The organism is Chitinophaga skermanii (assembly GCF_003259335.1).
GTDB lineage: Bacteria > Bacteroidota > Bacteroidia > Chitinophagales > Chitinophagaceae > Chitinophaga > Chitinophaga skermanii.
Genome location: NZ_QLLL01000003.1, coordinates 403,700 through 461,370, shown reverse-complemented (window position 1 = coordinate 461,370; position 57,671 = coordinate 403,700). Strand labels below are relative to the sequence as shown.

Annotated in this window: 52 protein-coding genes (1 of these 52 cut by a window edge); 17 read left to right on the top strand and 35 right to left on the bottom strand. The window is 41.7% G+C overall.

Annotation, left to right across the window (positions count from 1 at the left end):
• The 5 genes from LX64_RS09655 to bioD all read right to left on the bottom strand — a co-directional run.
• Positions 1 to 480, bottom strand: partial view of a polyprenyl synthetase family protein gene (locus LX64_RS09655; protein WP_111597429.1) — the 5' portion only. Its footprint begins 492 nt before the window's first position; the window shows 480 of its 972 coding nt (coding positions 1-480); it begins with the start codon at positions 478 to 480; its stop codon lies off the left edge, out of view.
• 37 nt (positions 481 to 517) lie between these two features.
• A complete protein-coding gene (gene rnr, locus LX64_RS09650) occupies positions 518 to 2,611 on the bottom strand; it encodes a ribonuclease R (protein ID WP_111597428.1) in 2,094 nt (697 codons plus the stop codon).
• A gap of 80 nt (positions 2,612 to 2,691) precedes the next feature.
• Positions 2,692 to 3,771: a tetraacyldisaccharide 4'-kinase gene (gene lpxK, locus LX64_RS09645; protein WP_111597427.1), complete on the bottom strand. Its 1,080-nt coding sequence runs from the start codon at positions 3,769 to 3,771 to the stop codon at positions 2,692 to 2,694.
• A 3-nt stretch (positions 3,772 to 3,774) separates the two neighbouring features.
• Entirely contained in the window at positions 3,775 to 4,365 is a 591-nt protein-coding gene (locus tag LX64_RS09640; RefSeq protein ID WP_111597426.1) for a 5-formyltetrahydrofolate cyclo-ligase, read from the bottom strand.
• The gene (gene bioD / locus LX64_RS09635; protein WP_111597425.1) at positions 4,362 to 5,015 is read right to left on the bottom strand and encodes a dethiobiotin synthase; all 654 of its coding nucleotides are present in this window, start codon (positions 5,013 to 5,015) and stop codon (positions 4,362 to 4,364) included. Before bioD ends, LX64_RS09640 begins: the two co-directional genes overlap by 4 nt.
• A 171-nt stretch (positions 5,016 to 5,186) precedes the next feature.
• On the opposite strand from bioD, the gene LX64_RS09630 reads away from it, so the two are divergent.
• Entirely contained in the window at positions 5,187 to 6,545 is a 1,359-nt protein-coding gene (locus LX64_RS09630; RefSeq protein ID WP_111597424.1) for a pyridoxal-phosphate dependent enzyme, read from the top strand.
• A 62-nt stretch (positions 6,546 to 6,607) separates the two neighbouring features.
• Positions 6,608 to 7,405, top strand: a complete 798-nt coding sequence (locus tag LX64_RS09625) for a helical backbone metal receptor (protein WP_111597423.1) — start codon at positions 6,608 to 6,610, stop codon at positions 7,403 to 7,405.
• A 603-nt stretch (positions 7,406 to 8,008) separates the two neighbouring features.
• On the opposite strand, the gene LX64_RS09620 is transcribed toward LX64_RS09625, so the two are convergent.
• The 4 genes from LX64_RS09620 to LX64_RS09605 all read right to left on the bottom strand — a co-directional run bounded on the left by LX64_RS09620 (position 8,009) and on the right by LX64_RS09605 (position 10,574).
• Positions 8,009 to 8,545, bottom strand: a complete 537-nt coding sequence (locus LX64_RS09620; RefSeq protein ID WP_111597422.1) for a hypothetical protein — start codon at positions 8,543 to 8,545, stop codon at positions 8,009 to 8,011.
• Between the two features lie 154 nt (positions 8,546 to 8,699).
• Positions 8,700 to 9,173 carry a hypothetical protein gene (locus tag LX64_RS09615; RefSeq protein WP_111597421.1) on the bottom strand — a complete coding sequence of 158 codons (474 nt, stop codon included), beginning with the start codon at positions 9,171 to 9,173 and terminating at the stop codon, positions 8,700 to 8,702.
• Positions 9,174 to 9,261: 88 nt separating this feature from the next.
• On the bottom strand, positions 9,262 to 10,059 hold the full coding sequence (locus LX64_RS09610; RefSeq protein ID WP_111597420.1) for a hypothetical protein: 798 nt from the start codon (positions 10,057 to 10,059) through the stop codon (positions 9,262 to 9,264).
• Entirely contained in the window at positions 10,059 to 10,574 is a 516-nt protein-coding gene (locus LX64_RS09605; RefSeq protein ID WP_111597419.1) for a hypothetical protein, read from the bottom strand. Before LX64_RS09605 ends, LX64_RS09610 begins: the two co-directional genes overlap by 1 nt.
• A gap of 141 nt (positions 10,575 to 10,715) precedes the next feature.
• On the opposite strand from LX64_RS09605, the gene LX64_RS09600 reads away from it, so the two are divergent.
• The 6 genes from LX64_RS09600 to LX64_RS09575 all read left to right on the top strand — a co-directional run bounded on the left by LX64_RS09600 (position 10,716) and on the right by LX64_RS09575 (position 15,796).
• A complete protein-coding gene (locus tag LX64_RS09600; protein ID WP_111597418.1) occupies positions 10,716 to 11,180 on the top strand; it encodes a QcrA and Rieske domain-containing protein in 465 nt (154 codons plus the stop codon).
• Positions 11,181 to 11,360: 180 nt separating this feature from the next.
• Positions 11,361 to 12,428 (top strand): class II fructose-bisphosphate aldolase, encoded by a 1,068-nt coding sequence (gene fbaA, locus LX64_RS09595; RefSeq protein ID WP_111597417.1) that lies wholly within the window; start codon positions 11,361 to 11,363, stop codon positions 12,426 to 12,428.
• Positions 12,429 to 12,640: 212 nt separating this feature from the next.
• A complete protein-coding gene (accD, locus tag LX64_RS09590; RefSeq protein ID WP_111597416.1) occupies positions 12,641 to 13,486 on the top strand; it encodes an acetyl-CoA carboxylase, carboxyltransferase subunit beta in 846 nt (281 codons plus the stop codon).
• A 72-nt stretch (positions 13,487 to 13,558) separates the two neighbouring features.
• A complete protein-coding gene (gene smpB / locus LX64_RS09585; RefSeq protein WP_111597415.1) occupies positions 13,559 to 13,999 on the top strand; it encodes an SsrA-binding protein SmpB in 441 nt (146 codons plus the stop codon).
• Positions 14,000 to 14,182: 183 nt separating this feature from the next.
• The gene (locus LX64_RS09580; protein WP_111597414.1) at positions 14,183 to 15,337 is read left to right on the top strand and encodes an outer membrane protein assembly factor BamD; all 1,155 of its coding nucleotides are present in this window, start codon (positions 14,183 to 14,185) and stop codon (positions 15,335 to 15,337) included.
• Between the two features lie 33 nt (positions 15,338 to 15,370).
• Complete coding sequence (locus LX64_RS09575) at positions 15,371 to 15,796, top strand: META domain-containing protein (protein WP_111597413.1); 426 nt, start codon at positions 15,371 to 15,373, stop codon at positions 15,794 to 15,796.
• Positions 15,797 to 15,950: 154 nt separating this feature from the next.
• Here LX64_RS09575 and LX64_RS09570 read toward each other — a convergent pair whose 3' ends face one another.
• The 3 genes from LX64_RS09570 to LX64_RS09560 form a co-directional block, all read right to left on the bottom strand.
• Positions 15,951 to 18,134 (bottom strand): peptidase domain-containing ABC transporter, encoded by a 2,184-nt coding sequence (locus LX64_RS09570; protein ID WP_111597412.1) that lies wholly within the window; start codon positions 18,132 to 18,134, stop codon positions 15,951 to 15,953.
• A gap of 32 nt (positions 18,135 to 18,166) precedes the next feature.
• On the bottom strand, positions 18,167 to 19,306 hold the full coding sequence (locus tag LX64_RS09565) for an HlyD family secretion protein (RefSeq protein WP_111597411.1): 1,140 nt from the start codon (positions 19,304 to 19,306) through the stop codon (positions 18,167 to 18,169).
• A gap of 165 nt (positions 19,307 to 19,471) precedes the next feature.
• Positions 19,472 to 19,723, bottom strand: a complete 252-nt coding sequence (locus LX64_RS09560) for a hypothetical protein (RefSeq protein WP_111597410.1) — start codon at positions 19,721 to 19,723, stop codon at positions 19,472 to 19,474.
• Between the two features lie 253 nt (positions 19,724 to 19,976).
• Here LX64_RS09560 and LX64_RS09555 point away from each other — a divergent pair, with 253 nt between their 5' ends.
• Positions 19,977 to 20,975, top strand: a complete 999-nt coding sequence (locus LX64_RS09555; RefSeq protein ID WP_111597409.1) for a lipid A deacylase LpxR family protein — start codon at positions 19,977 to 19,979, stop codon at positions 20,973 to 20,975.
• On the opposite strand, the gene LX64_RS09550 is transcribed toward LX64_RS09555, so the two are convergent.
• From LX64_RS09550 to LX64_RS09540, 3 genes are all read right to left on the bottom strand, one after another.
• On the bottom strand, positions 20,976 to 21,797 hold the full coding sequence (locus tag LX64_RS09550; protein ID WP_111597408.1) for a methyltransferase domain-containing protein: 822 nt from the start codon (positions 21,795 to 21,797) through the stop codon (positions 20,976 to 20,978). It abuts the gene before it with no gap.
• A gap of 146 nt (positions 21,798 to 21,943) precedes the next feature.
• Positions 21,944 to 22,411 carry a ribonuclease HI gene (rnhA, locus tag LX64_RS09545; RefSeq protein ID WP_111597407.1) on the bottom strand — a complete coding sequence of 156 codons (468 nt, stop codon included), beginning with the start codon at positions 22,409 to 22,411 and terminating at the stop codon, positions 21,944 to 21,946.
• 75 nt (positions 22,412 to 22,486) lie between these two features.
• Positions 22,487 to 24,124, bottom strand: a complete 1,638-nt coding sequence (locus LX64_RS09540) for an acyl-CoA carboxylase subunit beta (protein WP_111597406.1) — start codon at positions 24,122 to 24,124, stop codon at positions 22,487 to 22,489.
• Positions 24,125 to 24,250: 126 nt separating this feature from the next.
• Here LX64_RS09540 and LX64_RS09535 point away from each other — a divergent pair, with 126 nt between their 5' ends.
• Positions 24,251 to 24,715, top strand: coding sequence for a DinB family protein (locus tag LX64_RS09535; protein ID WP_111597405.1), 465 nt, complete (start codon positions 24,251 to 24,253; stop codon positions 24,713 to 24,715).
• On the opposite strand, the gene LX64_RS09530 is transcribed toward LX64_RS09535, so the two are convergent.
• The 7 genes from LX64_RS09530 to LX64_RS09500 form a co-directional block, all read right to left on the bottom strand.
• Complete coding sequence (locus LX64_RS09530) at positions 24,716 to 26,530, bottom strand: response regulator (protein WP_111597404.1); 1,815 nt, start codon at positions 26,528 to 26,530, stop codon at positions 24,716 to 24,718.
• A 363-nt stretch (positions 26,531 to 26,893) separates the two neighbouring features.
• A complete protein-coding gene (locus LX64_RS09525; protein WP_111597403.1) occupies positions 26,894 to 29,434 on the bottom strand; it encodes a DNA gyrase/topoisomerase IV subunit A in 2,541 nt (846 codons plus the stop codon).
• Positions 29,435 to 29,503: 69 nt separating this feature from the next.
• Entirely contained in the window at positions 29,504 to 29,899 is a 396-nt protein-coding gene (locus LX64_RS09520) for a hypothetical protein (RefSeq protein ID WP_111597402.1), read from the bottom strand.
• A 9-nt stretch (positions 29,900 to 29,908) separates the two neighbouring features.
• A complete protein-coding gene (locus tag LX64_RS09515) occupies positions 29,909 to 30,769 on the bottom strand; it encodes a DUF1835 domain-containing protein (protein WP_111597401.1) in 861 nt (286 codons plus the stop codon).
• Between the two features lie 13 nt (positions 30,770 to 30,782).
• Positions 30,783 to 32,669, bottom strand: a complete 1,887-nt coding sequence (locus tag LX64_RS09510) for a DNA topoisomerase IV subunit B (protein WP_111597400.1) — start codon at positions 32,667 to 32,669, stop codon at positions 30,783 to 30,785.
• 705 nt (positions 32,670 to 33,374) lie between these two features.
• Positions 33,375 to 34,004, bottom strand: a complete 630-nt coding sequence (locus LX64_RS09505) for a response regulator (protein WP_245952604.1) — start codon at positions 34,002 to 34,004, stop codon at positions 33,375 to 33,377.
• Between the two features lie 84 nt (positions 34,005 to 34,088).
• Positions 34,089 to 37,139, bottom strand: a complete 3,051-nt coding sequence (locus LX64_RS09500) for a ligand-binding sensor domain-containing protein (protein ID WP_148707263.1) — start codon at positions 37,137 to 37,139, stop codon at positions 34,089 to 34,091.
• 154 nt (positions 37,140 to 37,293) lie between these two features.
• Here LX64_RS09500 and LX64_RS09495 point away from each other — a divergent pair, with 154 nt between their 5' ends.
• The 3 genes from LX64_RS09495 to LX64_RS09485 all read left to right on the top strand — a co-directional run bounded on the left by LX64_RS09495 (position 37,294) and on the right by LX64_RS09485 (position 41,597).
• Positions 37,294 to 38,319: a YCF48-related protein gene (locus tag LX64_RS09495; RefSeq protein ID WP_211324785.1), complete on the top strand. Its 1,026-nt coding sequence runs from the start codon at positions 37,294 to 37,296 to the stop codon at positions 38,317 to 38,319.
• Between the two features lie 270 nt (positions 38,320 to 38,589).
• A complete protein-coding gene (locus LX64_RS09490; protein WP_111597397.1) occupies positions 38,590 to 40,986 on the top strand; it encodes a glycoside hydrolase family 31 protein in 2,397 nt (798 codons plus the stop codon).
• A gap of 14 nt (positions 40,987 to 41,000) precedes the next feature.
• Positions 41,001 to 41,597 (top strand): thioredoxin family protein, encoded by a 597-nt coding sequence (locus tag LX64_RS09485; protein ID WP_111597396.1) that lies wholly within the window; start codon positions 41,001 to 41,003, stop codon positions 41,595 to 41,597.
• A gap of 181 nt (positions 41,598 to 41,778) precedes the next feature.
• Here LX64_RS09485 and LX64_RS09480 read toward each other — a convergent pair whose 3' ends face one another.
• Positions 41,779 to 42,612, bottom strand: coding sequence for a DUF4349 domain-containing protein (locus LX64_RS09480; RefSeq protein WP_111597395.1), 834 nt, complete (start codon positions 42,610 to 42,612; stop codon positions 41,779 to 41,781).
• Between the two features lie 484 nt (positions 42,613 to 43,096).
• Between LX64_RS09480 and LX64_RS09475 the strand changes: the two genes are divergently transcribed.
• Positions 43,097 to 43,918 (top strand): hypothetical protein, encoded by an 822-nt coding sequence (locus LX64_RS09475; RefSeq protein ID WP_111597394.1) that lies wholly within the window; start codon positions 43,097 to 43,099, stop codon positions 43,916 to 43,918.
• 204 nt (positions 43,919 to 44,122) lie between these two features.
• Entirely contained in the window at positions 44,123 to 44,977 is an 855-nt protein-coding gene (locus LX64_RS09470; protein WP_111597393.1) for a hypothetical protein, read from the top strand.
• A 236-nt stretch (positions 44,978 to 45,213) separates the two neighbouring features.
• On the opposite strand, the gene LX64_RS09465 is transcribed toward LX64_RS09470, so the two are convergent.
• The 6 genes from LX64_RS09465 to pdhA form a co-directional block, all read right to left on the bottom strand.
• Positions 45,214 to 45,684, bottom strand: coding sequence for a hypothetical protein (locus LX64_RS09465; RefSeq protein WP_148707262.1), 471 nt, complete (start codon positions 45,682 to 45,684; stop codon positions 45,214 to 45,216).
• A 265-nt stretch (positions 45,685 to 45,949) separates the two neighbouring features.
• Positions 45,950 to 46,360 (bottom strand): EVE domain-containing protein, encoded by a 411-nt coding sequence (locus LX64_RS09460; protein ID WP_111597391.1) that lies wholly within the window; start codon positions 46,358 to 46,360, stop codon positions 45,950 to 45,952.
• Between the two features lie 16 nt (positions 46,361 to 46,376).
• On the bottom strand, positions 46,377 to 47,096 hold the full coding sequence (locus tag LX64_RS09455) for a (Fe-S)-binding protein (RefSeq protein WP_111597390.1): 720 nt from the start codon (positions 47,094 to 47,096) through the stop codon (positions 46,377 to 46,379).
• A gap of 97 nt (positions 47,097 to 47,193) precedes the next feature.
• On the bottom strand, positions 47,194 to 47,700 hold the full coding sequence (ribH, locus tag LX64_RS09450) for a 6,7-dimethyl-8-ribityllumazine synthase (RefSeq protein ID WP_111597389.1): 507 nt from the start codon (positions 47,698 to 47,700) through the stop codon (positions 47,194 to 47,196).
• Positions 47,701 to 47,768: 68 nt separating this feature from the next.
• Positions 47,769 to 48,482, bottom strand: coding sequence for a tetratricopeptide repeat protein (locus LX64_RS09445; RefSeq protein WP_111597388.1), 714 nt, complete (start codon positions 48,480 to 48,482; stop codon positions 47,769 to 47,771).
• Positions 48,483 to 48,583: 101 nt separating this feature from the next.
• Entirely contained in the window at positions 48,584 to 49,576 is a 993-nt protein-coding gene (gene pdhA / locus LX64_RS09440) for a pyruvate dehydrogenase (acetyl-transferring) E1 component subunit alpha (protein WP_111597620.1), read from the bottom strand.
• Between the two features lie 236 nt (positions 49,577 to 49,812).
• On the opposite strand from pdhA, the gene recF reads away from it, so the two are divergent.
• Together recF and LX64_RS09430 are read left to right on the top strand one after the other, a co-directional pair.
• The gene (gene recF / locus LX64_RS09435; protein ID WP_111597387.1) at positions 49,813 to 50,892 is read left to right on the top strand and encodes a DNA replication/repair protein RecF; all 1,080 of its coding nucleotides are present in this window, start codon (positions 49,813 to 49,815) and stop codon (positions 50,890 to 50,892) included.
• Positions 50,893 to 50,949: 57 nt separating this feature from the next.
• Complete coding sequence (locus tag LX64_RS09430; RefSeq protein WP_111597386.1) at positions 50,950 to 51,237, top strand: DUF721 domain-containing protein; 288 nt, start codon at positions 50,950 to 50,952, stop codon at positions 51,235 to 51,237.
• On the opposite strand, the gene LX64_RS09425 is transcribed toward LX64_RS09430, so the two are convergent.
• The 6 genes from LX64_RS09425 to LX64_RS09400 are packed head-to-tail and all read right to left on the bottom strand — an operon-like array spanning position 51,238 to position 57,609.
• Positions 51,238 to 52,362, bottom strand: coding sequence for a hypothetical protein (locus LX64_RS09425; protein ID WP_111597385.1), 1,125 nt, complete (start codon positions 52,360 to 52,362; stop codon positions 51,238 to 51,240).
• Complete coding sequence (locus LX64_RS09420) at positions 52,316 to 53,962, bottom strand: NAD(P)-binding protein (protein WP_111597384.1); 1,647 nt, start codon at positions 53,960 to 53,962, stop codon at positions 52,316 to 52,318. Before LX64_RS09420 ends, LX64_RS09425 begins: the two co-directional genes overlap by 47 nt.
• Positions 53,937 to 55,436: a polyamine aminopropyltransferase gene (locus LX64_RS09415; protein WP_111597383.1), complete on the bottom strand. Its 1,500-nt coding sequence runs from the start codon at positions 55,434 to 55,436 to the stop codon at positions 53,937 to 53,939. Before LX64_RS09415 ends, LX64_RS09420 begins: the two co-directional genes overlap by 26 nt.
• A gap of 12 nt (positions 55,437 to 55,448) precedes the next feature.
• Positions 55,449 to 55,673, bottom strand: a complete 225-nt coding sequence (locus LX64_RS09410) for a DUF350 domain-containing protein (RefSeq protein WP_211324784.1) — start codon at positions 55,671 to 55,673, stop codon at positions 55,449 to 55,451.
• A gap of 54 nt (positions 55,674 to 55,727) precedes the next feature.
• The gene (locus LX64_RS09405; RefSeq protein WP_111597382.1) at positions 55,728 to 57,230 is read right to left on the bottom strand and encodes a DUF4178 domain-containing protein; all 1,503 of its coding nucleotides are present in this window, start codon (positions 57,228 to 57,230) and stop codon (positions 55,728 to 55,730) included.
• Positions 57,231 to 57,255: 25 nt separating this feature from the next.
• Positions 57,256 to 57,609 carry an S-adenosylmethionine decarboxylase family protein gene (locus LX64_RS09400; RefSeq protein ID WP_111597381.1) on the bottom strand — a complete coding sequence of 118 codons (354 nt, stop codon included), beginning with the start codon at positions 57,607 to 57,609 and terminating at the stop codon, positions 57,256 to 57,258.
• Between the last annotated feature and the right edge of the window lie 62 nt (positions 57,610 to 57,671).

The following is a 57,671-nucleotide window of genomic DNA, read 5'->3' as shown; positions in this document are numbered from 1 at the left end:
GTACTGCACGTCTTCCGGCTTCATCACCTCCATATCCATATCATATTGCTGGCCTTCACATACTTCCGAGGCCGCTTTATTGAATACGTTGATGATTTTCGTTTTGATATGCGGCTGTACTTTGTTTAAAAAGTCGTAGCACCTGATCAACATCACGTCACCCGCCATGATCGCCGTTGCATCGTTGTATTTCGTGTGCACGGTAGGCATTCCACGACGTAAAGGCGCTTTGTCCATAATATCATCGTGGATAAGGGTGAAGTTATGGAACAACTCGATGGCGGTTCCTACTAACAGTGAATCGTCGTGTAAGGTGTCGAACAATTCATTCCCCATCATGGCCAGTACGGGGCGAATTCTTTTACCCCCGATGCCTAATATATACTGCGAGGCGTCGTATAAGTTGGCCGGCTGTGCCGGGAATTGTCTATGGTTAAACTGTTGTTCAAATTTTGCCGATAACTCTTTAAATGAATGCATGTCGCTCGTATATTAATTTACAGGTTACTAGGTATGGCTATTTCGTTTTTTTCGCTCGTTTCTTCGGTGCCGGGCCACTTTTAGCTGGTCCTTTTTCCCTGGGTGCTCTTGCCTTCTTAGGTCTATCACCGTTAGATGGTCTTGCTGTTGCTCTTGGAGAAGACGAAGATGTTGTTGTATCATCTTCAATCAAGTCATAATCCAATTGGCGTTTCAACAAGTTAGCGGCTACTACCCTAATGGTTACTTTTTCGCCGATACGGTATGTTTTGCCCGTATTTTGGCCCACCAAGGCGTATTCGTGTTCATTATAAATGAAATCATCTTTTGTAGCCAAGTTGTGCATGCCTACGAGGCCTTCACATTTCGTGTCTACCGTTTCTACCCAGAACCCGAAATGGGCTACACCCGAAATAACGCCTTCAAATGTATCGCCGATAAACTGCTGCATGTATTCTACTTGCTTGTATTTATTGGCAGCGCGTTCTGCTTCCATGGCTTTTCTTTCCATTTCGGAACTGTGCTTACAACGTTTTTCTAACTGCTTATCGGGTTTTACATTGCCATCTAAGCACTCTTGTAAAATACGGTGTACCATTACATCGGGGTAACGGCGGATCGGGGAAGTGAAGTGACAATAGTAGGCAAATCCTAACCCGTAGTGACCAATATTATCGGTCGTATATTCCGCTTTAGCCATTGTTCTGATACCCAATGTTTCCAATACGTGCTGTGCAGGCGTACCCCTCGCAGCGGTGAGTAGTTCATTGAACGAAGTAGCCACCGTTTCTGGTGTGCTAAGGTTCAATTTATACCCAAATTTGCGGGCAAATACAGAGAAAACGTTTAGTTTCTCTTCGTCGGGTGTATCGTGTACACGGTAAGGGAAAGGTACTTCGTGCTTGTTCACTCTTACATTCGCCACATATTCTGCCACCGTTCTATTCGCCAACAACATAAATTCTTCGATTAACTGGTGCGCTTCTTTGCTTTCCTTGATGATGATACCGATAGGTTTACCGGTTTCATCTAGTTGGAATCGCACTTCCTGGGAAGAGAAGTTAATAGCGCCTTCGTCGAACCTATTTTTGCGCAAGATGCGGGCAATTTTGTTGAGTAACAAAACTTCTTTGTCGTACGGTCCTTCACCGGTTTCGATGATCTCTTGTACTTCTTCATACGTAAAACGGTGTTTGGAATGGATTACCGTTCTACCGATCCAGTACGACACGATCTCGGCCTTATCGTTCATTTCGAAGATAGCGGAGAAGGTAAGTTTGTCTTCGTGCGGACGTAAAGAACACAGTTCGTTACTGATTTTTTCCGGCAACATGGGATTTACACGGTCGGGTAAATACACGGATGTAGCGCGTTTTTCTGCTTCTTTGTCGAGTTCTGTACCGGGCACAACGTAATGACTTACATCGGCTATGTGTACGCCAAATTCGTGGTTACCATTTTTCAGTTTGCGGTAAGAAATAGCATCGTCAAAGTCTTTCGCATCAACAGGATCGATGGTGAAAGTGAGCCATTTACGGCAATCCTTTCTTTTCCTGATTTCGGAGGCTTGGATAATATCCTTTAGATCGCTGGTTTCTTTGATTACTTCCGTTGGGAAGGATAATGGGAAACCGCTATCGATGAGTATTTCCTTCATCGCGAGATCTGCACTATTTGTAGCGTCGAGGATTTCCACGACTTCACCTACAGGTTTCTTCGACTTTTCGCCCCAGTTTACAATCTTCACAACCGCCTTATCGCCGTCTTTGCCGCCTTTCATGGCGCCTGCAGGAATATAAATATCGGGTAAGAAAGATCCTTTTTCAGGAATGAGGAAAGCAAATGACTTGCTTACCTGCAAGGTGCCTGTGAATTCGGATTTCTTTCTAGTGATTACTTCGGTAATAACACCTTCCATGCGACCAAGGTTTTTCGCTTGTTTGATAACATCTACGGTTACTTCGTCGCCATCCAGTGCTGAATGTAGGTTTTTCTGTTTAACAAGAATGTCTTTCGCTAACGTGGGTACAATAACAAATGCCATCCCCGAACGGGTTACTTCGATTGTTCCCCTGAATGTTTTCTTCTGGCTACTACTCGTTCTATTATTATCTTTTTTCTTTTTTGCCATTTTATTTTGTTTGGGGGTTGAATTGGATATGGAACCTCGTCGACAGCCATTCGACGGGTTACTTTTTTCTATTCACATGATTATTCTGCGGTTACCGCTACTTTGGGAACCGTTTTATCGAGATAATCAAAAATATAATTATTAAATGATTCTCCTTCATTAAAAAGGAATTGCACCTCAACCGGGATCACGGCGATGCGGAGGTTCATCGCTTTCAAGTCATCCAATAAAAGATGGAGGCGTACGGCATCTTTTTCGGTGGTGACGATTATTTTCTCTTCACCGGGCATATGCTCGAATTCCAGCTTTACTTTATCCAATGTGCTTTTGGTATAGTAATAGTGATCGGGGAATTGTTGCAAGAATACCCTTTCTACTTTTGTTTGCAAATAGTCTACCAAAGGTTGCGGGCGTGCAATACCGCATACCAAGTGAATAGATGCTTTTGGAGAAACTTGTACGCTTTCCAGTGTTTCCATATCGTACAGTTCGCCGTAAGCCAAGGTACTGAAATAAACACGCTGGTGTGGCAATGGGTTAATTTCTGCCGTAATTTTTTCCTTTTCCGCCACGCTAAGGTTGGGAGGACATTTAGAAACAACGATGCTGCTGGCACGTTTATAACCGCTTCTACCCTCGCGTAAACGGCCGAATGGCACTACGTGGTCGCGGGTAAAAAGGCGGCTATAATCAGTTAGCATGAGGTTCAAGCCGGGCTTAATCGAACGGTGTTGAAAGGCATCGTCGAGTAAAACCACCTGTGTATGGGGGCGATCCATCAGCAATTGCGGGATGGCAAGCATCCTTTCTTCACCTACGCACACGCTGATATCCGGGAATTTTTGGTGGAACTGCATGGGTTCATCGCCAATTTGACGGGCCGTGCTATTGGCATCGGCGAGAATATACCCTTTTGTTCTACGGTTATAACCACGGCTGAGAGAGGCTACGGCGAATTGGTTCTTTAACAAGCGAATGAGGTATTCGACATGCGGGGTTTTCCCTGTTCCCCCTACCGACAAATTGCCGAAGGAAATCGTTGCGATATCGAATTCCACGGCAGTAAGTAAGCCCCTATCATAAAACCTGTTCCGCATCCACATAATCAGTCCATACAACAAGGAAAAGGGATATAGTAAAAAAGTTAAGTAACGTAACACTGGTTAAGTTGTTGGTTTAAAATAATAAATCTCTGCCGGTGTAATCACGGCATCTAAAGCCATATCACCGTCGTGTATATCGCTGATATGATTGCTAACGGGTGGAAACAACGCTAGGCCCACTTTTTTAGCACCCGGTTTGCACTGGGCTAAGAACTTGTCGTACATCCCTTTACCATAACCTACCCTATGACCCTGCAAATCGAATGCCACCATGGGAACCAGTACCATATCGAGCGAGAGTGGGTTCACCTCTTCGCCAGCTGTGGGTTCGGGAATACCGTAGGCATTTTCTTCCAACGGGCATTCGTCGTGCCACAAAATATGTCGCATCTCGTTGGTTTCAAAATTAGATTGCGAGGTGACCAGTTTAATATGAGGGTAATGTTCTCGTATCCAGATGGCGACCAGGAAGGTATCTACTTCTTTCTTCGCCAGGATCGGTAAAAAAATGTGGAGAAATTCAATGTTCGACCAGTCAAAATTACTGCATTGAACCAGTAATTCCATATTTAACATGGCCCATTCGTCATCTGTGAGGGATTTCCGCTGCTCTATATATGTTTTTCGTATATCCTTCTTCGTTAGTGTCATAATCCCAATAATTCTATCAAGCTGGGTTTTAGTTGTGCTGCTTGATGCGTTATAAACGCCTTGTCGAGCACGTTGGCTTGTAATATACGCCCTATTTTGGGCAATTTCGTCCACCGTACGATATCGTCTTCGTTGGTGTTGTATTCCCCGTTAAAGATCCATCCGGCTACGGGCACATTGGCTTGCTGTAGGGCCATGGCGGTGAGTAGCGAGTGGTTAATGCTGCCCAAGTAGTTCATCGCTACTAGGATAACACGGGCTTCGAGTTGTTGAACCAGTTCCAAAGTAAACGTATCCTCGTTGATCGGCACCATGAGACCTCCGGCACCTTCGATGATGAGGGGGCGATCGTTGGTTTGGTATTGATCGGCAAGCTGAACAATATGTTGTACATCTATTTCAACGCCATCGATCCGCGCGGCCAAATGGGGCGAGGCGGGCGTTTTAAGACGGTATCCTTCGGGGTAGCAGTATTCCGGGTGGGTGGTCATTCGTTGAATGAACTCGGTATCCGTTTCTTCTTCCAGGCCCGACTGGATGGGTTTCCAATAATGCGCGTCCAATGCTTCCGCCACGCAGGCGCTCACGACTGTTTTGCCAACACCCGTGCCAATACCTGTCACAAAAAACCGCTGATGAGTACGCTTCATAATTCGCAAATATAATGGGCTAAACTTATTTAAACGATTAAGATATGGAAATAAACCGCAATCATTTCGCCCTATGATAAAGAAATCTTAAATTTTAACAGGCGGTGCTAATTGATTGTTTCATCGACACTTTCCCTTAAATTCGCTATAACTGCTAACTAAAAAAGTATTATGAAATATTGTAACAATATTCTCGAAACAATTGGTAACACACCTTTAGTCAAACTACACAAAGTTACGGCAGAACTACCTTGCGAAGTGTACGCGAAGGTGGAGTTTTTTAACCCCGGTAACTCTATTAAAGATCGTATGGCCCTGAAAATGGTAGAAGAAGCAGAAAGACTTGGCTACCTCAAACCCGGCGGCACCATGATCGAAGGCACCAGCGGTAATACCGGTATGGGCTTAGCATTGGCTGCGATCATCAAAGGGTATAAGTGTATTTTCACCACTACTGATAAGCAATCCAAGGAGAAGGTAGATATATTAAAGGCGTTGGGTGCAGAAGTAATTGTTTGTCCTACCAATGTAGAACCCGAAGACCCGAAATCTTATTACAGTGTGTCGAAACGCTTGGCTACCGAGATTCCGAATTCGTTCTATGTGAACCAGTACGATAACTTGGCCAACCGTGTTGCCCACTACGAGCAAACAGGGCCGGAAATATGGGACCAAACAGACGGTAGAATTACCCATTTAATTGTGGCCACCGGTACAGGAGGTACGGTAACAGGAACGGGGCAATACTTGAAAGAAAAGAACCCGAATATTCAAGTATGGGCCATAGATAGCTATGGTTCCTTGTTGAAGAAATACCATGAAACGGGTGAACTGGATATGAGTGAAGTATACCCTTATATAACAGAAGGTATCGGGGAAGACTTCGTACCACAGAACTACGACATGAGCGTGATTGATAAATTCGAAAAAGTAACCGATAAAGACGGTGCTGTAATGGCCCGTAGGATTACAAAAGAAGAGGGCATTTTCGTAGGTTATTCGGCAGGCTCGGCAGTAGCAGGCTTGATTCAACTGAAAAAATACTTAAAGCCAACCGACGTAGTGGTAGTGGTATTCCATGATCATGGTTCGCGTTATGTAGGCAAGGTTTATAACGACCAGTGGATGATGGAGCGTGGTTTCTTAGACGTTAAAACCGTGAAAGACGTGGTGAATGGCAGAAGAAACTTGCCGCTTGTAACCATTTCGCCGGATGAAAAAGTGAGTGATGCCATTGCGAAGATGAAGAAATTTGATATTGAGCATATTCCTGTGATCCATCAACAACAGATCATCGGTAGCATATCGGAGAATGGCTTGTTTAACAAATTGATTGACCATCCAGATATTAAAGATGCCTTGATTAAAAACGTGATGCAGCCTGCTTTCCCAACGGTTTCATTGGAAACACCGATAGAGAAATTATCGGTGTACATCAATAAAGAAAACGGGGCGGTATTAGCGGCGGATGATAGTGGTAATTACCACATTGTAACGAAGTACGATATTATCCAGGCATTGGGTAATTAATAAAATAATTTTTTAGACAAGATGCTTTGTAGTTATTTTACTGCAAAGCATTTTTGTTTTCTATGCAAACGAAGCAGTATATAGATCAAATGGGGCGTGCAGTAGAGATACCGGTTTTCCCGCAACGCATTGTGTCGGTGGTGCCTTCGCAAACGGAGTTATTGGCGGATTTGGGATTGGATGAAGCCGTGGTAGGTATCACCAAGTTTTGCATACACCCCGAAACATGGTTTCGAAGCAAAACGCGTATAGGTGGAACGAAGCAGTTCAAGTTTGATGTGATCAAAGCATTGCAACCGGATGTAATTATTGCGAATAAAGAAGAAAACACCCAATCGGACATTGAGCAATTAATGGCAACATACCCTGTTTGGATCAGTGATATACATGATATTCCGTCTGCCTGCGCGATGATTGAATCGGTGGGCGACATAACGGGCACGCATGAGAAAGCATTGTTGATTTCCCAGGCAATACAAGCACGCTTTGCCCGGATTACACCACTCTCCCAGCCTGTTTCGGTGGCTTACTTCATTTGGCGTGACCCTTGGATGGTAGCGGCACCGGGTACCTTCATTGACCATATATTAACGCGGCTGGGCATGGAGAATGCCTTCGCCCATACCAGTCGTTACCCAGCTGTAACAGCGGAGGATATTGTAGCGGCGAATCCTTCCCTGGTGTTTTTATCTTCGGAGCCATATCCTTTTAAAGAGAAGCATATTGAAGAGTTACGCACTTTATTGCCGCATGCGGAGATACGCTTGGTAGATGGCGAAATGTTTAGTTGGTACGGAAGTAGGTTGTTGGAAGCAGCGGGTTATTTGGATGGGTTGATGCGGGCGATATCGATAGTATAATATTATATTGCTTTATTGGGGGCTACACTACCCGACCATGCCAGTATGACGCATGTAGAAACAACATTTTTCTTGCAAAAAATATTGTTTAAAAAGCCGGCATAAACCAGTCGGTTTCCTTCCACATAATGCCTGTTTATAGCCTTGCATATCCTCTAATATTTAAAATATCCTATTCATATTATCAACCAAGGTGCCATGTCTTAAATCGGCTTATTTTCAATAATTCTCCCAAACCCTTTCCCCTACTCATTCTACTGGATAATTCTCGATAAACAGTTGGACCATAATCGGCAGCGACTTCCGAAAGCCTTGCGAAATAAGGGTTCTATGTTAGTGAGGATTAGGCGAACGGTTGTAACTAACTCAAAATGAAGTCATCATAACATTTAAAAACATCTTGAGATAGGCTTAAGATAGGTTTTTACTGGGGTTTAGATAGGCAAAGGATAGGCTTAGGATAGGCTTTTACTAGGGTTTAGATAGGTAAAGGATAGGCTTGAGATAGGCTTTTACTAGCTTTGGGATAGGCTTGGTATAGGCAAAAGTATTTTGTAACAATGTCAAAAAGACATGTTAAAATAGTATAGTACAATACAGGAATTATTTCAAATCTAAGTAGCCTACAGCAGGTTGATCGGTATAGAAGTGTACCATATACATAAGGCTAGTGTCTATAATAACACCACTTGGAATAGGTTGTACCCGTTCGTATGTAACATCTTTGATTTGGTAGCCGAAACGCACACTGTTTTTAGATAGATCAGGTTTAATATAATCGGGGTAAGTAGAGGCTACGGTAAAGCCGTATACGTATACTGGTTTGAAGAAGTTAATTTTTGCTACTTCGGGATGTTCAGGTAAGTAAAGCAATTCGTATTGTTCACCTTTTTTCACTTGGATATAGCCGGTGTCGACAGATTCTACGAGTTCAAATTTCTTTCCTTTGATAGAATAGCTTACAGTAACAGTTCCTGCGTTTGCATCGAATGCTTGGACGATCGCATTGGCCTTAACACCTTTCTCTGTTAATTCGGCTTGGTGTTGATGTTTTGCAAAAGCATTATAACCGAAGTAAGCAGCGCCCAAGCAGAATATGCTGGCGATAGCGATGAACATTCCTTTTTTCCTAGTAGGCATAGATGCGAATTAAATGCTCGATTAATATTTGTGGAATTATACATCAATATTATTGATTTTTTGGAAAGAATGGAAATGAATTGATAAATCTTTTGTGGAATAGACCTATTATAAAAACACCCCGCAACCTTGTATGCTGCGGGGCGTTCTGTTGCTATCTCTCTAACTTCTTTATGATGGAGGTGATGTTTTGAAATGGTATTTTATCCTCCTTTTTAAGATGCATAATATCTCCATTGATGGCTTGGTATAAAAAGACTAATTTTTCTTTCTGCTTAATAGCACAGATGGAGTAAGATATTCCTATCGCATTAACATCTTCATCGCAGAAATTAAAATATGAACCAGTAGGGATGTCTTTCATTAATGTTACTATACTATCTTTTTGTGGCGTAGTGAGCACAAAACGATTCACATTATTCCAGAAACCGTCATATCCAGTTTGTTCACAGCCTTTATAATACTGAAATCGTCCGGGCTCATCTCTACCAGGGAGAACAATATAAATAAGTTGGTAATCGCTTTGGTTATCTTCTTCAAACTGCTGATAGTATCTTTTAAACCACGTAATGGGTTGAAAAAGAGTATCCAACTGAACTTTACGAGGCGAACAAGTATCCGCTTTCATGGGAAGTGTTAGAAGGGATATTGTTAAGAATATAGAATTCAATTTGTGCTTTTTTTACTGATAAAAGTGTTACACTTGGCTGTATGCATTATTCGAATTTAATATTACCTGGCAATTGTTGAATCGATTGGGTATTTAATTTGTTTACCAATTCAGCTATTGTTACTGCAAACAATACACCCCTACCTGGATATGGTACGTAGTAAGTGCCGTCTACTAAAGCGCTATAAAGTGGAAGCTTATTACTTAAAAGAACAAGTTGTTGATCCTTCAATTCATATAAACCTAAAGGCAAAGCATCTAAACTGTTAGCAGACTTTTTTGCGTAAAAGTGTGCATAATTGTATTCAGTAGTTCCACCATTTGGCTTATTACTGATTATAATACTTCCTTGTTTACTGATAGAAACAAAGTTACTACCAGTTTTTAGGGCTCGCATAATTTGAGTATGGCCAGGTAAAGTATCTTGCTTAATTTTTCCTTGAATGAAAAACCAGCCATATTCATCACGCTTCGACATGTCCATAACGATTAGCTGTGAATGGTAGATATCGACACAATCTTGTGTTAAAATTTTGTATGTAACCGTGTCCTTCCCTTTGGTGCGCGAAATAAAATATGTCATATTGAATTCTCCCAAGAAGCCTTCATTTCTAAACTCGGATAGAAAAATATTGTTGTTGAAATTATATTTGATTTGAGCGGAGGAAGGTAGCTTGTCTACCTTTTGTAAAACAAGTTGATTGCTTTTTTTGCAAGCAGCGAGGCATGCGACCAAGCAACATAAATATATACTGGCAAGCGTAAGCGTGCGGATTCTAGTCATGACTATATAGTTAGGTTCAGCTAAGGAGCTATCACCAAAACTATCAAAAACTAATTTCATTACAAAACCAAAATAGGCGTATATACCGGCTGGAATGATTTAAATACCTGGGCTAGCGCAGCATGATCCATCGATTTCAAGAATCCTGTTTCTGCTTCTTCAATTCCAATAACGCCTGGCTCTAAGCCAATTTTTGTGCGGTAAATTAAGGTGCCATTTTTAAATAATAGTAGGTCGCTTTTACAAGTTGTAATACTGCCTCCCATGCGTTTGAAATGGAAGTTAGATTGCAATGTTTGTAAGGTGGTGGCATCTTTAGAACGTAGGATGAGATGGCGTTTCATATCGTTTGGGAGGTGAGTAAGATCGGTTCTGTGGATTAATAAGTAAGCGGTGTATTCGCCCTGTTTGAAGTTGAGCGCATCGAGGGGTTTGAAAAGGGCGTCTTGTTGGAAATGGGGGGTGGCATTGTTAACCTTCGATCGTACAATAATTAATGGGTAGTCGAAGGTAATAGCAGCTATAATGGCGATTACAACTACAGTTAGGATTGTTCTTACTAAGGATTTTTTCATCGTGTGCTAAAGTAGCAATATTATAAGTAGGAAGACTATATATTGACATAGCAAATATTTTTTTCTTGTTAGAAGCAACCCATTATAACATCGTCCCGTACTAACTCATATATCACAATTCTTCACAAAACTCAATTTCACATGGATAGAAAAGATTTCCTTTCTGGCCTAGGGATTTCCTTGGCTGCTGTTTGCGTGGGCGGCCTCGCGGCTTGTAGCAAAGGTGGCGATGACACCCCTACTCCTAACCCTGGTAATGGCAATGGGAATGGTAACGGCAATGGTGGTAATAATGCTTTGCTGAGTATCGACCTGAACACCCAATTGAAGAACCTAGGGGATTTTACGATCGCTAACGGGGTGATTCTTATTAGAACAGGTGCAGGTAATACGGCGGCCGACTTCTCGGCTTTAAGCAGTAGATGTACGCATGAAGGCTGTACGGTGGCTACTTTCAACAATTCTACCAGTTTAATTGAATGTAACGCACCCTGTGGTCATGGCAGTAGGTATACCGCCACAGGAAGTGTAGCCCAAGGCCCTGCAACATCGTCATTATCTAAAAAAACGATTACCGTTGCTAATAATACGCTTTCCGTGAGTTAACCATCACCATATCCTGCGAATGCTTGTCAACAGCCGATTTCACCCTGTTCGGGCGGTTAAAAATGCCGCTTTAACAGGGTTTTGGCTATTTGATAATTTCTAAACCTTTGATATCATTAGTATTCTATAGATTAACTTCTTATATTTGTTACCTCAAAAATAAATCTTAATCAGGTCATTATGGGAAAATACAGAGCAGGCGTATTACACGGCGAAGAGCTAGATGCGCTTTACAATGATGCAAAAGACAATGGTTTTGCAATGCCAGCAGTGAACGTGGTGGGAACTGATACTGTTAACGCGGTATTGGAAACAGCTGCGAAAGTGAATTCACCGGTTATTATCCAGTTTTCTAACGGTGGCGCACAGTTTTTTGCAGGCAAGGGTATGCCGAACGATAAATTACAAGCGAATATTTCGGGTGGTATTTCCGGTGCGAAACACGTACACGAGGTAGCAAAATATTATGGCGTTCCTGTAGTTTTACATACCGACCACGCAGCTAAAAAATGGTTGCCATGGATTGATGGTTTATTAGACGCAAGTGAACAATTCTTCAAACAAACCGGTCAGCCTTTATATAGCTCACACATGCTCGACTTATCGGAAGAGCCCTTACACGAAAACATCGAGATTTCTAAGAAATACTTCGAGCGCATGAACAAATTGGGCATGAGCATTGAAATTGAGTTGGGTGTAACAGGTGGTGAAGAAGATGGTGTTGACAATTCGGGTGTTGAAAACTCTTTGTTGTACACGCAGCCAGAGGATGTTGCTTATGCATATGAGCAATTATCGCAAGTGAGCAGCCGTTTCACAGTGGCAGCAGCATTCGGTAACGTACACGGCGTATACAGCCCGGGTAACGTAGAATTGCGCCCTATCATCTTGAAAAACTCTCAAGATCATATCGAAAAAACATTTGGTACCAAAGCAAAACCAGTATACTATGTATTCCATGGTGGTTCTGGTTCTCCGAAAGAGCAAATCGCGGAAGCGTTGACTTACGGTGTTATCAAAATGAACCTCGATACAGACATGCAATGGGCGTTCTGGGAAGGTGTGCTTGATTTCTACAAATCGAAAGAAGCTTATTTACAAGCGCAATTGGGTAACCCTGAAGGTGCTGATAAGCCCAATAAAAAATACTACGATCCACGCGTTTGGTTACGTAAGGCAGAAGAGTCTTTCGTAAAACGTTTGGAAGAAGCGTTTGCAGATCTTAACTGTATCGGCCGTAACGCTTAATCATTTTAGCAGAAAAAAGCCCCATGCACCGCGTGGGGCTTTTTGATTTTATATGATTTGATCAAAATATTTCCCTTAAAAACATATGTACTTTACTGTAAAATAAAGATAATGATGTGGTTTAGACGGAATTTCTATGAAACAAGTCTTGTTAAAATGAATTTAATTGTATCTTGCACCACTATTCTTTAATCTAATAGCACAACAGTAGTATGAGTTGGTTTAAACGAATCAAACAGGGTATTTCGACATCCACCAGTGAAAAGAAAGAAGCACCAGATGGATTATGGCACAAATGCCCAAATTGTAAAAAAACCACTAACATCAAAGATCTTAAAGAGAACAAGTACGTTTGTGACAATTGTAATTTCCACAACCGTATTAACTCTAAGGAATATTTCGATATTATTTTCGACAATGGTGAGTTTACAGAATTATTCACCAATATCTACCCGAAAGACCAATTAGGCTTCGTGGATTTGAAACCTTACGGCGATCGTTTGAAGGAAGCGCAGAAGAAATCCGGCTTAACGGATTCTATGCGTGTAGCACACGGTAACGTGTATGGCCTTGGCCTCGTAGTAGCTTGTATGGATTTCAACTTCATCGGTGGTTCTATGGGTTCCGTGGTAGGTGAAAAGATTGCCCGTGCCATCAATTATTGTATCGAGCACCGTTTACCATTCATGATTATTTCTAAGTCTGGTGGCGCTCGTATGATGGAAAGTGCCTTCTCCTTGATGCAAATGGCTAAAACATCAGCTAAATTGACACAATTAGCGGATGCTAAATTACCTTACATCTCTTTAATGACTGATCCTACAACAGGTGGTGTATCGGCTTCTTACGCGATGTTGGGCGATTTAAACGTGGCTGAACCGGGCGCTTTGATCGGTTTCGCTGGTCCACGTATCATCAAAGAAACCATTAAGAAAGACTTACCGCCTGGTTTCCAGAGTGCTGAGTTCTTACTTGAACACGGTTTCCTTGATTTCATTATCGACAGAAAACAATTGAAAGAAAAATTGGCTGAAACAATTTCGCTTTTCCAAAAGTAGAATGGTTTCCCAGTAAATTATACGGGTTACAAATTGCAGCTAACTTGTAATTTGTAACCCTTTTTTAACGTTATGGCAGAACAAAGAAATAGATCGGCTTTTTACGAATACGCGATAGAAGATAAATTCATCGCGGGTATGGTATTGACGGGAACAGAGATCAAATCTATTCGCGGCGGTAGAGTGAGTTTTAATGATAGTTTCTGTTATTTCCATAAGGGCGAGTTATATGTGAAAAGCCTTCACATCGCCGAGTATTCCCATGGCACATATGCCAACCACGATCCTCTTCGTGAGCGCAAATTACTCCTCACCAAACGAGAATTGCGTAAGTTAGAAAACAAGCTCAAAGACAAAGGTTACACCATCGTTCCCCTCAGGATCTTCATTTCCGATAAAGGCTACGCTAAAATGGAAATCGGTTTAGGTAAGGGTAAGAAGTTATACGATAAACGCGACTCGATCAAGCAAAGAGATGCTGACCGTGAATTGAAGCGTAATTTCAAATTGTAATCTACTCCCCTATTGTTTACTTGTGCGGGTAACAACGATTGTAGAACATTCTTAAAGCTGTGTTAAAGTAATCCCATTGGTACGCCGTGTGCCTGGAAAAAGTGTGTATGGCCCTAATTTTGAATTATTCCTATCAAATATTTCTATCAAGATCCGTTCTACCTACAGCTTAATCGTATTTATATGAAAGCAACTTTACGCTTATTCCTTTGCCTTTCCCTCGTGGCCTTCTTGGCAGCTTGTAAAAGCGGCCAGAAACTCTATCAAAAAGGTCGTTACGACGAAGCCGTGGCTTCTTTCGTAAAAAAATTACAACGTAAGCCAGGTGATGCAACTGCCCTTGCATATATCCCCAAGGCATATGCCGAAGCGCGCGACATGGGCGAGTATAATGTAAACCGTATTCTTACTTCGAATGATCCCTTTAAATGGGAAGCGGTGAAGAACGAGTACCGCCAGTTACAATACTTATATGATCTTATTCAATCGTCGCCCGCCGCCAAAAGTGTTGTACAGGCTACTGATTATACGAGAGATATTGCTAATGCCACGAATAATGGCGCCCAAGTTCGTTACGATCGCGGGTTAGCCTTTATGGACAAAAATACCAAGCAAAGCTATAAACAGGCCTATAACGAGTTTATTGCGGCATTGCAATTGGTACCCAATTTCAAGGATGCGAAAGAGCTCCGCGACGAGGCATACCAATTGGCTATTGTAACCGTGGTAGTAAGCCAAATTGATATACGCTCTCCTATGTACCAGTTAAGTGCTGATTTCTTTAGGGACGAGCTAGTTCGTGGCTTACAGCAGCGTAATATTGATCCATTTGTTCGGTTCTTGGATGAAAGAGCGGCCGACCGTGATCATATTAGGGGCGATCATTACTTGCGCATGCGCTTTTATGATTTCCAGATAGGACAAGCATTGATTGAGCGTTTTGAACGCCAAGTACAAAAGGAAAACGTGGTGATTGGTACTATTAATGTTCGTGATTCGACGGGTAAAGTTACCAAGCAGAATCAATATGGTACAGTAAAGGCAACTTTGTATATCACGAAGAAAACTATTTTGTCGCAAGCGTTGTTTGATTATGAGATTATAGACATTCGCAATAACGCGGTGATTACGAATAATAGGATACCTGGTCGCTTTACATGGCTGAACCAATTTGGTACATTTAAAGGCGACGAGCGTGCTTTGAGCGACGACGATAAGCGTTTGATGGGCGGTGCAGATGTAGCGCCTCCAGCTCCGCAGGCCTTGTTCTTAGAAGTTACTAGACCTATTTATGACCAGTTAGGCCGCGATTTGCAAAGCTTTTATAGTCGTTATTAAACGGGACTATTTGTTGATTGTAAAATGTAATTTATGAGATCGATTTTAGCCATTATTGTATGTGTTAGTTTTTTTGCTTGCAAAACAAGTAAAAGCGGTGGAAGTAATAATTCCAGTGCTAGCTTGTTCAAGCATAAATGGATGATTGTGGCCCTTAACGGGGAAGATGTTGATACTACCAAGATCTTCAAGAAGAATGGGATTATGTTTAACAAAGAAACGAGCCGCATCTCGGGTGCTGTTAGTTGCAATGCATTAATCGGTTCTTTTGTATTAGGCGAGAACAATGCCTTTCACTTCAAACAGCCGTTAGCAAGTACGAAAATGATGTGCCCTGACATGAGCATTGAAAATGGGTTTATGAAAGTGGTTGACAAAGTATCGAACTACAAGATCTCGGGTAAATACTTGGTATTGACGGATGGTGACAATGAGTTGGCCAAGTTTGTTCAATTGTAATTTATTGCTTTAAAAGATATAAGCGCTGCTGGGATTCCAGCGGCGCTTTTTTGTATCCTACATATGGATGTTGCATTGACTATGAACTCGTATTACCGCTTTCATGTTAAAAAACGACTGCTTGTTCTACCTGCTCACCAGCATCGATCAATACTTATCTCGACATCTCCCCTTGGTGATGCTGCCACAACTTACTGTATACTGCTTTTCGTGCTAATAGCTGCTGGTGGGTGCCTTCTTCGGCCATATTGCCTTCTTGTAGTACTACAATCTTATCGGCATTCATAACAGTACTTAAGCGATGGGCAATTACAATAACTGTTTTGCCGCGATGCCTGAATTGTTGCATGGCGAGTTGTACGAACTGGTCGGATACAGGATCGAGTGAAGAAGTGGCTTCATCGAGGATCAGGATAGCAGGATCGCGGTAGAGGGCACGGGCAATGGCTAAGCGTTGGCGTTGGCCACCGGAGAGATTGATACCATGTTCCCCTAACTGTGTATGAAACCCATTAGGCAGTTTCTCTATGAATTCTAAAATACCTAGTTGTTGTGAAACGGACAGAACTTTTTGCATATCGGGTTCATAATCCCCTACTGCAATATTTTCCAAGATACTGCCTGCGAATAAATCGATGTGTTGCGGCACTACGCTCACTTGCTTACGCAAGCTCTCGGTTTCTATATATTTGATATCAATGTTTCCAATGCTGATATGACCGTCTTTAATGGGGTAAATACATTGTAGTAGGGACATTAAAGTTGATTTACCCGACCCGCTCTCCCCTACGATAGCCGTGATATTTCCAGCTTTGATATGCAGGTTAAATTGTTTGAAAATATCGCCCCTTGTATTGTACCGGAAACTAACATCGTGGAACTCGATATCGCCAGCCATCTCGTTTGTGAGTTTGATTTTTTTACCCGACTCTTCCTGTTCCAAATCCATAATTTCGAACAAGCGGTCTGCAGCAATAAGTGCATCTTGCATGCTTCTATTTGCACCAATTAAACTCATGGCCGGGCCGGTAAAGTAACCTACCAGGGCATAGAACGAAAGTAATTCGCCGGGACTTAATTGTCGATCTATCACGAAATAAGAGCCTACCCACATCACGGCCACCACGAAGGCACTGGTAGCAAAGCCAGCTAAGCTGCCAACGTATAAATTGCTGATGGAAGAAGTATAAATCGTTTTAAGCAGTTTCACAAAGCGGGATTCTGTTTTCGTATTGGCGAACTCTTCTAACCCAAATCGTTTGATAGTAGCTACTGCGTTCAGAGATTCTACCAGTTGGCTTCCTAATTCAGCATTATCCTCCATCAACTTGCGTTGATACTTCTTATTGATAACATTGCTGATTTGATAGAAAAGCACGTATACAGGAATGATACACAACACAACCAAGGCCAGTTTCCAATAATAGGTGAACATCACAATAAAGGAGAAAATGACAATGAAAACATTCACCACCAAACCAACTGCTGTATCGTTAATAAATGCCCGGATTTTAACGGCGTCATTTACGCGGGAGGTAATTTCTCCAACACGCATGGCATCAAAAAAGCTTTGTGGAAGTTTTAAGAGGTGTTTATAATAACCGAGTATTAGCTGCGCATCAATCTGTTGACCGGTTTTCATAGCAAATATGCTTTTCACATTGCCAATAAACAGCTGGAAAAGCAAAATAACCATCATGATAATCCCCAGTAAGTTTAGCAAGTTTTTGTTGCCATCGGCGAGTACGTTATCTACAATTTTCTGTACATAAATTGAAGTAGATAGTCCTAATACCGTGTATACAATTGAGCCAAATAACGCTTGTAGGAGTATGCTTTTATGGGGAGATAATAAAAACCAAAATCGTTGTAAATGCGAGATCTTTTCGTTGCCTTTTTGAAAGCTATCACCGGGCATAAGTAAGATCAGTACACCTGTCCAGATCTTCTTGAATTCATCATGACTATAAGTATGTTTCTCGCCATCGGCAGGGTCCATGACGTATACCTTCTTTTGATCGATGCCATAGATAACAACATAGTGTTGTAATACGCCATCGACAATTACATGCGCTATAGCGGGCTTGGGTATTTTGAAAAGTGCATCAAATGGACCTTTAACGCCTTTAGCTTCAAATCCTAGTTTGGTAGCTGCTTCGATTAAACCGAGTACATTTGTTCCCTTGGTATCGGTGCTGGCGTATTGGCGAATTTTCGCAATAGGTAGTTGTAATTGGTATTGTGCGGCAACGGAAGCTAGGCAAGCAGCACCACAATCTGTAATATCGTGCTGCTTAATGCGGGCTGCTCGTTTGATGGATGGTTGTTTTGCAAACATGGGTGTTTCGGGATTTGGATATGATTGAAAATTTATGCGGCGTTGGGGTTTAACCATTTATCTGTTCGATCGTATAACAACTGGAATAAACTACGCTTGGTAAGAATAAACCGGGCTTGTAAAGTCATCCCCTTTTTAAGGTTTCCTTTCACCCCGTTACGCAATTGTAACATCGTATTCGCGAAGTTGCATTTTACGCGAAATACGGGCTCTTTATCTGCTGTAATAAAGTCGTTATCGATACTCATCACTTTTCCTTCCACCACGCCCCATTCATTATAATTAAAAGCGTCTACTTGGAACTTTACCGGCATGCCAACTTTGAGGTAACCAATATCTTTCGGAGAAACATAGCATTCGGCCACGATATTTGCATCGGGTGAAATATACCCCAGTAATTCACCGGCTTGTAAGGCACCGCCTGTATATTTCCCGTTGAATTGTTGTAATGTACCGCTAACAGGGGCTACAATGGTATTCCTTTCTTTCTCTTTTGATTGTTGCTTTTTATCCTCCGATAGGCGGTTAGTTTCTTGTTGGTAGCGGTTCAGTTCTTCTGCCCACACGCTACGTTGTTGTTGCACCAAAGATTCGTAGCTGGCTTGTGCTTTTTCAAATTCGTACCGGCGATCGGTATATTCCTTGTAAGCAATTACTTTATCGCGGTAAAGGGAATAGCTTACATCATAATCTGCTTTCAACTTAGCCAAGGTGGCTTTTTGTTCTGATAAGGAGGCAATGAACCGTTGGTATTGCTGTTGATACATAGCGGATTTCAAGCCACTACTTCTACCCGCGCTTAATAATTGCAGGTCGTGCACAAATACCTCTTTTTGTGATAAATCGAAACTTGTTTGCGACAGCTTACTGTTGGAAATATCTTCTTGTAAGCGCAAAATGGGTTGTCCTTTCACTACTTGCTGGCCGTCGGTTACATATACTTCTTCGATGGTTCCGGGTAGTAAAGACCGGAGTTCATTTTTCTCGGCGATTGGTCGTACTAAGCCCGAGGCTTTTACGGATACGTCTACCTTAATAAACGGCATTGCTACAATGGCGGCAACAATGGCTAGTAAAACGCTCGTGTAAATGATTTGGCTTTTCACACGAACTTTGGGCACCCAAGCGAACTTGGAATGCTGAATTACTTCAATAGGAAATAATTGCGGCATAAAGCTACATTAGTTAAATAAATGATTCTTTGGCTAGTAATATACCGGCGGGCTTAACTTGAATTGAAGTAATTATTGGGTGTTTCGGATCTTTAATAGCGTGCCCAGGAATGCCAAGTATTATTAGCAATTTACAATTTAAATGGATAATAATGATGCTCCCGGCTACCTTTCCCCGTGTTTTTCTTCAACAAAAGGTAGATTGGCAAGTTTTTCAATAAATTCCTTCACTTGTTCAAGGTGAAAACAGGCATCAGACCGTTCAATGGCAGTCCATCCACAGAAATCATCATTCCCTAATAACGCTAATAAACATTGCTCGAATAGGGCTTCTCTTTCTTGCTGGTTATACTGATCAAAAAAGCGATGGTACGCAGGTAAATTATCGATTACCGTGGGTGTAACAACTTGTTTCATGGAATATGGTTTAACAAACAATTCAAATTCAAAGCAATGATAAATGGAAAAATCATATTCACATCAAATTCTAGGCACTATTTTAAATCGTAGTTTTCAAAAGGCCTTCAAATTGGCCATGATGAAGGTTTTATAGTGAATGACTTTTTCGTGTTTTTAGAATTTAGTGTGAACCATTGATGGTATTTCCATGTTGTAACTAATGATTTTGAGCGCTATGTTTATTTGCTTTACCGCCTATTAATTGCATTGCATGAAGTTTTTTACACGCTTAATAACGTTCCTATTTGCTTGCATGCCCCTTTGTGTTGTTGCCCAGAAGAAATCGCAATTGCAAGCTATGCGTATTTTCTTCGACGACGATTTCTTTAACTACCGTGGAGAAGGTACTGACCGGGAATATACCGCCGGTACAAAGATCGACTTCTATTACACTAACGAAGGCAAACGTAATTTTTTTGATAAGTTACTTATCCGCATGGCAAGTGATGCTGATAACCTATATGGTTATGGTATTACCCAACAAATGTATGCCCCTAATAACATCGACACACCGGGGATTGTAATAGGTGATCGACCCTATGCAGGCGTGTTAACTATTAACCATAGCCTTGTTTCATCTGACATGAAAAGAGGTCAAAAAATTACTACCCAACTAGATATAGGTGTAATCGGGCCTTGGGCTTTTGCAGAGCAAACGCAAAACTTTGCCCATAATTTAATTGGATACAGGGAAGCGCAAGGATGGGACAACCAGATTGCGAACGATATCATTATTAATTACTACATACTCTATGAAAAACTATTGATTAACCCCTCTCCTAACTTGCAGATTATTGGCTTATTGGAATCCAATATTGGTACACGGTATAATAATTTGGCTGTAGGACTAACATTTCGTGCAGGTATTTATAATTCATACTTCTGTAATTATGAAAAGCCTTCTGTAGGTCAACGTGCGAGTCGAACCTGTAGCGATTTTCGGAAGTTCCAGGTATATGTTTTCATGCGCCCGGTTGTACGTGCAGTGATGGATGATGCAACGTTGCAAGGTGGGTTTTTCACACATGAAAACAGTCCTTATTATCTCACGAAAGACCAAATTACCCGCGTACATATGCAATATGATTGGGGACTGGTAATAGCACGCGGGCGTTTAGGCCTTTCTTTCAGTGAGAAACTGCGTACGAAAGAGTTTGATACGGGTGTAAATCACCAAATTGGGAATTTAACCCTATACGTGGGGCTTTAACTAAATAGCGAGCGCCACATAATAGCATATATTTAATCCCAATAAAGCGCGCACCATGCTAGGTTTCTGGCATAACTGGAGTGTATCGTTGGGGTTTAAGCAGTATTTATCAATTTCTTCATCACTGAACAAGGTTGTAATGGGTATGAATTGGGGTTCGAATCCTTCGGCCATTAACCTTTCTTGATAATCAGCGCCATAAAACCTTATATGGCCTGGGTCGCCGTAAATAAGCACTCTTTCTGCAGGATCTGTAATAGAATAATCTTCGTGTGTTACATCTAACCCTGCTTTAATAGGCACTTGCATGAGGGCGATGCCATTAGGTTTAAGCACGCGCAATATTTCACGCATCGCTTTGCGATCTTCTTCAATGTATTCAAGTACGTGCGAACATAGGATTACATCGTAGGTATGCGCTGCAATGTGTTGCATGTCGGTTAAATCGATGTAAATAGTGCCTTTTGGGTACGTATTTTCGAACGATTGGGCAAACTTATCGCCGGTTGTATAATCCAGTCCTTTTATACGTGAAAGTCTTTTGTGAAAGATTGCTTCTGGTGCAATGTGCAGCACTTTCTTACCTGGTGCTATAAAGTGTGGATGTTTATCTAAGTACATCCACAAGATACGGTCGCGTTCGTTAGATCTACATGTAGGGCATTGCACTAACCGCCGGTTAGCACCGGCCGGTAAGAATTGGGAAAAATTACCTTTACAACAAGGGCAAGCGACTTTGTTGCCATGATAATACCAGCCACGAAGCTGTAAAAAAATGGGTAACGCGGTTTTCTTTAGAAACCTTTTTAAACGGGGATGCATAAGGAAAGTAAGTTGTTGGTAATAGGGTGAAAACAACAATATAAATGCCTTTACTGCGTAATTCTTGCACCATGTAATTTTTACAAATTACAAATAAAAGAAAACGGCCCCTACTGTGTAGTAGAGGCCGTTTTTTGTAAGATATCTTATAAGCCTTGTTCGTAGCCTGTATCGATGAGTAAGTTTCCTCCATCGGCAGCGGCTGTGGCTAATTCATCGCAGCGGTTGTTCATGGGGTTGTCGGCATGGCCTTTTACCCACCTGAACTTTACGGAATGTTTCTTGAAGAGCGGAACAAATCTCATCCAGAGGTCTTTGTTTTTCTTGTCTTTGAAGTTCGTTTTTATCCATCCCCATAACCAACCTTTTTCAATGGTATTTACCACGTACTGGCTATCTGTGAAAATGGTAATACTGAGTCCTTCTTTTGTGAGGGCTTCTAAGGCTACAATTACCGCCAATAATTCCATACGGTTATTGGTGGTGCGGCGGTATCCTTGCGATAATTCTTTTCGAATGGTTCCCCAAATTAAAACGACACCGTAGCCGCCCGGTCCTGGGTTGCCACGGGAAGAGCCATCTGTATAAATGATTAATTCTTTGTTGCTCGTCAATGTATCCTCGATTAAAAGCGCAAATGTAGGGTTTAATTGTATAAAATTGCTATAACTAGCGCGACTATACGAATATTACACCTGTATTACACCTGTTTTAAAAGTTTCTGTTATTGGTGCATGATTGGCTGCGTTGATCGCTTCTGAAATAATTGTACGCGTATCTAAGGGGTCGATAATATCATCTACCCAAAGGCGTGCTGCTGCGTAATATGGTGTTGTTTGTTGATCGTATTTATCCTTGATTTTCTTCAGTAGCCCTGCTTCTGCTTCTGGTGTAATGGTTTCGCCTTTTGCTTTGAGAGAAGCCACTTGTATTTGCAGTAAAGTTTTCGCGGCTTGTTCACCTCCCATTACAGCTATTTTTGCATTTGGGTAGGCAAAAATTAAGCGGGGATCGTAAGCTTTGCCACACATGGCATAGTTACCGGCGCCGTAGGAGTTACCGACAATAATGGTAATTTTCGGCACTACGGAATTGGATACTGCGTTCACCAATTTAGCGCCATCTTTAATAATGCCGGCATGCTCGCTTCTACTGCCCACCATGAAACCTGTTACATCTTGGAGGAATACTAAGGGGATTTTCTTTTGGTTGCAATTCATAATGAAGCGCGCTGCTTTATCGGCACTATCGTTATAAATTACACCTCCCATTTGCATTTCACCTTTTTTGCTTTTGACCATTTTCCTTTGGTTCGCTACAATACCAACTGCCCATCCTTCGATGCGTGCATAACCACAGAGAATGCTTTTGCCATAGTCTTCTTTGTATTGCTCGTAGGAATTGGCATCTACGATACGTTCGATTAGTTCGACCATATCGTATGGTTTTGTAGAGTCGGCGGGAATAATGCCATAAATTTCGTTGGCCGGCTTAGCGGGGTCTTTTGCTTCAATACGATCGAAACCCGCTTTGTCTTGAGCACCTAGTTTGCCCATGAGGCTTTTGATATGATCTAAGCAAGCTTCGTCGGATTCGAATTTATAATCCGCAATCCCAGAAATTTCCGTGTGTGTAACAGCACCACCTAATGTTTCCGCGTCTACGTCTTCACCAATGGCAGCTTTTACCAAGTAAGGACCGGCCAAGAAAATCGAGCCATTTCCTTCTACCATTAATACTTCGTCGCTCATAATGGGCAAATAAGCACCACCTGCTACACAGCTACCCATTACAGCAGCAATTTGTGTAAGGCCCATGGCGCTCATACGGGCATTGTTGTAGAAAATACGGCCGAAATGTTCCTTACCAGGGAAAATTTCGTCTTGCATAGGCAAGTATACACCTGCACTATCCACCAAGTAAATAATAGGCAAGCGGTTTTCGATCGCAATTTCTTGCAAACGAAGGTTTTTAGTGCCTGTCATAGGAAACCAAGCACCCGCTTTCACAGTCATATCATTGGCTACGATCACACATTGGCGACCACTTACATACCCAATGCCGGCTACTGTACCGGCGGCGGGGCAACCACCGTGTTCTGGGTACATATCGTAGGCAGCAAAGGCGCCTATTTCTATAAAACGACTGTTGTCGTCGATGAGATACTGAATACGTTCTCTCGGGGTTAATTTGCCACGTTGTTTAACTTTTTCAAGGTTTTTCTTACCTCCACCTTGTGCAATGACGGCCAAGCGTTGCTTAACGTTGCTCATTGCCATGCGCATGGTATCCTCATTTTTGTTAAATTCCAGTTGCTGTTGATCCATAACGTTAAAATTTATTGTCTAAAAATAACGGAATTGATCCGTTTACGCGTCAAGCGCAATTGTTAAAAAGCAAATAAGGCGTAGAAATGGCATGATTTCTTCTTATACATTATAAAAAAGGACACCATGAATAACTTATTATTGATGGCTGAATCACTGCAACATTTATATAATGGCCAGCCTTGGTTAGACGTAACTGTTATGGAACATTTATCGGGGATGGATGAACACCAAGCATTGCGCAGGCTGGGCGATTCACATAATACTTGGGAGTTGGTGAATCACCTTATTTTTTGGCACCAGAATGTAATTCGGAAGTTATCGGGAGAACCTACTATGCAGGACGGTGATTTGCCCGACTTCTATGTTCCAGAAAATACCCACGAAGAGAATTGGCAAGCCACGCTTCACCGGTTGCATCATTCGTTTGAAATGATGGTGAACACGATACAAGGCTATCCTCCGCACAAATTGTACGATGTGATAACAGGTACACAACACACTGCTTATTACTACATACAGGGCGTTGTTTCTCATACAGCTTACCATTTAGGGCAGATTGTATTACTGCATAAATACGCAACGCAATAGTTACACAGTTTGCGCCGGTGTACCGTTCAGCATTTTAGATAAGGTACTTAAGAGGTGAGGTTTAAGAACGGGTTTCGTGATGTAATAATTAACGCCCAGTTCGATGGCGAGTGCTTCATCTTCTTTAAAGCCATTGGCCGATAAAGCTACAATAGGAGTATGTTTGAATTGGGGCATTTGCCGTAGTATAAGGATGGCTTCGCGGCCGTCCATAATAGGCATATTCATATCCATGATAATGAGGTCGGGCTCAAATTGAACAGCCATTTCCACACCTTCAGTACCGTTTTCGGCGGTAGCCAATAGCAAGCCTGTTTCTTCTAAGAAACGTGAAACGATCATCCTGTTAATAGCATCATCCTCTACTAACAAAACTTTCTTTCCTCTCGGTAATACTATTGTAGGTTCCTCTTTCAAAATAATTTCCTCTTCATGGATAATCAAAGGTAATGAAATTGTGAATGTTGCGCCCTTCCCATTATTACCGTCTACATAAATATTTCCACCCAGCATATCGGCAAATGTTTTCGTCAGGAAGAGCCCCAAGCCGCTACCATTGTAATGATCGGCGTTCTTGTCTATTTGATTAAACGGCATAAATAGTGCCGAAATCTTTGCCGGTTCTATCCCCGACCCTTCGTCAGTAATCCTAATATACCACTGTGTTTCGCGGCAATACACCTCTACTAATACAGTTTGAAAGTTAGGTGTTACTTTGATGGCGTTAGAAACGAGGTTATTGAACATTTGGGTGAGCTTTACCTTATCGCTAACGATCGACCTTGGCAATGATGGCGAGGCTTTTAGAAAGAGATTGATGTGTTTTGAGCGGGCAAAATTGCGGTACACGTTCATATTTTCCTCTAACCATTCCATTAAGTTGAAAGGAGCGGCATTTACCACGGTAATTTTCCCAGCTTCTATATGGGAGAGTGATAATACATTATTCAATATTTCCCGTAACGATACGCCGCTATAATAGATACCTTCCACCAGTGAAACATCTTCATTTACAACAGCTTTTTTCTGCATCGATTCTAGGAGTAACGTGGTTTGACCAACAATTTGGTTGAGCGAGTTCCTTGTTTCATGGCTTATTTGGTTCAAGAACTTCGTTTTCGATGCATTGGCCAGGTTGAGGGCTGCTGTACGTACCTTCACCGTTTCAGCAAGTTCTTCATTAAAGGTATATAGCTGTTGATTTTTATCATCGAGTTCTTTGGTGTACGCTGCAATTTTCTTTGATAAACGGAGGCTCTTTAACTGGTAAATAACCATCGCTACGAGGTTCAAAAAGAAGATCACAGAAATGATGAGCCACCGAAACAAACTTTGGATATTTTCTGTTAGCGGGATGCTAGGGAAAATATTGTACGCGTAATTGAATTCGAGGAAAATGGTGTTAGATATATGTAACACGGTACACAAAATCATCCATTTCAGCTCATTTGTTTGAAAGGTGAGCAGGATAATGTTGATAGCAAAAACGGCGAATAGTTCCACGAAAGCTAACCGTCCTAATACGATGCCGTAATAGGAAATAATTCCACTAAATACAACTTGCAAAAGGATGCGGGCAGCCAAATGGAAGCGGTGTTTGTTGAGTGCAAAAACAAAAAGAAATGCGGGGCAAAAGAGTAGCGCCGGGATGAGGATCTCGATGGCATTTGATACACAATAAAACCAATAGCCATAAATGGTTACAATAATGGCACAAAGAATAGCAATTAAGTTAACAGTCTCGATCCTTTTAGAGGTTTCTTCCTCTTCGCTACCATTCACAATCGATTGATAAATGGATTTTAATGAAAGCATTGTACAGGTTTTACCATTTGTGATGGAATAGAAAATACCTTACCGCACTGTTGTGCAGTTCCAATTGCTTAGGTCACGTAATGTTGGGATCCACCGGTTTTTCGATAAGCCTATAATGATATATACGAATAAATCACTAGTATGGTTTTAAAAACACATATTTGGCATATTGAAAGTGTTCTTAGGTTTAATGCAAATTGTATTATGTTCAGTGCCAGATTTTTACGTATAACGCGTTAGTATTAATGGTCATAATATAAAAAGTAGCCATATTTATAACACGGTCAATGCTGTAAATGTTGGGCTACCTATAAATAAAAACGCCCCGCTTTGCAGCGAGGCGTTTTTATTATCTATAAGCTATTAGAATAATTCTCCTTGGATATTAGCATCGTCGTTTTCACTTTCTTCTGTTTCATCTTCTGAAATGAGTTCTAAGGAAATTAGGTCATCTCCTACGAACCTGGTACCGACTGTTTTATACCCCATTACTTCAATTTGCTCAGCTAAGTTATATTCCTCCTCTACCGGGTCTTTCTTTTTACCGTAGCTAACACGCACGATTGGATCGGCTTGTGTTGTAATAAGTTCTAAGTAGTTTTTAGGACCGTCTTTGATGAAGGAGAACTTGTTATTCAACGTTTGTGTTTCGATTTTGAAACGTTTGAGGTTGAATTGTTTTTTGTCTGCATCGAAATAAATCGCGGAGATGATTTTCTCTGGATTGAATTTCTCGATGTACATCGCTTCTTCTGGTTCATAGCGGTTGGTTAACTCGTAATTGGTTAACTCGTACGTGCCGTTTTTATAGAACACAATGATTTTATCATCCGTTTCGAAGCTACCTATAAATACACCGCGGTTTTCGGTATTTAATCGACCGATAGCATCGTCGTACCAGATTTTTAGGCCTGATAAGGTAGATACACCTTTCTCTTTGAACTTCACGTTGCGGATAGGATACTTCGTAACTTGGTTTCCTAAAGAGTTCCTGTTCTTAATGGCGATTGTTTCGAAGAATACATCGAATTCTTTATTCCTAGCAGCACAATTCGGGCTCAATTTGATTGATACGACTTCTGCTTCCCCGTTCGGGTTAGCGGTGAAATAGTGAACTTTAGAGTTCTTTTCTCCTTTGATTAAATCGTATTCTTTATCGCGGGTAATACCGGTAACGTTGAAGCGTTTCGCGTAGCTTACACCGGTTTTACCATCCACGTAAATCATGTTGTACGTTGTGCGATCGTCGTTCTTCTTGAACACGTCGACATGGATGATATCTTTTCCTACGAATGTTTTATCGGCTACTTTGGTTACCAACATCTTACCATCTCTTCTGAACACGATGATGTTATCGAGGTCGGAGCAATCTGCTACGAATTCATCTTTCTTCAGGGTAGTACCAATGAAACCATCTGCGCGGTTTACGTAGATTTTCGTGTTGGCGATGGCTACTTGTTGTACTTGGATGGTATCGAATGTTTTGAGTTCTGTTTTACGTTCGCGTCCTTTACCGTATTTCTTTTGCAAGTTTTCGTAGTAAGCGATCGTAAACTCAACGAGGTGTGCCAAGTTGTTTTTAACTTCTGCGATATCGGCTTCAATACCTTTGATTTGAGCGTTCAATTCGTTGATATCGAGGCGGTAGATACGGCGTACGGGCTTCTCTGTTAATTTGAGAATATCCTCGCGGCTGATAGCCCGTTTGAGGCTTTTTTTATAGGGAGCGAAACCTTTATCGATGGCAGCAATTACGGCATCCCAATCTTTATGTTTCTGTTCTAATTCCTTGTAGATACCTTTTTCGAAGAAGATTTTCTCTAAGGAAGTATAGTGCCATTTGTCTTCCAGTTCCGCGAGTTTGATCTCGAGTTCTTTCTTCAACAGTTCCTTGGTGAGGTCGGTTGATTCGCGTAACAAGTCGGAAACTGTGAGGAATCGTGGTTTATCTTCAACGATTACACAAGCATTCGGCGAAATTGAGATTTCGCAATCGGTGAATGCGTATAATGCGTCGATGGTAATATCAGGAGAAATACCTGGTGCCAATTGCACTTCAATTTCTACTTCTGCCGCGGTATTATCTACGACTTTCTTGATCTTGATTTTGCTGTTATCATTGGCTTTTACGATGGAATCCATTACTTGCGTAGTAGTTACACCGTACGGCACGTCTTTGATTACGAGGGTTTTCTTATCGCGTTCTTCGATATGTGCACGTACGCGCACTTTACCGCCGCGTTTACCATCGTTGTAGTTGGCCACATCTACCATCCCACCGGTCATAAAATCCGGGAAGATTTCGAATTTCTTACCGCGCAAGTGTTTAATACTGGCATCGATTAACTCGTTGAAGTTGTGGGGAAGGATTTTCGTAGATAAACCTACGGCGATACCTTCTGCACCTTGTGCGAGTAAGAGGGGGAACTTCATGGGCAAGTTCAATGGCTCGTTTTTACGACCATCGTAGCTTAACTGCCATGAGGTAGTTTTAGGGTTGAAGGCTACTTCGTTAGCGAATTTCGACAAGCGGGCTTCGATATAACGGGGAGCCGCTGCATCGTCGCCTGTTCTTACATCGCCCCAGTTACCTTGGGTTTCGATCAATAAATCTTTTTGCCCGAGGTTCACCATAGCATCGCCAATGGAGGCATCACCATGCGGGTGATATTGCATGGTTTGACCAATTACATTGGCCACTTTGTTGAATCTACCATCGTCCATTTCCTTCATGGCGTGCAGGATACGACGCTGTACGGGTTTTAAACCATCTTCTATTGAAGGAACGGCCCTTTCAAGAATTACATAAGAAGCGTAATCGAGAAACCAATTTTCGTACATCCCGCCTACGTGCATTACTTCGTGTAATGCGCCATCTCCAGGAAGTTGTTCGTTGTTGCTCATAGCAATTTATTTTTTCGATCCTGGTAAAATGTCATCCACCTTACCTTAATCTATCGTTCGTTTTATTATTTACCGTTTTCCTTGTTCAAAATCTTTTCGCCAAATACGCACAGAATCAACTTTCACATCATCCAGCGAATTCAATTCGATGAAGCTGCAATCTGTTACTGCTTCTAATTCATGCCATATCAAAATAGGTATTTCTATACGGGCCGGCGCACTGAATTCGATGGTTTCGATGTTCGTGCTACTTAATGCACAATAATGCATTTTTGCCGTACCGCTAAGCAGGTACATGATTTCGGGGTTCTTATTGTCGCTTTTCCCTTCGTGGTAATGTTGCCCACTCGTTGAACCTGCATTGCGGTAACACAATATAAAATTGCCTGTTCTATTGCAATCCCAATTGTAATTACTGCCCCTTTCATCCTGGCCTTGTACAATTAATGGTGCTATTTTGATCATATGCCTGTCTTAGTTTTCTGTTACGTTTGCGTCGTTTCCGCCGGGCTGTTTCACATCAAAATCTCGCATGGTTTTCAGTTCCCCCCTGCTCACTAGTTTCTCTTGCTTTACAAGCTCTTTCAAGCGCCAGCACAGGAACTGTTCTGGAATTGGAAACTTCAATTTACCGGTCATTTGCGATATTACGCGCGATGCTTTTATGAAATCTTTTTGACCCTGTTGTAAGAGATCTTTATCGTAAAATGTAGCGGGTTCGCCCCTTAACTTTTTACCACCTTCCAACAAGCGGATACCGGCGTTTTCGTTCATCAACCTTCTCCATTCATCGCCATCCAATTCGAACTCTGCCAAAGAAACCGGGCGGGCCAATTTGCGGGCTTTTAGGAATTCTTTGGGTAGAATTTGGTGGAGGTGTGTTGGGTAAAACACGCCGCCTTTCTCATTCAAGAATGGTAAGTTGTTGAGGTAAATGATGTGGATGCGACCGGAAAAGGCATCGAGTTGACTAATCAACCAGAAATAGCCGCAAACATCGCTGGCGTTTTGACCGGCCCAAATCCATGCATGCAATTCTTCATCTTCTTTCAGCTTTTGTTTTAAAGCTTTCACGGGATCTGCGGGAGGCTGTGCTTGCACAGGTGCTTCGGTTTCGTCGAGCAAAGTAGGTGCTGCCGGGGCAACATCATAAATTTCGTTCCACCATTGCGTGCGGGCTTCTTTACCATCGTTTGTATCGAGAATAAATACGGGTCCTACCGATAAATCATCCTCGAAACTCATAATTTCCCCTGCCAGGCTACTTTCCATTTCTATAGCAGCTTGGAGGTTGGGTATATTCGATTGTCCAAATACAATATGAATCAGCGACATAACTATTCTCGAATTATTCTGCAATAAGGTCTTTCTCGTAGCGGAGGTTCCCAATAATGAATTCTTGCCTATCCTGCGTGTTTTTACCCATATAGTATTCTAACAGCTTTTGGATATGCGTGTCTTTATTGAGAATAATCGGTTCGAGGCGAATATCTTCACCGATGAAATTACCGAATTCCGAAGGAGAGATTTCACCTAAACCCTTGAAGCGGGTAATTTCAGGCTTATTGCCCAGCTTTTTAACGGCCTTGGCTTTCTCTTCTTCATTATAGCAATAAATCGTTTCTTGTTTATTACGCACCCTAAATAACGGTGTTTCCAAGATGTACACGTGCCCGTTCTTCACTAAATCCGGGAAGAATTGTAAAAAGAACGACAACAGTAACAAACGAATGTGCATACCATCCACGTCGGCATCGGTAGCGATAACGATCTGGTTGTAACGCAAATCTTCGATACCTTCTTCGATGTTGAGGGCGTGTTGTAATAAGTTGAACTCTTCGTTTTCGTATACTACTTTTTTCGTAAGGCCGAAGCAGTTTAAAGGCTTACCACGTAAGCTAAATACTGCTTGGGTTTCGACGTTACGCGATTTAGTAATAGAACCACTGGCAGAGTCACCTTCCGTGATAAAGATCATCGTATCTAAACGTTTCGATTCATCTTTATCTTTCCCGGTTACTTCGTCGTTCAAGTGAATTTTACAATCGCGTAGTTTACGGTTATGCAGGTTCGCTTTTTTAGCGCGTTCGTTGGCAAGTTTCTTGATACCGGCTAATTCCTTTCTTTCACGCTCACTTTGCTCGATACGTTTTTTAAGCGCTTCGGCTGTAGAAGGGTTTTTATGTAGGAAATCGTCGAGTTGTTTGGATAAGAATTCCAACACGAAAGCCTTCATAGAAGGACCGCCTTCGTATACCGTTTGCGAACCTAACTTGGTTTTCGTTTGAGATTCGAAAACAGGTTCTTGTACACGCACAGAAATAGCAGCACAAATAGAAGCACGGATGTCTGTAGCTTCATAGTCTTTCTTGTAGAAATCGCGTACCGTTTTAACCACCGCTTCACGGAAGGCACCGAGGTGTGTACCGCCTTGGGTGGTATGCTGACCGTTTACGAAGGAATAATACTCTTCCCCGTATTGGTTAGCGTGCGTTAATGCCACTTCAATATCCTCCCCTTTTAAGTGGATAATTGGGTAGCGAAGATCTTCTTCGTTGGTAACGCGTTGCAACAAATCGAGCAACCCATTTTTAGACACGTATTTCTGCCCGTTGAAATTGATTTGCAAACCTGCATTGAGGAAGCAATAATTCCAGATTTGTTTCTCGAGATATTCAGGAATGTACTTGAAGTTCTTGAAAACGGTATCATCGGGCGTGAACGTTACCAAAGTGCCGTTTACTTCTTTCGTAGGGGCTTCTTTGTGTTCTTTAACGAGGATACCTTTTTCGAATTCCGCTACTTTCGCGCGGCCTTCACGAACAGATTGTACTTTAAAGTATTGAGAGAGTGCGTTAACAGCTTTAGTACCCACACCGTTCAACCCCACTGATTTCTGGAAGGCTTTACTATCGTACTTAGCACCGGTATTGATTTTACTCACTACATCTACCACTTTCCCTAACGGGATACCACGGCCATAATCGCGAACAGTTACCGAATGCTCGGTTACTTTGATGTCGATTTGTTTACCAAAGCCCATCGTGTGTTCATCAATACAGTTATCTACTACCTCCTTGATAAGGATATAGATACCATCGTCAGTACTAGTACCGTCGCCCAATTTACCGATATACATACCGGGCCTCAACCTAATGTGTTCGCGCCAATCGAGCGAGCGAATGGAGTCTTCCGTATAGGCGGCAAATATGTCTTTATTATCTGTGTTTGCCATAAGCAATATTATTCCAGGTTTACAACTTACTAAAACTTTTAGCAAAATCCGATCGTTGGCAAAAATAAATGTTTACGCGAAAATCGCAAGTATTAGTTTTGCACGATGCTTAAATTACTGGCTTTTAGCCAATTAGAACGTTAACTTTCCATTATTGTGGAAAAGTTTTACCGCCCTGTTACTCGCTTGGTTGGGTTACAATGTAACATTCCACCCTGTTATCCAAAGAAATTTCTATTTAAAATAATTGTTATATAAAATATTTATCTATATTTACAGCAGATTAGCCAACAGTCTTGCACAAGAGCCATTAAACAGGATATGCCACTAGCATTTTTCATGGGCCTGTAATGAAATGATCCCGGGAATGGGTAGAGCGACAGCGTAGCGGGGATCTTTAAAGTCCACCTTCAACACAGCTCCCATACACCTACGTCCCGATTAATTCATTAACTCCATATCTCATGAAAACCAGTTTGCTGTTCAAAATTGCTTGCCTTGGCATTGCATCCATCGTACTCATGTTACACTTCACCCGTAAATTCATGCTACACGTTGCGCATAAACAACGTGAATAATCTAAGCAAGGTTTACACCGCGTGCCGAACAAGTTTCTTTTATACCTATACCTACCTAAAATTAAAAGCGTCTCCCATCATAAAAAGGAGACGCTTAATTATTTACACAATATCGTATTGGTTTAACCTATCGATTGAAATACTTATTCACGGCATCCGTTCTACTGCGAACATGCAATTTCTCATAGATGTTATGTACGTGCCTGCGCACTGTTTCAATGCTGATAAACAAGTTACCCGCAATTTCTTTGTACAAAAACCCTTTAGAAAGTTGATCAAGAATTTCTTTCTCACGTGAAGTTAATGCTTCCAAGGCTGGATTCGGCTTCGCTTGCTTTTGGAAGTAAGCTACTACCCTACGCGCAATTTGTGAACTCATCGGTGATCCACCTTCGTGTAAGTCACGAATGGCTTCTAATAACTCACCTGGTGAAGTTTTCTTCAAGATATACCCGCTAGCACCTGCTTCCAAAGCGTTGAATACTTTCTCATCGTCTTCATATACTGTTAGCATCATGAATTGCATGTCGGGGAATTCTGCCTTTAAACGGGCAATACATTCAATGCCGTTCATGCCGGGTAGATTGAAGTCCATTAATACTACATTGGGCATTAAATGCGGAATCTTCTCTAAGGCCGCTTCAGCGTTATTGAACGCGCCAATACAAGCGTATCCATCCGAACCATTGATCAGTAATTCCATGGCCGTACGTATATCATGATTATCTTCCACAATCGCCACAGATATGATATCCATACTATCTTGGAGCTTTTTTTTCGAATATACCATCATTTCAATTTAAAGCAATAACACTTATATGCTATCGTTAACAAAAATATACTAAATCAACGGGATATCAAGATTTACAATGGTGCCGTTCTGAGAGGTTATCTCTGCCGTACCACCTACTACTTGCATCCTTTTTTGAATGTTTTTCAAACCATTCCCAAATAAGCGTACTTTCTCGGGATCAAATCCTTTCCCATTATCATGGATCGTGATGTGCAGGTTCTTGCCCACTAATATTTCTACCGTTACCTCCGTTGCTTGTGCATGTTTTACCACGTTATGCAAACTCTCCTTCACGGCTAAATAAATATTACGACGCGTTCCTCCACTCAATTTCACATTCGGAATTGTTTCCGGGATTAAGAAATGGACCTGTATATGAGCATGTTCTAAGAAATCGGCGCCAAAACTCCGCATGTAGGCTATTAAGTTGGCCAGCGAGTCGTTCGACGAGTTCATCGCCCAAATAATCTCGCTCATCTTGTCTACCAGCTCTCCTGCTGCCGATGAAATACGTTCTATTTCATTGGTTTGCGAAGGGTCTTTAATCTTTCTCTTGGCAATTTCACTTAATAATCTAATCGTACTTAAGCCCGATCCTAAATCGTCGTGCATATCGCTGGAAATACGGGCACGTTCTTGATCCACGGCTTGCTCTTTCTCTAATTTCAATTTCTCGGTGCGCAACTTATAATCCAAGTACAGTGCCGAAAAATAATAGGCAATTCCCAGCACCAGGAGCAATAACAAAAATCTAAACCATAATGTTTGCCAGAAAGGCACACGAATGGTAATTTCTAAGGTAGTATAGTTATTATCCCAAATACCATCGTTATTGCTGGCCTTTACTTTAAACGTGTAAGTGCCTGGACGTAAGTTCGTATACCTTGCTGTACGGGTATTACTCGCTTGCAACCAATCTTCATCCACGCCTTCCAATTTGTATTGCACATGGTTCTTCTGTGGATTGGTATATTCTATCGGCACAAATTCTATGGCGATCGTATTCTGGTTATATGGCAATTCCACGCGTTTTAACAACGAGATAGCGGTATCCGATTTAAACGGTTTCTCTACTACGTCTAATCTTTTGATGATAACACGCGGTACATTGTTGTTATTCTTGAAGTTACGCGGGTAAAACCCGTTCACGCCTTTCGCTCCGCCGAAAAACAGTTCCCCGTCCATCGATTTAAAATAAGCGCCTTTGTTGAATTCGTTACTCTGTAAACCATCTTGGTGATCGTAGGTAATAATTTCGTCGCTCGCTAAGTTAATTTGGGAAATACCTTTATTATGACTCACCCATACCCTGTCTTTATCATCCAATAGCACGCCATATACGAAATCGTTGGCCATGTTAGGATAATCGAAACTATTATAATGTTTTATGAGTTGATGTTTATCGTCGAATACCAATAGTCCCCGGTTCGTACCGAGCAATAGTTGGTTGTGCGCGTTTTTGTTGACGGAATATACTTCCACTACATCGGGAATACTCACTCTTTGCCAAGATGCATCGTTATTGGGCTTCATAAATAACCCATTCCGCGTACCTACATATTGGTTCCCTAGAAAGTCTTCGAAGTAACTTAACAACGAGGCACCTGCGAATAAATGCACCACGTCGGCCGAATACGTATTGCCTTTGGCAGAGAACTTCAACAAGTATTCACCATAATTAAAGTACACATCTCCATTGGCCCTTTTATATACAAAGGGATTATGGTTGAATTGCTGCTTCAACCCCAATTGCAGTACTTTGTCCGTTAAATCACTATAGGTTTCATTCTCTATGTTGAACAAGCCTATCCTGCCACGGAAATGTAACCACAAATGCTCGTAATCCTCCCTGCAAATAGCATGTAAATAGTCACTAGGGAAAATACCAGGACGCGTTTTGTTGGAGATACGTTTTAAAAACTTACCTGTTTTTTCATACACGTCTAAACCATCTTCTTCCGTACCCACATACATCCTACCATCATCGTGTTTGTAAATGGCCTTCGCCATGTTATGTGTAAGATAAGGTGAACGGTACAAGCTGAATACTTTCTTCGCCGGCGCGTATTTTTTAATGCCGTCGCCATCGGTTCCTACCCAAAGATTGTCGGATCGGTCGCGGAAAATGGTCAATATAACGTTGTAAGAATAGGTTTCAAACGTATTAAAGCTAACGATGTGTTTAACTACCTCGTTGGAGTTGATATTGTAAATCAAAATACCATCATTTCCCCCTATCCAAGCATTGCCTTTGTTGTCATATTCAATAACGGAAGGACTAAACTGCTCTTTATGTGGATCGATTGACTTGTAAGGCAGATCGGTGTATTTGTTGCGCTTTTTATCGAACACGGTAATATGCCCGGCGCTGCAAATCAGCAAGGAATCTTTACCGAGTGTTTTAATCACAGGATTATCGCCGATGGTAGGAATACAGTAAGTCGTTAGCTTGGCTGTTTTCAAATCCATGGCAATCATTTCTCCCGGCACATAATTCAACCAAATCCGTGTATCGTCTTTTACAACGGAGTTTGGATAATGCTTTTCTGCGATGATGGATGGCGGGTAGAGTATGATTTTCTTTAGTTCGAAGCTGGTATTGTCGAGTACATAAATACCTTTCATGGGGCGCCATACCCATAAAGAGTGGGATGCGGTGTCTTCACCGAGGATATAGAATTTATGACTAAAGTTCCGCTCCATTTCGTTCGCATAGGTGGTATCCTTATAAACGAGGCGGAACATATCTCTATACCGATCGTACAAACTGATGCCATTGTTGTGGGAAACGAGCAATTGTTTGCGCGAGTCGCGGAACAAATCGTAGTACTTCGTACCGTCGAGGCCGTATTTATTGTAGATTTTGCCCTTGGAAGGGGTTCTTTGTCCGTTAGTTGAGAAGCTAGGGTTGCTACGGTATACATTGAACACGTAACCATCGAAACGAGAAATCCCGTCGTTGGTGGCAAACCAGATAAACCCTTGCTCATCTTGCATAATACTGTATACGCTGCCTTGTGAAAGGCCTTCATTTACAGAGTGCGAATCAAACAAATAGGTTCTTTCCTGCGCAGTAACGCGCACGGTAAGCCATAACAAAAGCAATAGGATAAGCCCGGTTATCCGTTTTATTAGATGAATGTTCAAATACAGTATTGAAATTACAGGTTGATTGCAAATATATAAATCTAGCGCTCACTTTCTAATGATTTTGTATTTTTCTTGTCAATTCTCTCTTTAAAATTTGAAAAAAATGAAATTTCGACTCCTATTCATCGCTTGTAGCTTGGTTTTCCTCTGTAAAAATACTTATGCACAACAAATTGATGTGCTCTCCACCGGCCATATTAGAAGTATCCGTGGTTTAAGCGTGGTGGATAATAATATTCTTTGGGTATCTGGAACCGGCGGAACGGTTGGGAAAAGTGTAAATGGTGGAAAAGATTGGGAATGGATACAGGTGCCAGGCTGCGATTCTCTCGATTGGCGCGACATTGAAGCTTTTTCCGCCCAGAAAGCGATGGTAGTAAATGCCGGCTCTCCTGCAAATATCTACCTCACCGAAGATGGTGGCAAAAATTGGACGCGCACCTATTTTAATGATGAAAAAGAAGTTTTTTTAGATGCCCTCGATTTTGTAGATGCTAAGAACGGCGCTATTATCGGCGATCCGCTCAACAATCAACTATTTGTGCTTCAAACGCACGACGGTGGCAAAAGCTGGGATAAAGTTGTGTATAATGATAATGGCGCGATGCAAGAAGGCGAAGCCTATTTCGCGGCTAGCGGTACTTGTTTAAGAGCAATACCCGGTTCTTCTTCCTATTATATTGTTAGCGGGGGAAAAGCAAGTCACCTCTATAAAATTAAAGGCGCTTCCCTCTATAGTAAATCAGCATTACCTATTATTCACGGCGAAAGCAGCCAAGGCCCCTTTTCCACTGCTTTCTTAAACGAGAAAACCGGTGTAATCATTGGCGGCGATTATATGAAAGATACCCTTAGTACGAAGAATTGCTTCCTTACAAACGATGGTGGCCTCACGTGGACTGCTCCTACCCAATCGCCCTTTGGTTACAAATCTGCGGTTGAATACGTAAACAATAAAACGCTTGTAGCAACGGGCACTTCTGGAACAGATGTTTCATTTGATGGTGGTCGTAATTGGAAGAATATTAGCAGGGAACGTTTCAATTGTGTACGAAAAGCAAAAAAAGGTAATAACATTTATTTAGCCGGCGACCGGGGGAAAATCGCGATTTTGTCGCTTCCTAAATAATTTTTAAACAGGTGCTTTTGGAAAAAAGCACCTTATAATAAATACACTTATTGTTTCTCTAAGGTATTAGGAACAATAGGTTAAAGCAAAAAGTACGTAGTGAAGATAAGGAGGCGATTATATAATTTCTAAGGAACCTAGTGAATGAACGTTTTTATTTTGTAAATGACGAATTCTTCCCCACAAGTGCCTAAAAAATATACGTTATACCGCTTTTTTTCCCTAGATTTAATTCATATGCGATTTTTTGCAGTGATGTAAATGTGATTTATGCAAGTAACTACTTCCTCGGGTAAGTATTCCATTAAGCATTACCCAGACACCGTGAAAGAATGGAAAAAAGAAGGTAACTTTTTCTATTTCTACACAACAGAAACGATTCTCGAAGTACGCATCATTTCGGATAAGATTGTCCGTTTTAGATATGCTGCCGACGGCACTTTCCAACGTGATTTCTCTTACGCGGTAAGCCCGCAATTAGAAGATAGTCCAGAAAAATTCGTCATTTTCGAATGGGAAGAAACTTTTGAAATTCGAACCGCGGCCATCCGCGTATATATCGCCCGTGATAACTTACGGATTACGATTACGGATTTAGAAGGCCAGATCATTAACCAAGATGAACTGGGTTTCCACTGGCAATACTATTTGCAAAAAGGTGGTAAAATAGTTTACTGTAGCAAGCTGATCCAAGAAAATGAATGTTTCTATGGCTTAGGCGATAAACCTACAGAACTGAACCTCCGCGGCAAACGCATGGAAAACTACGGTACCGATGCGTACGGATTTACCAGCACTACCGACCCGCTCTACCGCAATATCCCGTTCTACTACGGCCTGCATCATAACATGGCCTATGGTATTTTCTTCGACAATACCTTTAGAACCCTGTTCGATTTCGGCAAAGAACGCGATGATATTTCCAGCTTCTGGGCACGTGGTGGAGAAATGAACTACTACTTTATTTACGGGCCACAACTCCTCGATGTTGCCCGCGCTTATACTAAGATTACCGGCACACCGGAGTTACCTCCTATGTGGGCGTTGGGTTACCACCAATGCCGCTGGAGCTACTTCCCGGATACCCGCGTAAAAGAAATCGCCGCCGAGTTCCGCAAGCGCCAGATTCCTTGTGATGCACTATACCTTGATATCGACTACATGGATGGGTTCCGTTGCTTTACTTGGGATAATGAACGCTTCCCGCAACCGAAACAACTGCTTACCGAGCTGGCCGATGACGGGTTTAAGACCGTGGTAATTATTGATCCCGGTATTAAAGTAGATCCTAATTATAGTGTATACCAAGATTTAGTCAAGAATAACTACGCCTGTAAACGAGCCGATGGCGCCCTCATGGAAGGCGACGTATGGCCGGGTAAATGTGCATTCCCGGATTTCACCAACCCAGCAGTACGCGACTGGTGGAGTGGCTTGTACAAATCACTGATTGGTACAGGTGTACGCGGGGTGTGGAATGATATGAATGAACCGGCCGTTTTCGAAATGGGTACATTCCCGGAAGACGTGCGCCACGATTATGACGGCGAAGATGTGAGTCATCGTAAAGCCCATAACGTGTACGGTCACTTAATGAGTAAATCTACCGCTACCGGGTTAAAGAAATACGCTATGCCAGAACGCCCATTCGTGATCACCCGCTCTTGTTATGCCGGTGCACAACGATGGACGAGTGTATGGACAGGCGATAATATTTCCTCTTGGGAGCATTTATGGTTAGCAAGCGTACAATGTCAAAGGTTAGCCGTATCAGGAATTTCATTTGCCGGTAGTGATATTGGTGGATTTATTGGCGAGCCTACGGGAGAATTATACACCCGTTGGATTCAATTAGCCGTGTTCCACCCATTAATGCGTACACATTCTGCCAGTAACGAAACAGGCTTTAACCAAGAACCTTGGAGCTTCGGAGCATCATACGAAGCAGTGGTAAAGCAATTCATTGAATTACGGTACCAATTGTTGCCGTATTTATATACTGCCTTCTGGCAATATGCCACCGATGGCATGCCTATTTTAAGGCCTATTGCTTTCGTTGCGCAAGAAGACGAACAAACACACCACCGTCACCACGAATTCTTAGCAGGCGACCATATATTGGTGAGCCATGTAAGTGAAGAAGGCATGTTAGAGAAGGAAGTGTACTTACCGAAAGGAAACTGGTACTATTACTTCAATGATACGATGCATACAGGTAGTGCCATTGCAACGGTGGCTACTCCTATTAACGAGATGCCCATATTTGTACGTGCCGGCGCTGTGATTCCTCAATACCCCATCATGCAATATACCCGTGAGTTTGCGATTGAAGAAATGTTGTTGCATGTATACTTTGGTGAAGAAACTACACATAGCACATTGTACGAAGATGCAGGCGATCACTATGCTTATAAGAACGGTGAATATAACGTGATTGATTTCAAACAACATTCAACGGCACAACAGTTTGTGTTGAGAAAACGATTCCGTGGCGGTTATGCTTCCAGTTATTCGCAATACAAGATTGTCATCCACGGGTTACCTTTTACCCCATCGAAATGCTTGATTGATGGAAATGAAGTAAATTTGGAATCCTTACAACTAGACGGTCATACTTGGTCGATCCAGGTGAACCGTTCATTTGAGGATATCGTGATAGAAGCATAGAAAATAGTTGACACATGGAAAAATTAGTGATTGATTTGAGCGGGGCGCTGGATTATGTAGAATACCGTGCCTTGGTACATGAATTAGTGCAAGCGGGAAAAGCATCTTGGGACGAGGCGATTACGTATACGCCTGAGTATACTAAGTTAAACGAGCAAAGAATGAACCGTTTGGATAAAACAGTGAAATTGGAGCCGGCCTTGATCGCTGCATTGGAAGCCTTACCGGGCAAGTATCTTTGGCGTGTATTAACGGAGCCTTGGTGTGGAGATGCTGCGCAAAGTATACCAGTGATGGAGATCGCATCTAAAGTAAACAAGAACGTACAGATCGAGTACTTGTTACGCGATAAGCACCCGGAACTGATGCAACAATACTTAACCAATGGTGGTAAATCTATTCCAAAATTAATTTGCTACAATGCCGAAACCATGGAACCCATGTGGCATTGGGGCCCTCGCCCAACGGAGTTGCAAGCGATGGTAATGCAAATGAATAAAGAGAACGTGTTACCATTTGAAGAACGTGCGGAAAGATTGCATAAATGGTATGCCGTTGATAAAACGAAATCCATCCAAGCAGAATTGCTCGCGCTAATCGCTGGTAAATAATATGTTTAATAGGGTGTACCGGATAGCACTAGTACACCCTATTTTTTGTGCTAATCATAGTAGTGTAGAACATCGGTAAAACCCTTGCTGAACAATGGTATAACATCGGTATCCTCCGGGTCAAAAATCGACCATTCAACGATGCTCTATCGACAAATTGACAGGTGAAAAAATACCATTATTATTCAACAACCTTTGTTTTTAGACGACGTTTGAATGCTTTATAAGCGAACAAAAGGCCTGCAATTATTAACCACAATGGCCAAACGGTAACCAGTATAATAATGAAATCCCCTAACCAACTGAACCCAGCACTAAAAGCATCTCCTACTCTACTGAAATAACTAGGTGCCGGTGGTTCCACAACCGGGATATTGGCGTAGAACTCGCATGAAATTGTACTCATCTTCAACAGCTCCACTAATTCAATCCTACGTACTTCTGCACTAAACGCATTTTCTTGCATATTTACTGCTGCGTGAAGGGCTTCGTTGGCATTGTCTTTTGTAGCAGCTTTTTGTATGGTTTGGATGGTGGCTTTACTATTGACAATACGTAAGGAATCGATTTTAAATTGCTTTCTAACATCTTCTACTGTAATGGTTTTAGAATCTAGCTTCGAGCTGATTTGACTGAGTTTTAAGACAGCTTCTTCGAAGTGCTCGTTAGGAATCATGAGGGTTACTTTGCCTTCCCAATAATAGTTCAACATTTTTTCATCATCGCTGGCAATGTAGCCGCCGTATCCCCGCACAATGTCGTATACACGTTGGCGTACAAGGGCAACACTATCTACTTGCCCGCGCAGGTTAGCCGTGCGGATCATCATTTTTTCACCAGGAATACCATACACGGTAGGCTGTTGTTGAATAATAGTGGAGTCGCTAAAAGTAGAACTAGCTTCGTTATTTTCCGCAGCAGCGGTTGCAGATGATTCGTTGTGTCGAGGGCCCGCTTGGCAAGCAGCTAGTACAACAGGAATTGACAAAATGTAGATAGATTTTTTGATTGTCATAACAAAGAATTGATAGATGAATAAAACACAGTTAAGCTAAATAGTATGCATGGAAATACCTGCCACGCTTGTATTACAAGCTTGTTCAAATACTTTACGACAAAGCATTTCCATCATCCTTTTTGCAAAGAATGTGTTGTTTGAATTACAATAAAATGTTGATGATTTTTTGCATAAGAAATGCAGCTTGGAGGCATCATTTCTTATGATAGAAGAATGCTTTTAAAACGTGTATTAGTTTGACCAGTTAGGTTGCGATTTTGTTTCCTAGGAAAATAGAAACCTTTTGTAGTTAATGCGAAAAAAGATAAAATGTAACCCGTTGTAGACGAGGAAAATTGGGGTTTAACATTTTCTTATAAAAATGAATGCTCACCCACTCGATAAACATTTGAATATTCTAATACTAGGTTGTATGCAATTGTCGTTATTTTAGCATCTACTTGTTTGTAACTAACATCTATATACCGCCATACGATTTCACATGAAAAAGAAACTATTCTATCCTGCCTTATGTTTACTTGCGCTAAGCGTGATGATTGCCTGTAATAAGAAAGATGAAACGTACGAGCCTACTTATGTTTTAACGAGTACAAGCAACACAGACAATCAAGTCGTTGATAGCTTTATTTATAGCAGTGGTGCCCGTTTAGCAAAATACATACATTACAATTATGCTTCTACCGGTGGCTCTAGTACCCTAACAGAGAATTATACGTATGATGGACAAGGTCGTGTGTCTACAATACATGCTATATACGCCCATCCATCTTCCACTCATGAAGACGATTATAATATTGTGTATGAAAGAGATTCTGTACGCATATTTTCAAATAATCCCGCCAAAAGAGAAATGGTACGCTTTGGTATACAGAATGGTTTGTTTTCGGCCTATAAAGTAGATCTTACTTGGAGTAACGGCAATATGCATAACGATATTTCCTTCTCCTACGATGGCAAGAATGTAAACGTAATTACATCGAAATACAACAACACCCTCTCCGCCATGAACATCGAGTATTTTGATGTAAAGAACCCCTTTTACGATCTTTCATCGATCAACCCTTTCGTGGGTATGTTCCTTGAATTAAATGCTCCTAATAATGGTTTGATACTGCCTATGTTTTCACCTGAAAGGCTGAGTCCGAATGCGGTGAAATCGGTATATGGCCAAGCTCCTTATGCGTATGGGTTTTATTACGTGATTGATGCGGAATCAAGATTGCCCTTGCACCAAATTAGAGTAACCAGCTTCCAAGGAAGGGAAACATTGGATACGGTATTATATCGCTACCGCGGGTTGTAAGAATGCCTTTTTTTGAATGCTTTTTATGAATAATTGGAATGAATGACCGCTTCAATATGAGCCTTCTATCTACTTGGTTACCAATTAGAAACCATATTTACATCATTATATTTAATATCCATTAAAAAAATAGTATTAAAACCTAACTATATTCATTATTTTCGTTAAATTTATAGGAACTTAATACTACCCCGTTTAAATACCATGTATAGGAAACTAGTACAATTAGCATTTTATGCAATTCTTTTGATTTCCGTGGGTTTATCTGCATGTAAGAAAGACGAGATGCAAGAAAGCAGTGCAGATGTTACGGAAACTTCCGATCCTTCTTCTCTTTTAGTATCACGTATTCATTACGATGCAACGAACCGTACGGATTTATTTACCTACGACCAAGATAACCGCCTCGTTACCTTCCGTAGCCAGGAAATCTTGCCGGGTAATGTACCCTTCGAAAGAATCGAACAATATCAATACAATGCCAACGGCAAAGTGAACCGCATTATCACCAGCTACCCCGGCTCAGAGAACCTAGCCGATACAGCTGCCGTGAAATATGTGGATGAACACACCGCTTTAGTTACCTTCCAAAGAAGGGATGAAAACGGCGAACAAAAGGTATTCAAATTTGAATTCGATAAAGCCGGCCAGCTCATGCAAACGAGTTTGTTGCACGCGAGTATCAATATCGAAGATCAAACGAACTACACCTTCACCCGCGAAGCCAACAACGTACTCATGAGCACTTCCTTCAACGAAAACGTAAACGCCAACCTGGTATTTACAACCGCTTATGCTTACGATGCTACCAATAACCCGCTACACGCTATTGCCAAATACAATCCTTTCTTCAACAGGATTGTACGTGGTAATTTACAAGTAAACGCCAACGAACTTAGCCAGAACATGGTAAAAGCCACCGATTGGAGCGTTACAACGGCGAGTACTACTTACGAAGTTGATAAAACAACGAACTACCCGTTAAGTAGTGTAACAACTTATGATGATCCCAATTTTGCTACGGAGACTGCGCAATATGCGTATGTAGCTGCTAAGTAGATTGTAGATATAGCTATTAATTGAACGCGCTAGCATCTTGGGATGCTAGCGCGTTTTTTTGTTGGAAAATGACACAATTAAATCAACTAAGTATCCAAATCAAATTTTCGCTTCATATCGATATAAACATGTAACTATTTTCTAGCTAATTCTTCATATTAGGTACAATTGTGTTGAATGAGAATTAAACAATTTCAGAGTACTTCAAATGCAACAACGAGTATCCATAAATCAACCTAATAATTAGACTGGTTCACATCAAATCTGTGAGGTTGATTCATACTATCAATATATATATACAAGTAATTTGGGTAACTAATAAGTCCAGAGAATTGATACCAAGTATTCTTTTCCAAATTACCAATAGTTTCCTTTTTCTTCTTCCTGTTTTCCGACCACCAATAGAAATTGTTCTTTTTATTAAAATAGACTTTTCTTTTTGAATATTGTTCCCCATTGAATTTGACACTGCCAGTAAAACAAAAAGATGTATCAACTTCAAGCCTCTCTAGTATTTCATTTTGGCTTAATTTTAAAAACGGGTTTAATGTACTATCCTTTCTTACTTTTACTTTTTGAATAGTTATTGAATTCTCATATTCATCCCAATTCGGATTAATAATATAGTCCGCAGTTATTGCTATTTTATTCTTTAAACAACCTGTAAGAGCAATAAGCATTACGAGAGAAAAAAGTGAGTATTTCATATGGGCAATATTAGGTTCTCTTTACTTTGTGAATAGACATTTTTATAAGTGAGCTACTTGAAAAATTGTATGCATTAAGGTGAAGAAAAACAGTTTTAATGTTGGATTTTAGGTTGATTTGCGCTTAGAATGTGCTAAGTCATGTTCTTTTTTGAAGAATTGATTATAGTTAGGTTTCTTATAACTTTTCACCAAGTTATGTATATTTAATCAACAAAAAAGGCCCGTAAAACAGGCCTTTTTTCAATTACATCTATCAGCAAGGTTACTTCACCCCGCCGAGCTTCAAAATATGCTTAAATTCCGCTGCTTTTACATCACAAACCGAAAGCCTACTCTGCTTAATCAATGATAACTCCGCCAATTTGGGATCGGCTTTCATTGCTGCTAAGGTAACAGGCTTCGGGAAAGGTTTAACAGGGGAAAGATCTACCACTACCCAGTTGGCATCTTCCGTGGTGGGATCTTGGTAAGCGGCTTTTACCACTTTCGCGATTCCTACAACTGCTAAGCCTTCATTGCTATGGTAGAAAAGTACTTCATCGCCTTCTTTCATAGCACGGAGGTTATTACGTGCTTGGTAGTTACGTACGCCGTCCCAGAAGGTACGACCGTCTTTCACGAACTGATCCCAAGAATATTTAAATGGTTCCGATTTTACGAGCCAATATTGCATTGTCATTCAATTTAACTTACCATCCACTTGCCAATACATCGGCGATGTGCATGATTTTAATCTTGTGATTGTGTTTGCGGATATAACCATCGAGGTGCATCAAGCAGCTGAGGTCGGTCGAAATAAGGTAATCGGCGCCACTATCGATGGCATTCAATACCTTTTGTTCGCCCATACCGATGGAAATGGGTTCGTATTTTACAGCGAACGTGCCACCGAAACCGCAACAGGTTTCACAATCATTCATTTCATTGAGTTGCAGTCCTTTCACATTTTCCAAGAGTTGGCGAGGACCTTCTTTGATACCGCATTCGCGTAAAGCGCCGCAGGCATCGTGGTAGGTACCAACCCCGTTAAGCGTAGCGCCTAAGTCTTTTACCTTCAGCACTTGCGTGAGGAACTCTGTGAACTCGAACATATTCTTTTTCAGTTGTTTCACATCATTATGATTGGCAGAGTTATCGAATAACTTGCCATAGTAGTTACGAACGAACCCTGTGCAAGAGCCGCTCGGTGCTACGATATAATCAGCCGTATGGAAATCCTTTAAGAATTTGGCAGCCACAGATCTACATTCATCTTGGTATCCTGCGTTGAAAGCCGGTTGCCCGCAACATGTTTGGTTGGGGTTGTAGCTAACGGTGCAACCGAGTTTTTCGAGCACCTTTACCATGTTAAAAGCTGTTTCGGGAAACAGTTGATCTACGAAGCAGGGTACGAAGAGTTGAACATTCATTCATTCAAGTATTAAGCTCTTACAAAGAGCAGCCAATTACGATTATTCCTTATCAATTGTTCTAATCTCACAAAATCTGCGCCAGTATTAGATTTCACTAGAGCTTGCCAGATACGAGTTGGCGTTGGAACGACATCATTTTCAATGCCGCTAGCGCCGCTTCTTCTCCTTTATGCCCGTGAATACCACCTAAGCGTTCTTCAGCTTGTTCTACATTATTAACGGTTAACACGCCGAAAATAGTAGGCACCGGTAAAGTAAGGTTAAGTTGTGTTACGCCCTCTGTGATGGCTTTACATACGTAATCGAAGTGTGGCGTACCGCCGCGAATAACGCAACCAAAAGCGATAAAAGAAGAAGGTTGCTTGCTGGTACCTTTCGTTTCTTCCCAATATTGCTTAATAGCAAACGGGATTTCTACGGCACCCGGTACTTGAATTTTCACCACGCTGGTGATATTGTGTTTTGCTAAGATTCTATCGGAACCTGCGAGTAATTCATTAATAATGAATTCATTCCATTCCGTATAGACAATAACAACACTGGCACCCTCTAGTTGGAGAATGCCAGTGTCGTTTAATACGCTTGTGTTATGTACAGACATAGTATTAAAATCATGTTTTCGATGCAACTACAACACGCGAAACGTAAAGTAGTTGACAACCTTCACTATTATCTTACTACACCAAGACGAGCGAGGTACTTGTCGATCTCGCGGCCTTCAGTTGAAGTAGGATATTTTTCTTTCACCTCTTTGTAGAATGCGATCGCTTCAGTTGATTTACCAGCTTTTTCAGATGCTAAACCTGCACGGAAGAGATACATAGGAGAAGTTAATTCGTTCGGGTTGTACGCTGCTGCTTTTTTGTAATAATCAATTGCTTCAGCACCTTTGTTCAACTCCATGTAAGCATCACCGGTAATACCGTAAGCTACCGCTTGAACGATCATATCGTCGCTACTGAAAGAGTTTAACATATCGATACCTTTTTGGTATTCGCCCAACTTCACGTAGCAAACGCCTGCGCTATAACGAGCGATGTTACCAGCTTTAGTGCCAGGATATTTATCGATTACTTGTAAGAAACCATCTTCACCGCCTCTTACGCCGTTTAATGCCTTAGAGAATGAATCCACAGCAAAGTAGTTTTGCGCTTGGAAAATCATTTTCTGTGCTTTCAATTCTTTAGGGGCCTTTAAAAATTTGTTATAAGAGAAGATACCACCAACGACTACCACTACAGCAATCAAGGAAATATTAATAATATTTTTGTTCCTGGTATAAAAATCTTCGGCCTTGTGCATAGAGTTTTGCAAGTCGAAACCTTGATCGGCTTTCTGCACTTGGTTAGCTGCTTGCGTGGTGTTTGCTTTTTGATCTGCCATTGTACAGCAACGGTTAAAGTGAAATTATTCTTGGTTGTATAAAAATGAAGGTTAACAGTTCGATGAACATTGCACCAAGCTATTAACCTTCAATAAGTTGATTAGTCTACGATGAATGGGTAGTCTTCTTGCGTGTAAACGTCTTTCAATAACTCATCATCTGATGGCCATGGAGACTCTTCAGCAAATTGAACACAATCTTCCACCTCAGCTTTCACTCTTTCGTTGATCGCTTCGATTTCAGCATCTGTAGCCCATTTATTTTCTAAGATCGTATGTAATACATGCGAAATTGGATCTTTCTCTTTGTATTCCTCTACTTCTTCTTTCGTACGGTATTTCGCAGGATCACTCATAGAGTGACCTTTGTAACGGTACGTGTTGATTTCAAGTAAAGTTGGTCCACCTGCTTCACGTGCGCGTTTTACCGCTCTTTCAATTGCTTCGTGTACAGCCTCGCAACTCATACCATCAATAGAATCAGCAGGCATTTCATATGCATCCGCTAATTTGTAGATGTCGAGTACGTTAGATGTACGCTCAACTGAAGTACCCATTGCGTACTTGTTGTTTTCACAAATGAAAATCACTGGAAGTTTCCAGGTCATTGCCATATTGAATGTTTCGTGCAACATACCTTGACGGGCAGCACCATCACCAAAGAAACACAATGCCACGTTATCCGTGCCTTTATATTTCTCAGCAAATGCTAAGCCTGCGCCAGTACCGATTTGCGCGCCTACAATACCATGTCCGCCAAAAAAGCCATGCTCTACAGAGAAAAAGTGCATTGAACCACCCTTACCTTTCGAGCAACCTGTTGCCTTGCCATACAATTCTGCCATACACTCCCTAGCCGACATACCCTTAGCAATCGCTAAAGCATGGTCACGGTAAGCTGTGATGAATTTATCTTCCGGCTTAGTAGCTGTAATAGCCCCAGCCGCAACAGCTTCTTGACCAATATATAAGTGGCAAAAACCGCGAATCTTTTGCATACCGTATAATTGCCCAGCTTTTTCTTCGAAGCGGCGCATTAACAGCATTAGTTCATACCAGTAGAGGTAGGTTTCTTTGGAGAATTTCGTCTTCACGTCTGTTAAAGTTTGCACTAGTTCTAAATTTGTTCGCAAATATAAAAGGAAAATCCTAAAAACGTAATACAATTATGTTTGTCACACAAATTATGCAAATTCGTCAAATTCAAGCACTTTTGCATACTAGTTTATTTTAGGATTGAATCCAGTTTGTCGTTTTTCTTCCGTAACCTTTGCGTAGCTTAGGTTGCGGCGTTAAATGTATAAAATATTTTATTTAAAAAATCGCGCTATTGTTAACGGTAAAAAAAATATTACTCGTCCAATTTAAAAATTACCCACAACAAATTTTTCAATTTCAAGAAAGAATTGTGGGCATTACAGGTAAAAATGGCTCCGGCAAAACCAATTTGCTCGATGCTATCTACTATTTATGCTTCACAAAAAGCTATTTCTCCAGCAACGAATCCCAAAACGTGCTATATAACACCGGCGGCTTTCGCATTGAAGGCCAACTGGAAAGAAGTGGCCTTGCTTCCAAAATTGTATGCACCGTTAAAGAAGGCAAGAAGGAAATTGCCCTCAATGATGATGTGTACGACCGCTTCTCCCGCCACATCGGCCAATTCCCTGCTGTGATGATCGCCCCCGATGATGCCGACATCATTCTCGGCGGTAGCGAAGAACGCCGTAAATGGCTCGATACCCTCCTATCCCAGCTTATTCCAGGGTATATGGACCACCTCATCGCCTACACAAAAATCCTACAACAGCGCAATACCCTCCTCAAAACAATTGCCGAAACCGGCCATAACCAAGATGCCCTCCTCGAAATATTCGACGAGCAACTCGTTCACCACGGCACCCCCATTTTCGAAGCCCGGAGCGAATTCCTCCCCGGCTTTATCGAAAAAGTACAACAACTGTACGACTACCTCGCCGGTGCCCACGAAACGGTGAACATTCAATACCAATGCCATTTACACGATGCAGGGTTCCAACAAATCCTCCTCCAAAACCAACTAAAAGACAAGGTATTACAACGTACCAGCGCCGGTATTCACCGCGACGACCTCGTTTTTCTCCTCAATAATCATTCTATGAAAACGAGCGCTTCCCAAGGTCAACGTAAAAGCTTCCTCTTCGCCCTCAAACTGGCCCAATATGAAGTGATGCGCGAACATAAAGGATGCCCGCCGATTTTGCTACTAGATGATGTTTTCGAGAAATTAGACCAAGAAAGGGTGTCCAGGCTCATTCAATTAGTGACCAGCGATGCCTACGGCCAAGTATTCATTACCGATACCCATGCCGAAAGATTACAACAAGCTTTCGGGGAAAAAGCAGGTTTGTTGCAACTCATCGCAATCTAAGTATCTATTTATTCACATTCAAGGAACAAGACGATTCCTGTCATAACTTTGCTGGCTATGCGTAATAAAGTTGTTAGTATTGGAGATGCTTTAAGAGAATACCTCGACAAAAGCCGGATGAAACCGAAGCTGATGGAAGTGCGCATCCAAGAAAACTGGGAAAGCCTTATGGGTAAAACCATTGCCAGGTACACCCAAAGTGTGCAGTTAATTGACGGTACCTTGATGATTACCACTGCTGTTGGCCCTCTCAAACAAGAGCTAACCTACTCCCGCGATAAAATCAAGAAACTCGTGAATGATATGCTAGGGGAAAATATTGTGAAAGATGTGATGATTAAATAATCACCCGATCGTCGCACTTTTCCAATTATAGTGATCTTTCTTCATGCGCCAAATAAACCCATCCAGCACATAATGCGTGATTTGCGGAATCGCTAACAAGGGCACTACTACCGCCATCCATAAATTATCCTCCAATACAGGTAACGACTGAAATACGCTGAAGAACTGTGTATGTTCCCGCCAAACAAATCCATCCCACAACCCTTCTTCCACGAAAGCCAACACCGCTATAATCCCCAAGAAAAGTACAATCCCGTAGTTGCTAAATATATGCTTCAAGAAACCTTTCGACGAGCTGGGTTGATAATACTGCTTCCTACCATGTACCCAAATAAGCGCCATGTACGGTATACCATGCGAAATAATGTTCAGCAAGGTAAAGGTTAAGTCGCCTTTGAAGTATACAATACCAAAATACCACGACATGCCCGTACCCAGTACCAGCAGCTGTTTCGGTATATTGAATGCTTTTTCTTTTATACTGCTCACCACTTCTTTTATCACATAAGCCACCAATAAAGCGATATACATCACATTCGCCACCGGCAACACCAGCTGCAATGGCCAGTAAAAGAAATCTCCTTCCACGAACCAGTTAAATACAAACGGACCTTTTACATGCCAATAAAGCAACGGGTAAATTGTAGTAGCGTAAATCGTTAGATTATCAAGCAATTGAGCGGGTTTGGATTGCTTTTCTTTACGGCTATATATCCGTAAAAAACCATACTGCTGGCGAATAAAATGGTACACTGCTAAATAAGCCAACACCCGCCAAAATACTAAAGGACCGCATATATACAAACCAACACCTACCAACCAAGCACACAATGGCACCAACAAAAACACCCTGGGCCGTGCTGCCAACGTAGCCCGGTCGAAATAAGTACGGTAAATGGTTGCATACACATGTGCCACATCAATAAACAATACCAATATTACCCACCAAGCAACGTTCACACTGCTATTGCCGTTGATGAACACTTGCGGAAATAACGCGATACACGCCAAGGCCAAAAATGGTGGCGATAAGATAAAGATGCTGTCGAGCCAAGCGGCATATACCCAAGGCTGGCGACTATTTCCCGAGTTTGGCAAGGAGGGCCCGTGCAGCGTTGTTTCCATGGTAAAAGGCTTCTTCGAAAATTGATATACCGCTTAAATCAGAATGAGCAAAGAAAATTCGCTCGTGTACAGGTTGGCGAGCAGCTTTCACTGCCTCACCCGAAATAAACCCAGGATGCGGGCGCACCATACCATGGCCCCATACCCAAGTGTCGATATTTTCTATGTTTGCATGAATGTTGGGATGCATGGTTTCCAAATCATCTACAATCAACTTCACCCACTGTGCATGCGGTAAGTTAATGGCATATTTCCTCGATGCTACGGGCGACAATTGATCCAATGGCAAGTAATACGTAATTACCTGCTTTTCCGGCATCGTTACACGCACAGTTTGTTGTTGCGCATTCACATACCCGAGCGATTTCCCTTCGAAGGCCACGTTATCCCAACAAAGCGGGTAACCGCTGCCCATCGGAACTTCCGATAAGGTAACATTCGCTACCAACCACGGCGAATACACAAATGCATGATCATATTGCGCCGCAGGTAATAAACGCTTAGCTATAAATTGCGGCATGGCCATAATCGCTGCTTTTGCAACAATGCGCTTATTGGTATGGGTATTTACATCGTAATAATCCACCCACACCTCGTGCTCGTGCGGTGTAATTTTATAAGCTAAACACTGCGTATTCGCTTGTTGTGCACTGTATTGCTTCAAATGCTTCACTAAATACCCATTCCCTTCCGGCCATGTTAACACGTGGGAACTTTCAGCATTCGCGGCTTTCCCTTTCCTGCTGGCAAAATAATGGATACCGGCCCAAGCGCTTACTTCGTTTATACCTGCTCCATAATCATCTCTACAACAATAATCCACGTACCAACGCAAGGCTTTCGAAGTATACTTTTCATCGGCCAAGTATTGCGCCATGGTTATTTTATCGAGGCGGGTAAATTGTTCATCGCTAGAAGATTCGAGTAAAGGGATGTCAAATGCATAACGCTGATCGGTTCCTTTTGCCCAACGGAAAGTATCCATGGCCGCTAAGAAACGCGTAATATCGGCGAGTTCGGGTTTGCTTACACCAAAGTTGGGCACCAAGCCTTCTTGCCAACGATTGTTGATAAATAAACGCTCTTCGGGGTCGTAGCAAAGATCGGTTTCGTTATAAATAGGAATACCGCTTGCATCGTACCCGGTAATAATACCGGCTTCTGCTAATAGCTCCAGTAATGCTTTATTATTCGGATTGGGTATAGGCAAATAATGCGCGCCTAATGGATACGCACTGTAATCGTTCTGCCCGTAAGATGAATTCCCACCAACATGCTGCTCCAATTCTAATAACTGGAAATTGGTGAAGCCATGTTGTTGGAAGATTCTTGCAGCCGATAAACCGGCAACACCACCGCCTATAATCACTGCTTCTACGTGATCAATAATCGTTGGTTCGGGAAAAGTGCTGTCGCGGAGCTGGTGCCCTAATTTCGCCGAAGCACCCTGCATGCTTCCTTTTATATGGCCGTAGCGATCCTTTTTACTTTCACAGGCAGTAAATTCTGTTGCGGTAATGGTAGCACCTGCAATGAGGGCCATATACCGCAAAAAGTCTTTGCGCGTTAAAGCGTTACTCTTGGTATTTCCCCCACTCATCTTCAAAATATTGCACTAATACTTGGTTATTCAATTGGTTCGCTAGTACGGGCCTATTATCCATATCGGCTGTAAACTGGCGCATTTGCGGGAATACATCTTTCGCGAAATATTTAAGGCCGCTGGGTATACTATCTTGCTGTACTTGTAAAGCACTTGGAGAAGCCATTACATAGCCCCATTCTCCAAATGAGGGTACATAGGTATGGTAAGGAATGGTTTCATAACCACAAGCCTGCATGGTTTTATTCACGCACCAGAAAGCTTTCGGCGCTACATACGGCGAGGTGGATTGTACCACCACCACACTTTCTTCGTGTAAAGCACGGCGTAATTGCCTGTAAAAGGCAGTCGTATATAATTTCCCCACGGCGTAGTTGCCTGGATCGGGGAAGTCGATAATCACTACATCGTATTGTTGTTGATTCTCCTTCAACCACTGGAAGGCGTCGGCATTAATTACCTGCACTTTGGGGTTTAATAGGGAGCGATCATTGAGTTTATATAAGATGGAGTTTTGTTTGAAGAGTTTGGTCATACTGGGATCAAGATCCACAAGCGTGATATGTTCTACATCATGGTACTTCAGTAATTCGCGTGCCGCCATGCCATCGCCACCGCCTAGTACAAGCACATTTTTATGTTTCGCACTGTATAGCATCGGGGGGTGTACCAAGGCTTCGTGGTAACGGTATTCGTCGGCCGAGCTAAACTGCAAGTTGCCGTTGAGGTATAAGCGTAACTCGTGCTTATTCTTTGTGAGCACAATGCGCTGATACGGGGATGAATGGGTATAGATGACTGTATCCCGGAAGGCCTGCCCTTCAGCGAATGTCATAATTTCATTCGCCCAAACGAACACGGCTATCAATAGTATCACTACACTAATCGCCTTTGCTTTTAAGTAATTCGCCCACTTGATGTCCGATTTAAATTTCACCAATACTACAATCGCTACAATCACATTCAATATCCCAAAGAAGCAAGATGTACGTATCAAGCCAAGATACGGCACCAGCAATAAAGGGAATACAATGGAAGCTAATAAAGCTCCAATGTAATCGAAGGTAAATACGCGCGATACCAAGTCTTTGAACTCGTAGCGGTTCTTGAGGATGTTCATTAACAGTGGAATTTCCAGTCCTACCAAGGTACCCGTTAAGCCCACCATTAAATACAAAATCAACCGGAACGACGCCGCGTGTTCGAACAATAAGAACAATAAGCTGGAGCTAATACCGCCGATTAATCCTACTAAGATTTCTAACTGTATAAACCAGCTTAATAGGTTTTTATTAAAAAACCTGGAGAAGTACGCGCCAATACCCATAGAAAAGAGATATGCACCGATGATGGTAGAAAATTGCGTGACGGAATCTCCCAATAGGTAACTCGCTAAAGTACCCGCCACTAATTCGTATATCAGGCCACAAGTAGCGATTACGAATACCGAAAACAATAATAAAATATGCACGCAAATAACAGTTTACCCATGAATAGCCGCGCTGGTAATTAACCCGATCGCGATAATAAATGCCGCCGCCACAATAGCTACAGCTATGTTTTTGTTTTGAACAATTTCCTTCCAGGTATTCTCCGGTGTGAAACGATCCACGATCCAGAAACACAGCAAAAGAATAAAAACGCCCAGCAATGAATAAATAACGGAGCTTACGACGTAGTTAAAGTTCACAAATTGCATGAAGTTCATGATGATTGGAGTGAGAAATGATTGATAAAATATGAAATGATTAAAATGATTTTTTTATTTATGGTGAAAATACGCTCTACCTACCCCGCTACGCGGTGTGTTACCACGCGTTTGCCCAGGTTTCCATTTCTCGGTCGATTTACAAGCACAGATCCTATACCCGTTACAATTACTCAACATTAAGCTGGCAATAAACACTACAGCGATGACTAACAATATACGCTCGTTGGTTATTTTCTTGAGCAAATATCCATAATCTGCTTTAACAGGCATTTGCGTGCTCGCATCACGGATATGTCCAAAGCCACTATTACCCCATCTTTTCGATTCAAACGAATGATTCCATATATACACACCAATGGCAATCGCTAATAAAACAAGTGATAAGAAAATAGCATTCCAATAAGAAGTTACGTCCCAAATTACTTCTAAACGCATGGTGGTGCCAAAAGAAGCTTGGTCTTTATTGGGCGTTACCACAAAGTGATAAGTCCCCGGTTCAATATTACAGATAAACTCCTTCTGGCGATAATGCCCTTCCGACCACGCCTCTCCTTCATCAACACCCGAATAGTGCTCTGTACCAATCACAAAGGAAGTTTCCTCGCCCGTGGTTTCATTCACCAAATCTACTTCTGCCTCTACCCAAGTATTATCACCTCCTAAATAGATTTCAACTTCCATATTAGAAGTTTTATTCTCCAAGGTAAATGGCCGAGATACAAAAGGCTTTTGTTGACTAAAGCTTTCGACATTAAATCCTTCCGAGAAAACGATGTTATTAACGCGTTGTTGGTTATCTACAATCTGCAAAATGAGAAACACAGCGCATAATATGGCCGATCCTACCAAGAATAACCAAGGGTTGATATACTTACTAAACGGTTGCGCAGGTGCCACACCCACTGGGCTAGGCAATTTGTCGCCCGGCAAAAATGCTTTGTTTACTTCTTTATATGGAATATAGGTGCCATAAAAGGCAGTTGCTTCACGGGCATTCTCCGCGTACTCCATAGCTATCATATGAGGTGGAGCCACAAACTCCAAGCACTTCATGGGTTTGTCGAATCGTACATCCCAGTTAAATTCACCGATCGCATAATGATATTTAGCTGAGTATACGCTCCATTTATCAAAGCGCTTATTTTGATACACGTAATTTTGATAGGCTTTCGATACATCTACCGTATCTATTTCGCCGGCCGGTAACTCTTCCAGTAGTGTATAGTGCCCACCAAATTCAGACAGGAAAATGCGTTTACGATCTTCACCGCGCATTAGCACGTATTCTACCCAGTAATAATCGGTGCCATATTCTTGCCTTTCTGAATAGGCTACGATGGTATATTCTTGTCCACGAATCGTACCTTTTGTTCCTAAAGAGAATAACGGTTTATAGAGCGGGTCCTTCACTTTCCCTATCCTAGCAAAGCCATTCACGGATCTGCCGAGAATTGATTTACAATTTTCACATACATACACCATTGTGTTACGGATATCGTACACATTATGCTGCGTGTTACATTTCGGGCATATAAAAGTTTGAGATAAAATCATGTTCTAGTAGGAATAGGATAAATAATTAACGTCTTACACTTTGCTGTTCAACTTTCGTTGCCTCAAAGAAGGCGGCAATATTGTCCATGATACGCATAGTGGTAGCATCATTATTCCGCATGAAGTTCGACAAGAATACATCACAGGTACATAAGCCATATTCCGGCCAAGTATGTATCGATACATGCGATTCTGTTAAACAGTGCACAGCGGTATACCCGCCCGTTGGAAAATCGTGCAGGCTGTTACCCACTTCCGTTAATTGTTCTGCTTTAATCTGTGCATCAATAAACGCATGCCACTCGGCACTTCGCTCTAATAAATCGATGCGGTTGGTATAGATAGTTGATAATAAATGTAGACCGGGTTGATACGCCATATAGGGACTGCAATAGTTCGTCGAAAAGTAAAATAAATGATTTTTTGTGGTTTCGGTATGAA

Excerpts from the sequence above, each read along its gene's own strand:
- LX64_RS09490 (WP_111597397.1), top strand. The coding sequence starts at position 38,590 with ATGCAAGTAACTACTTCCTCGGGTAAGTATTCCATTAAGCATTACCCA.
- LX64_RS09400 (WP_111597381.1), bottom strand. The coding sequence starts at position 57,609 with ATGGCGTATCAACCCGGTCTACATTTATTATCAACTATCTATACCAAC.
- LX64_RS09480 (WP_111597395.1), bottom strand. The coding sequence starts at position 42,612 with ATGACAATCAAAAAATCTATCTACATTTTGTCAATTCCTGTTGTACTA.
- LX64_RS09410 (WP_211324784.1), bottom strand. The coding sequence starts at position 55,673 with ATGAACTTCATGCAATTTGTGAACTTTAACTACGTCGTAAGCTCCGTT.
- LX64_RS09640 (WP_111597426.1), bottom strand. The coding sequence starts at position 4,365 with ATGACACTAACGAAGAAGGATATACGAAAAACATATATAGAGCAGCGG.
- LX64_RS09495 (WP_211324785.1), top strand. The coding sequence starts at position 37,294 with ATGAAATTTCGACTCCTATTCATCGCTTGTAGCTTGGTTTTCCTCTGT.
- LX64_RS09615 (WP_111597421.1), bottom strand. The coding sequence starts at position 9,173 with ATGAAAGCGGATACTTGTTCGCCTCGTAAAGTTCAGTTGGATACTCTT.
- accD (WP_111597416.1), top strand. The coding sequence starts at position 12,641 with ATGAGTTGGTTTAAACGAATCAAACAGGGTATTTCGACATCCACCAGT.
- LX64_RS09460 (WP_111597391.1), bottom strand. The coding sequence starts at position 46,360 with ATGCAATATTGGCTCGTAAAATCGGAACCATTTAAATATTCTTGGGAT.
- LX64_RS09600 (WP_111597418.1), top strand. The coding sequence starts at position 10,716 with ATGGATAGAAAAGATTTCCTTTCTGGCCTAGGGATTTCCTTGGCTGCT.
- LX64_RS09445 (WP_111597388.1), bottom strand. The coding sequence starts at position 48,482 with ATGGCAGATCAAAAAGCAAACACCACGCAAGCAGCTAACCAAGTGCAG.
- bioD (WP_111597425.1), bottom strand. The coding sequence starts at position 5,015 with ATGAAGCGTACTCATCAGCGGTTTTTTGTGACAGGTATTGGCACGGGT.
- LX64_RS09530 (WP_111597404.1), bottom strand. The coding sequence starts at position 26,530 with ATGCTTTCATTAAAATCCATTTATCAATCGATTGTGAATGGTAGCGAA.
- LX64_RS09470 (WP_111597393.1), top strand. The coding sequence starts at position 44,123 with ATGTATAGGAAACTAGTACAATTAGCATTTTATGCAATTCTTTTGATT.
- LX64_RS09560 (WP_111597410.1), bottom strand. The coding sequence starts at position 19,723 with ATGAAACAAGTTGTTACACCCACGGTAATCGATAATTTACCTGCGTAC.
- smpB (WP_111597415.1), top strand. The coding sequence starts at position 13,559 with ATGGCAGAACAAAGAAATAGATCGGCTTTTTACGAATACGCGATAGAA.
- LX64_RS09570 (WP_111597412.1), bottom strand. The coding sequence starts at position 18,134 with ATGTTTGCAAAACAACCATCCATCAAACGAGCAGCCCGCATTAAGCAG.
- LX64_RS09630 (WP_111597424.1), top strand. The coding sequence starts at position 5,187 with ATGAAATATTGTAACAATATTCTCGAAACAATTGGTAACACACCTTTA.
- LX64_RS09425 (WP_111597385.1), bottom strand. The coding sequence starts at position 52,362 with ATGGAAACAACGCTGCACGGGCCCTCCTTGCCAAACTCGGGAAATAGT.
- LX64_RS09420 (WP_111597384.1), bottom strand. The coding sequence starts at position 53,962 with ATGAGTGGGGGAAATACCAAGAGTAACGCTTTAACGCGCAAAGACTTT.
- LX64_RS09505 (WP_245952604.1), bottom strand. The coding sequence starts at position 34,004 with ATGGATATCATATCTGTGGCGATTGTGGAAGATAATCATGATATACGT.
- LX64_RS09540 (WP_111597406.1), bottom strand. The coding sequence starts at position 24,124 with ATGGATCAACAGCAACTGGAATTTAACAAAAATGAGGATACCATGCGC.
- LX64_RS09555 (WP_111597409.1), top strand. The coding sequence starts at position 19,977 with ATGAAGTTTTTTACACGCTTAATAACGTTCCTATTTGCTTGCATGCCC.
- LX64_RS09535 (WP_111597405.1), top strand. The coding sequence starts at position 24,251 with ATGAATAACTTATTATTGATGGCTGAATCACTGCAACATTTATATAAT.
- LX64_RS09610 (WP_111597420.1), bottom strand. The coding sequence starts at position 10,059 with ATGAAATTAGTTTTTGATAGTTTTGGTGATAGCTCCTTAGCTGAACCT.
- LX64_RS09605 (WP_111597419.1), bottom strand. The coding sequence starts at position 10,574 with ATGAAAAAATCCTTAGTAAGAACAATCCTAACTGTAGTTGTAATCGCC.
- fbaA (WP_111597417.1), top strand. The coding sequence starts at position 11,361 with ATGGGAAAATACAGAGCAGGCGTATTACACGGCGAAGAGCTAGATGCG.
- LX64_RS09575 (WP_111597413.1), top strand. The coding sequence starts at position 15,371 with ATGAGATCGATTTTAGCCATTATTGTATGTGTTAGTTTTTTTGCTTGC.
- LX64_RS09465 (WP_148707262.1), bottom strand. The coding sequence starts at position 45,684 with ATGAAATACTCACTTTTTTCTCTCGTAATGCTTATTGCTCTTACAGGT.
- rnr (WP_111597428.1), bottom strand. The coding sequence starts at position 2,611 with ATGGCAAAAAAGAAAAAAGATAATAATAGAACGAGTAGTAGCCAGAAG.
- LX64_RS09510 (WP_111597400.1), bottom strand. The coding sequence starts at position 32,669 with ATGGCAAACACAGATAATAAAGACATATTTGCCGCCTATACGGAAGAC.
- LX64_RS09485 (WP_111597396.1), top strand. The coding sequence starts at position 41,001 with ATGGAAAAATTAGTGATTGATTTGAGCGGGGCGCTGGATTATGTAGAA.
- LX64_RS09550 (WP_111597408.1), bottom strand. The coding sequence starts at position 21,797 with ATGCATCCCCGTTTAAAAAGGTTTCTAAAGAAAACCGCGTTACCCATT.
- ribH (WP_111597389.1), bottom strand. The coding sequence starts at position 47,700 with ATGTCTGTACATAACACAAGCGTATTAAACGACACTGGCATTCTCCAA.
- LX64_RS09455 (WP_111597390.1), bottom strand. The coding sequence starts at position 47,096 with ATGAATGTTCAACTCTTCGTACCCTGCTTCGTAGATCAACTGTTTCCC.
- LX64_RS09580 (WP_111597414.1), top strand. The coding sequence starts at position 14,183 with ATGAAAGCAACTTTACGCTTATTCCTTTGCCTTTCCCTCGTGGCCTTC.
- LX64_RS09620 (WP_111597422.1), bottom strand. The coding sequence starts at position 8,545 with ATGCCTACTAGGAAAAAAGGAATGTTCATCGCTATCGCCAGCATATTC.
- LX64_RS09405 (WP_111597382.1), bottom strand. The coding sequence starts at position 57,230 with ATGATTTTATCTCAAACTTTTATATGCCCGAAATGTAACACGCAGCAT.
- LX64_RS09520 (WP_111597402.1), bottom strand. The coding sequence starts at position 29,899 with ATGATCAAAATAGCACCATTAATTGTACAAGGCCAGGATGAAAGGGGC.
- LX64_RS09625 (WP_111597423.1), top strand. The coding sequence starts at position 6,608 with ATGCAAACGAAGCAGTATATAGATCAAATGGGGCGTGCAGTAGAGATA.
- LX64_RS09525 (WP_111597403.1), bottom strand. The coding sequence starts at position 29,434 with ATGAGCAACAACGAACAACTTCCTGGAGATGGCGCATTACACGAAGTA.
- LX64_RS09475 (WP_111597394.1), top strand. The coding sequence starts at position 43,097 with ATGAAAAAGAAACTATTCTATCCTGCCTTATGTTTACTTGCGCTAAGC.
- LX64_RS09565 (WP_111597411.1), bottom strand. The coding sequence starts at position 19,306 with ATGCCGCAATTATTTCCTATTGAAGTAATTCAGCATTCCAAGTTCGCT.
- LX64_RS09430 (WP_111597386.1), top strand. The coding sequence starts at position 50,950 with ATGCGTAATAAAGTTGTTAGTATTGGAGATGCTTTAAGAGAATACCTC.
- LX64_RS09515 (WP_111597401.1), bottom strand. The coding sequence starts at position 30,769 with ATGTCGCTGATTCATATTGTATTTGGACAATCGAATATACCCAACCTC.